Below are 57671 nucleotides of genomic sequence, written 5' to 3' on the forward strand. Positions count from 1 at the left end.
CTCGGGCCCAGGTCACCGTGGCGGCTGCAACGCCTGCCTTTGCCGCCGAATAGTTAGTTTGTCCGATATTGCCGGCTCGTGAGATCGACGAGATGTTGATGATCGCGCCTTGGGTCTTCTGCTCGATCATTTTCGCCGCCACCTCGCGCGTGCACAGAAACACGCCGGTCAGGTTGACGTCGATTACGGACTGCCACTGGGCCAGGCTCAGCTTGGTCATCACGCCGTCCTTGACCTTGACCAGCAGCCCGTCGCGCAAGATGCCTGCGTTATTGACCAAGCCATGGATCGCGCCGAAGTCGTCGGCTATTTTATTGACCGTATCAACGACCTGCTCTTCATTGGCGACGTTGCACAGATAGGCGCAGGCTTCGACGCCCAACGCCTTGCAGGCAGTTACCGCCTGATCGAGCTTCTCCTGGTTAAGGTCAACCAGCGCCAGATTTGCCCCTTTGCCCGCCAGGTATTCGGCCATTGCCAGCCCCAGGCCTTGGCATCCGCCCGTAATTATTATTAGCTTGTCTTTCAATTCCATGTGCGTGCCCAATCTGCTGATTGTGTTCATGGCGTCACTGCTTGATGCGAGTGCTCGTGCCATGGCCAGAGCACGTTATATTCTGTTTCCGCGCGTTCGTCTTCCACTCGACGAAAACGATAGAGGGAGTCATACAATGAGCGCGAAAGCCTCCAGAGATGCGCGTCATCTGCTACTCAAAGAGTACCGGGCTGTCCTGTCTACCCATTCCAGATCCATGCCCGGTTTCCCGTTCGGTTCGTCGGTGCCTTACTGTCTGGATGATCTGGGCCGTCCGTTGATCCTGATCAGTCGCATTGCTCAGCACACGCATAACCTCACCCTCGACCCTAAATGTTCACTGCTGGTGGGTGAGCGCGGTGCCGAAGATGTCCAGGCCGTTGGCCGGGTTACGGTGCTGGCGAATGCCGAAAAGCTGACTGATCCCCAGTCTGTCGAGGCTGCGGCCCTGCGGTATTACCGTTTTTTCCCGGAGTCGCAAAGCTATCACTCTGCCCATGATTTCGATTTCTGGGTGCTGGTGCCCGTGCGTTATCGCTACATCGGCGGTTTCGGTGCCATTCACTGGTTTGATGAAATAGCCTTGCCCAATCCGTTCGCTGGCGCCGCTGAAACGCGCATGGTCGAGCACATGAACGATGACCACGCCAAAGCCATTGCTCACTACGTTGAGTTGTCGGGCCTGCCTCGGACCGAGCCTGCTCGACTGGTGGGGCTGGACAGCGAAGGTCTGCACCTGCGGATCGCCAACAGCTTGCATTGGCTGGCGTTTTCCGAGCCTTGTAATACACCGACACACGTTCGCGAGGCCTTGGTTCAACTGGCTCACGCGCAAAAATGGCCCGAGGACAGCGTTCAGACAGCTTGAATTAACGACTTTCTGACATCACATAAGGTCTACTTGGAAGGCACCCTTCCCTTGAGGAACTGATTTGATGCGTGTTTTTTTGCTGATGTTCTTACTTTTTCCGGTACTCGAGCTGTTTCTCCTGGTTCGAGTCGGTATGTCCATTGGCTTTCTCTGGACATTCCTGCTGGTCCTGGCGACTTCGATGCTGGGGCTTTTCATCATGCGTGTGGCCGGTTTCGCGACAGCGTTGCGAGCCCGCGAGAGCCTGGCGCGTGGCGAGCTTCCCGCGCAGCAGATGCTTGAGGGTCTGATGGTTGCCGTGGGCGGTGGCTTGCTGCTCCTGCCAGGCTTCATCAGCGACATCCTGGGCGTGATCTGCCTGTTGCCGGTGACGCGCCGTCTGCTGATAAACAAAGTGCGTCAGCGCGCCGAGAGCCAGGCCATGCGTCAGCGTGCATTCGCCGATGACCTGCAGGCCCAGGCCAATCACGGCCAGCCGAGCAGCCGTCCCAGCGCGATTCATCAGCCTACGCGTGAGCCTGATGTGATCGAAGGCGAGTTCGAGCATCGCGACAAATAAGCTCGACCGTCCTGGCGATGCGGCACCTTCGGGTACCGCATCTGTTTCTGGAACATGCCCGGTCGCGACGTACTCGCCTGCAAAAAAAATCTTGCCCCGCACTTGTAATACCCATGCCTGCCCTTATGTATGGGTCACCGCAAGGTTTCTGGCCTTATTGCCAGACCGTATTCTGCGGTTCGCGCGTCGAACCGTAACCGGCAAGTCCGGATTTAACACAGGCCGGTGTCATCACCGACCACTCAAAAAACATAATCAGGAGATCGACAATGAAGCTTCGTCCTCTGCATGACCGCGTCGTAATCCGTCGCAGCGAAGAAGAAACGAAAACTGCCGGCGGTATCGTTCTGCCAGGTTCGGCTGCCGAAAAGCCTAACCGTGGCGAGATCGTTGCTGTTGGTACCGGCCGCGTGCTGGACAACGGTGAAGTACGTGCGCTGGCTGTGAAAGTGGGTGACAAAGTCGTGTTTGGCCCGTACTCCGGCAGCAACACTGTGAAAGTTGACGGCGAAGACCTGCTGGTAATGAGCGAGAACGAGATCCTCGCCGTTGTCGAAGGCTGAGTGCTCCCGCTGATTTCCGTTACTACAAAGTATTCAAGGAATAATGATCATGGCTGCTAAAGAAGTTAAATTCGGCGATTCTGGCCGTAAAAAAATGCTCGCTGGTGTAAACGTCCTGGCTGATGCAGTAAAAGCGACCCTGGGCCCTAAAGGCCGCAACGTCATCATCGAGAAGAGCTTCGGCGCTCCTCTGATCACCAAAGACGGTGTATCGGTTGCCAAAGAAATCGAACTGAAAGACCGTTTCGAGAACATGGGCGCGCAGCTGGTCAAAGACGTTGCCTCCCGTGCCAACGATGACGCTGGTGACGGCACCACAACTGCTACCGTTCTGGCTCAAGCCATCGTCAACGAAGGCCTGAAAGCCGTCGCTGCCGGCATGAACCCTATGGACCTCAAGCGCGGCATCGACAAGGCGACCATCGCCATCGTTGCTCAGCTCAAGCTGCTGTCCAAGCCATGCACCGACACCAAGGCGATTGCTCAGGTTGGCACCATCTCCGCCAACTCTGACAACTCCATCGGCGACATCATTGCCGAAGCCATGGAAAAAGTGACCAAAGACGGCGTTATCACCGTTGAAGAAGGTTCGGGTCTGGAAAACGAGCTGTCTGTTGTTGAAGGCATGCAGTTTGACCGTGGTTACCTGTCCCCGTACTTCATCAACAAGCCGGACACCATGGTTGCCGAGCTCGACAGCCCGCTGCTGCTGCTGGTTGACAAGAAGATCTCCAACATCCGCGAAATGCTGCCGGTTCTGGAAGCAGTCGCGAAGGCAGGTCGTCCACTGTTGATCGTTGCTGAAGACGTTGAAGGCGAAGCCCTGGCGACTCTGGTTGTGAACAACATGCGCGGTATCGTGAAAGTTGCAGCCGTCAAGGCTCCAGGTTTCGGCGACCGTCGCAAGGCAATGCTGCAGGACATCGCTGTCCTGACTGGCGGTACCGTTATCTCCGAAGAGATCGGCCTGAGCCTGGAAACCACTACCCTGGAACACCTGGGTAATGCCAAGCGCGTTGTGCTGAACAAAGAAAACACCACCATCATCGACGGTGCTGGCGTCAAAACCGACATCGACTCGCGCATCTCTCAGATCCGTCAGCAAATCGGTGACACCAGCTCTGACTACGACAAAGAAAAACTGCAAGAACGTCTGGCCAAGCTGTCGGGCGGCGTTGCAGTGATCAAGGTCGGTGCCGGTTCCGAAGTTGAAATGAAAGAGAAGAAAGCCCGCGTTGAAGACGCCCTCCACGCTACTCGTGCAGCCGTTGAAGAAGGCGTGGTACCTGGCGGCGGCGTAGCACTGGTTCGCTCGCTGCAGGCCATCGAAGGTCTGAAAGGCGACAACGCTGATCAGGACGTCGGTATCGCTCTGCTGCGTCGTGCAGTTGAAGCGCCTCTGCGCCAGATCGTTGCCAACTCCGGTGACGAGCCAAGCGTTGTAGTCGACAAGGTCAAGCAGGGTTCGGGTAACTACGGTTACAACGCTGCTTCCGGCGAATACGGCGACATGATCGAAATGGGTATCCTGGACCCGGCCAAGGTGACTCGCTCTGCTCTGCAGGCTGCGTCCTCCATCGCCAGCCTGATGATCACCACCGAAGCGATGATCGCTGATGTGGCTGATGACAAGGCAGCAGGCGGCGGCATGCCGGACATGGGCGGCATGGGTGGTATGGGCGGCATGATGTAAGCCAGCTTTACCCCCTGAGCGACACCCATAAAAAACCCCGCCTTGTGCGGGGTTTTTTTATGGGGCTGATTCAGGTTCAGGCAATGTCACCGATCAGGACGTTATCTGAACGGCTGATTTCTTCGCTGCCTTGTGCGCTGGCCTGTAAAGAATGAGGTAATACGCGGCTAAGCAAATCAGCCAACAGAAAACGGCTGTCCAGATATTGTGCGACAAAAAATGCGCGCCTTGCAGCATTCGACCCAGTGAGAAAATCGTCCCGAGACCGAATGCCAGAGCCAGACCAGCCTTGGCCAGACGTGGACGGCGGTCGCGCAGCATGAAAAACAGAGCGAACAGTGTAAAACCGGTGGCAGCGTGGCCGCCTGGCCAGCAGCGTCCAGGCTTGTCGGTCGTCGGGCGAGGACTCAATAGCTCACTGTAGGTTTCTGAGCCGCCAAATTCAGTCAGACTCCAGGGACACTGGACCGAAGTGACCACTTTTACCGGCGTCACGAAACCGGTCGACAGCGCCATGGCCACCACCAGATACCCCAGTTCACGCCGCCACGGCATCAGACGTTCGACCTTGAATGATGCAATAAAGCTGATAATGGCCAACACGCCGAGCGTCATCACCACTTGCTTGGCGCGATCGTGAAGGATGTCCTCAAGAAAATAGCTGTGTCTCCCGATAAATTGTCCGCTCACCGGGTCGAAAGCCATTTTGGCAATATCCATGTCCACGGACGTCAACTCCAGCAGGACAAGGGCCAAGGCAGTCACGGCGGGGATGCCGAGGCAGATCCATAGGTTGAGTGGACGGGAAGAGGGCAGGGCAGCGGCTTTCGACATGGCAAGTCCAGATCAATGGAACATACGCCGCGCTCTTGGATGGCGGCAATTTGTGTCCGAGTGTGTCACGGGCTTTGTGAATCATTGGTGAAAAAATCGTTAGGCGATTCGGCGCTGGCCCTCACGGCGACTTCGTCTTAAGCTGCGCCAGCCCAAACTGCATATGAGAGTGTTCCATGCGAATTCTTCTGGTTGAAGACAACCGCGACATCCTGGCGAACATGGCCGATTATCTGGGCATGAAAGGCTACACCGTCGATTGCGCTCAGGATGGCCTCTCTGGACTGCATCTGGCGGCAACCGAACATTACGACCTGATTGTGCTCGACATCATGCTACCTGGCATTGACGGTTACACCCTGTGCAAGCGCCTGCGTGAAGATGCTCGTCGTGATACGCCGGTGATCATGCTCACAGCCCGTGATCAGTTGGACGACCGCCTGCAGGGTTTCCGCTCGGGCGCGGACGATTACCTGCTCAAGCCGTTCGCGCTTTCCGAGTTGGCTGCACGTATAGAAGCAGTATTGCGCCGCGCCCAGGGTGGTGGACGTCGCACGTTGCAGGTCGCCGATCTGATCTATGACCTCGACACCCTTGAAGTCACGCGTGAGGGGCGGATGCTCAAGCTCAACCCGGTCGGTCTGAAGCTGCTGGCTGTGCTGATGCAGAAGAGCCCGCATGTGTTGCGTCGCGAGATCCTTGAGGAGGCGCTGTGGGGTGATGATTGCCCCGACAGTGACAGCCTGCGCAGCCACGTGCACCAATTGCGTCAGGTGATCGACAAACCGTTTTCCAAGCCGTTACTGCAAACCGTGCATGGCGTAGGTTATCGCTTGGCCGAGGGCCGGGATGGAGTTTAAACAGAGCCTTGCCCAGCGGATCATCATCGCGTTTGCCTTGATGAGTGCCCTGGTTGCCGGATCCTTCGCCATCGGCATCATTTCTACCGTTCACCTGGTTGAAGAAAAACTGATTTCTGCAGGCCTCGGCGGCGATCTCAACCGCCTCATGCTGATGGACAGCGTCAGCGACTGGAGCCATCGCCCCAAACCGGACCAACTGTTCTATTTCACCAATGGCCCTGGCGATTTCGATCTGCCCAAGGATTTGCGCCATCTGGAGCCCGGTTTTCATGAAGTGTTTCGTGGGCCGTTGTCCTATCACGCCATGATCGAAGTGGTGGACGGCAGGCATTACGCGCTGCTGCAAGATCAGAGTGACTTCGAAGAACGTGAGCGTGTGCTGTTTGCCGTCGTGCTGGTGGGCTTTGTGATGGCCCTTGCCCTGGCTGTTTTTCTGGGCTGGGTTCTCGCCCGTCGGGTGATGGCGCCTGTGGTGCGTCTGGCCAGGCAGGTCAGGCACCGCGACCAGTTACTGGGCCTCGCGCCGCCGCTTGCACCGGATTACGCCGCTGATGAGGTTGGAGAGCTCGCTGTCGCGTTCGACGCCACCCTGGGTCGACTCAGACAAGCTTTGATCCGCGAACGGATGTTCACCAGTGACGTCAGCCATGAATTGCGCACGCCACTGATGGTGCTGGCCAGTTCGTGTGAGCTGTTGCTGGAAAACCCGGCGCTGGACCACCGGGCGCGTCGGCAGGTGGAGCGTATCGGGCGTGCCTGCGAAGAGATGCGCGACCTGGTGCAGACGTTCCTCATGCTTGCCCGTACGCAACGTGAAGATCCCGCCATGACCCCCAAGGCCACGCTGGTTGGCGTCGCCGAGCAGTTGATTTCTCAGTGGCGCGACCCGATCGAAGGCAAAGGCTTGACGCTCATCTACAACCCACCGCCGGATGATGAGGTTTCCGACATTCGCTACAACGCGACCTTTTTGCATGCGGTGATGGGCAACCTGTTGCGCAACGCTTTGCATTACACCGATCACGGTTTTATTGCCCTGACGTTGCAGCAGGAGGGTTTTGTCGTCGAAGACAGTGGTGTCGGGATCCCCGAAGAAAAGCGCGAGGCGATGTTCGAGCCTTTCGTACGTGGCAACGAGCAGCGCGGTGAGGGGTTGGGGTTGGGACTTTCGCTGGTGCAACGCATTTGCGCCAACCAGGGATGGAGCGTGAATCTTACGCCAAGAGACCCTCATGGCTGCCGTTTTCAGGTTCATCTGGATATCGCCAAGCCGTGATTCAGTGTGGTTGATTCTTTGAATAAAGGGCGTTTTTCCATGACGGCAAAGCGACTTTTTTTAGAGAATCATCACGTAGCGTGCGTAAGTCCTTGTAAAGTCTTGCAACATCCACTTAGTAAATATGACATTTTTTTCACATTGGCATGACCTGACGATGACAGCACTGACTCTATTTTGCGTGGCATCATCGTCAGGAGATGCTCCAATGAGTGAGCGCATAGAGCTTGAGTTTTCCCGCAAGTACGACAAGGCCCACGCCCGTCAGTACCTTGAAAAACACCAGGACGGTCTTTGGCGCAAACTGTCGCATTACCGCGATGAGCAATTGGCCAGAAAGGCGTTGCGTCTGGCCGGTGACCCAGGGCTTGTACTTGATCTGCCTTGCGGAGCCGGACGTTTCTGGTCGATGTTGGCCGAAAAGCCCAATCGCTCGATCATCGGGGCGGACAATTCCGCCGACATGCTGCGCACCGCGTGTGAGTCTCAACCTGCAGAGATTGTAAAAAGGGTACGACCCTTGCAGACGTCTGCTTTCGCGATTGATTTGCCAGACAATGCAGTGGACAGCATCTTTTGTATGCGTTTATTGCACCATGTTGGGCAGGCCAGTGACCGGAAGGCTCTGTTGCAGGAGTTTCAGCGCGTCACTCGCGACAGTGTGATTGTTTCTCTGTGGGTGGACGGCAATTTCAAAGCCTGGAAACGCAAGCGTCTCGAGAATAAACGAGGCCAGCAAAACGGGCAGGAAAGTTACCAGAATCGTTTCGTGTTACCGGCCAACACAGCAGAAGCCGAATTTGAACAGGCAGGCTTTCGCATTCAAACGCGAATGGATTTCCTGCCCATGTACGCCATGTGGCGCGTCTATGTATTACGCAAAAGGTAAATGAATGGGGTCGCTGTCCTTGAAAGAATCCGACGCAAGCTCAACCAAGAACGGCTTTGGCCATTTCTGGAGCGAACGCGGCGAATGGGTTGAAGAGCCCAATGTCCGCCGTGGTGGCGAAAGTGGCGTGCAACGGGTGATTACGGGTGACGGTGCGACGCTGTACAGCAAGCGTCAGACGGGTCATACCTATCGCAGCTGGTTGCACCCTTTCGGCCGTCCTACCGTCCTGCGCGAGCGTGATGCGCTGGAAGGCCTGCGCAAACTGGGCGTAGGGGTCCCGGAAATCGTTTATTGCGGTGCGGAGCGTGATCAGCAGCACGGCTGGCGCGCCTTGCTGGTCACCGTCGCGCTGGACGGTTTCGAAGAGATCGACCATTGGATTGCCGGTGGTGCGCGAGCGCGCCATGGCGAGCTGCTATACGAACAGGCGCTCAACGAAGTGGGTACGACCCTTGCGCGCATGCACTTGGGGCGCTGGCAACACAGTTGTCTGTACAGCAAACATATTTTTGTACGGGTCAGCGGCGAGGGCGCTCAGGCCCGAGCCGAAGTAGCGCTGCTGGATCTGGAGAAGGGCCGACGCCGCCTGACTGCTTATAGCGCTGCTCAGCACGACATGAAACAACTCAAACGCCATTCGTCATTCAGCGCCGCAGACTGGCAAAAGCTGGTCTACTTTTACCAAGCGGCGTTTGGCAGCTCTATCAAAGGTTTAGAGTCATGAAGTTAGAAATGGCTAGAGGTTTGTTCGTATTCGGTGCCTTGGCAACAGCAACGCTCGCCATGGCTGCCCTTGAACAGCCAGCAACGAAGATTCTGAGTGCACAGCATGGCGAGGGGCATTGTCCGTTGCCTCGTTCGGTCAAGAACCAGGTCATGGTCAAACCCGATCACGACCTGCTGCTGTTGATGTACAGCCTGGCTCAGGGAACGGGATCGAAAAATTGAAAAACCTTCCTACCTTAAAGGCCCCATTTGGGGCCTTTTTGTTGGGCGCAGTTTTTTCCGGGTAGGCGAGTGTTCTGGAAGGCAGAACTGGAGTTTTTGGGACTCCAGATATTGAGGAGGTTTCTTACTTTTTTAAGCGGCGGTTCTGACATAACGTCGTCTTCATATATGTCATCTTTCTTCGAATATTTGTCGAGCCAGAAGCGTTCGAGCAACACGTCGAAGGAAACAGATCGTGCCGCGTATCTGGAACAGGATTATGACTGCCTTGTGTGGCGGGACCAGCGAGGCGGCAGGCGTCGTCATGGCTCGTCAGGCGTTGCACATACTTGATCAGGAAATCCTGGATGCCCAGCAGCGCATGGACACCAGTCGATCAAGCCTTGCTGCCCTGATGGCCAAGCACCTTCTTTCAACCCGAAACCTCGTCCAGATCCAGGCACAAGTGGCATCACAGACACGTGACGCCGAAAACGCCCTTCAGGCAGGTGACGAAGGTAGTGCCCTGGGCATCGCTGCCCGTATCGGTCAACTGGAGAGACTGATGGCCGACGATGCCCGTATCGCTCAAGGCTATGCAACAGCCGTCAGCAGTCTGAGCGCGGCATTGCGGGTCAGTGAGCAGAAACTGTTGGCGCTCAGGCAGCAGGTCGAAGTCGTACGCACCACAGAGCTTGTGCAGCGGGCTCACGTTGCCTGGGCGGCAGATGATGATGAATCCGCCGGCAGGCTGCGCAATGTCGCAAACGCTCTGGACAATGTCCGGCAGCGCCAGATGGAGGCAGAGGCGCGCCTGGAAGTCCAGGCAAGGTCGTGTCTCGCCGATGCTGATCTTGAGCAACGGTTGCGGGATGCCCGGGTCATCGTAGACAGCAGCGGCGCGTGCGCCGTGCTGCAACGAATCAAGACCAACATCCTGTTTCAAACCAACTGAGTCGAAAGGATTTCGCCGTGAACCGTTTTATCGAAACAGCGTTGTCATTTCCTGTGGTGGTCTTCAGTCTGCTTCTGGCGATAAGCATGGTTTATTGGCTTTTGGTCTGCTGCGGAATTCTTGGTGACGGCTCGGTCGATATTGACATGCAGGGCGTATCGGCTTGTGACCATGCCACTGCCAGGTCGGGTAAAGGTTTGCTTGCGCGAGTGGGGCTGTCGGGTGTTCCTGTCTCGATCATTCTTACGCTGATCAGCGTTTCAGGCTGGTGGGTGAGCTACTTCAGCCACCAACTGCTGATCGACCCGCTGGCTCTCGGTTTTTTCTACTATCCGCTGGGATTTGCCACCGGGCTGTTCGCCCTGGCAGTCGCTCTGGTTTTTACACGATTGGTTATTGGTTTCTTCAAACCTCTTGTCAGACGCATCAAAGGGCCTGAACCGGCACCGATATGTGGGCAAGTGGCGATCGTCACCAGCCAGACCGTGAGTTTCAAGAGCGGTCGAGCGCTGATGAATGATGGCGGCGCAGGACTGCTGCTTCAGGTTCGTACCTTCAGTCCCCCCGTGATCAAACGCAATGACCGGGTGGTGCTGCTTCAATACCTCGCTGACGAACATGCCTACCTCGTGGTCAGCGAGTCGCACTTCAAGGGCTGAGCCCATAACGGAGTAATACTGCATGCTGGACATGGCCATGCCATTTCTTGTGATCCTCTGCGTCGCAACGCTTACCCTGATTGCCTTGGCATTATTGATCAAGACCTTTTACGTCAAGGTGCCACAAGGTACCGCGTTGATCGTCAACGATCTGTCCAGTAGCCCCAAGGTCTATTTCACCGGTGCCCTGGTCCTGCCTTACCTCTACTTCAACGAGAAGATGCAGATCAGTGTCATCACGCTGGAAATTGATCGCAAAGGCAAGGGTGGGCTGATTTGTCGGGACAACATGCGTGCCGATATCACCGTGGCATTTTTCCTGCGGGTCAACGAGACCCGTGAAGACGTGCTCAAGGTTGCCAAGGCCATTGGCGTCCAGCGCGCCTCCGACAAGGTCGCCGTCAACGAGCTGTTCAATGCCAAGTTTTCCGAAGCGCTCAAGACCGTTGGCAAACAATTCGACTTCGTCGAGCTGTTTGAGGATCGCGTCCGCTTCCGTGATGAAATCGTCAATGTGATTGGCCAGGATCTGTCCGGCTATGTGCTTGAAGACGTGGCCATCGACTTTCTCGAGCAGACACCCAAGGTGGATCTTGACCGGGACAACATCCTCGACGCCGAAGGTATTCGCAAGATTACCGAGCTGACGTCCGTTCATAACGTCATTACCAATGAACTGGAATGTGACCAGGCACTGAAGATTCAGAAGAAAAACGTCGAGACGATCGAGGCCAGTCTTGCGCTTGAACGCCAGGAGGCGGATGCCCAGGCGCGGCAAAAACGCGAAATCGCCTCGGTGATTGCTCGTGAAGAGGCCGAAACACTAAAGGTTCAATCCGAGGAGCACTTGCGAGCCGAAGAGGCCCGGATCGCCACTGCGCAGCGTATCGATGTCGCGTGTGTCAATCACCAGCGTGAAGTGGATGTCGCCAGCCAGAACAGTGAACGCGTGGTCATGCTGGAGAAGGAAACCGTCATTCGCGCTCAGGCCCTGGCTCAGGTTGATCGTGAACGTGAGGTGTCATTGAGCCGCATCGAGCGTGATCGTCAGCTTGAAGAAAAGCGTGGAGAGATCGCCAACGTCACTCGCGAGCGTGTCATCGTCGAAAAAACCGTGGCGCAGGAAGAGGAGGCCATCACGACGTTACGTATGATCGCCGATGCAGACCGCAAGAAAACCGTCGTCATTACTGAGGCCCAGGCTCAGGCCGAGCGCGATCTTGTCTGTCTGGTCAAACAGGCTGAGGCGGATACCGTGGTATCGGAATTTCGGGCCAAAGAGTTGGTGACCCTGGCCGACGCTGATTTGCGCAAGGCGGAACGCGAATCTCAGGCTGCGATCAAACGCGCCGAAGGAGTCCGTGCCGAGAAGGCAGCTTCCGGTCTGGCTGAAGCCGAAGTCCGTATTCAGATTGCAGAGGCTATCGAGCGTGAGGGACAGGCTGAAGCGCTGGTGCTCAAGCAGCGTCTGTTGTCCAAGGCCGAAGGTGAACGCGCCATTGGTGAGTCGGATGCGGATGTGCGCGTACAAATTGCCGAAGCCATTGAGCGCGAGGGGCTGGCGGAAGCGGCAGTGTTGAAGCAGCGTCTGCTTTCCCAGGCTGCAGGTGACAAAGCTATCGGTGAGTCAAGGGCCGCGACCATTCAGGACGTGGGCGTTGCCGAGGCAGAGGTTCTGCAGAGGCGTTTTGAAGCCGAGGCGGCCGGTCTGACCGAGAAGTTCGACGCAATGCAGAAGCTGACAGGTGGAGCCCGAGAACACGAAGAGTTCCGCCTTGCGTTGCAAAGCCAGTTCGATATCACCATGGCAGGTATTGCGGCCAACGAGAAAATCGCCGAACAACAGGCAGAAGTATTATCGGCTGCGATGAGCAAGGCCAGCATCCAGTTTGTGGGAGGAGGGGATAACGGCGTGTTCGATTCGTTCGTGAAATCCCTGTCAGTAGGCAAGGCAATCGAGGGTCTGAATCAGAGCAGCCCGCTTGCCGCTCAGGTTATTCAGACCGGGCTCGGCATGTTGGCCAAGGTTGCCAGTGACCGATCTTCCGACCGCCAGACCGAAGGTCAGTAGTCGATTTGCCGTCGCCCGGCACTGACCGGGCGCCTCTCTCCCCCAGCGACACTCCATTCGGATTGGCCCATGCCCCAGGAACAGTTTGTAAACCCGATTCAGGAAGCGTCCAACAAGGCGGTCACTGAAAGCGGGGCCTACGAAGTATTGCTCAAGCGCCTGCAAGAACAGGGTCACAACCTGTCCCTACAGGTCGACACGCTTAATACGCAAAGGCTTGAAGAGTTCGGTTGCAGTTCAATGGAGATACTGGGGCGAACTCGACTGCGCACGGAAAAAAACTGTGTTCCGAGGGCTATTGTTCGGGTCGGCCAGGATCTTCTGTTTGGCTACAACGTTGCACCTGGGCCGAACGTGGGAGCCCGACTCGAAGACGTTTTTGCTTTGTATCGACTCGACGATAGCAAAGAGGGTTATGAGGCCCAGGCCATTGACCTGGAGGGAAGCTGGCTGGCTGACCCGGTATTTCACAAGGATTTCGCGGAGCTTTACACCTATTACCGTGACGCCCGATTGCTCGAATTGCTCGTCCTCGAAAACCGGCTGTTGGCCAGCTTTCAATTCGGCGAGCGCATGACGGATATTCGCGTATTTCGTTGGTCGATAAGTAGTGCGGACAACGACGTACGCTATCTCGATAATCGTGGAGAGCGCGACATCACCGCAGTTCCTCCTTACGATTTCGAGTGGGTCCAGGCAGGTCGGGAACTGATCGTCAGCGATCAAACGCCTCGAATCGACATTCTGGGCAGCATTGCTGTTCATCTGGACAACGGAGACGTGGTTGTCAGTGGTAGTAGCGACGAGTCAGCATCAAAGCTGGAGTTGTACCGCGAGGCTTTGATCGTAAAGAATCAGTCACTGCCGGACCTTCAGGTCGCGTTTGCCCGCTTGGGCAATCTGACCCTGCTGAGCATCCGGCCCTACAAGGAAGATCAGTGTCGTTACCTGGTCTTTAATCTGAAAGAACTCACCCTGACCCGGATCGATGCTATCGGTCTTGCGTGTCAGCAGCTTCCCGACAATCACGGCATCATATTTCCCGGCGGGATCTACCTCCAAAACGCAGAACATAGAACCTTTGAGTCTGCGATGCAAAACATGCCCTTCAAGCGTTTGCTGCGGTCGCCCAATGGCGAGGACTTCATGTATGTCTTTCATGATGCGGTGGAGGGGCGCTCGGCGTTGTTCACGTACAACATCATCCGGCGCCAGTTGCTGACACCGGTATTCGGTCATGGTCATGCGCATCTGCAAGATGGCCGCATGGTGATTTTCTCGGCCGAAGCCGAACCGGTTCGTAACCATCCTGTACAGATCTGGCAGACACCTTTTTTCACTGAGGAGTATGCAGCAGAGCAGACGTCCAGCCATTCGTTCCTCGGCCGGATCGGTAATGCTGAACTGGTCCGAGGCGTTTCCGACCTGTACGGCCTTGCCAGAGAAGCCTGTGCGACAAGCGTCACTGCTTCGCGTTTTCTGGGGTTGGGGCGACACGTCGCTTTTCTGTTCGACAAGTATCACTGGTTTGCCCATGAACACATTGCTTCAGTAACAGCCATGCTTCACAGCATTGCGGAGATCGGCAGTTTGATCGCTGACGAATTCGAGAAAGTCGAACAGCTCCGTGTTCATGCCGCCCGTCTTATGCAGGATGCACGGCAACGTCACATTTCACTGTCCGGCCAGATTCGCGCTGACCACTGTGAGGATATTCAGGGCTTTGTGACACGACTGGACTTGATCACTGAACTGCGGGGCCATCTGTTGACGCTCGGTGAGCAGCGCTACATTGATGTTACGGCCATCAGCGAAATAGAGCAGCAGTTGCAGTCCGAGTTCGAGCGCACCGCTGGCGATGCTCTGGATTTCATATGTCAGCCCGAAGCCTTGCTGCCTTACACCACGCAACTCGACGAGCTCGACCGTGTTGTGCGGGCGTCTGCATCTGTGTTCGAACTGGAGCAGCCTATGGAAGCTCTGGGAAAGATGGCGACCGGTCTGGATCTGTTGTCGACGCTTGCCAGCTCGCTGAACATCGATGACACCACGCAGCGCACTTATATCGTCGAAGCGATCTCGAACATCTACGCGCACATGAACCAGTCCATGGCGCATGCTCGATCCCGCAGCAAGACGCTTGCGTCATCCGAGTCCATTGCGCAGTTTGCCGCACAGTTTCAAATGATCAGCCAAAGTCTGGCGCACGCATTGGCGTTGGCGAGCAGCCCGCAAGCCTGCGACGACCAGTTGACCAAGCTGCTGATTCAACTGGATGAGCTGGAAAGCCGGTTTGGTGAGCATGAGTCATTTCTGAACGATGTCATGGTCAAGCGTGACGAGGTGCTGGACGTTTTTGAGCAGCAAAAACAGACATTGATCGATGCGCGTCAACGTCAAGCCCAAGGGCTTCTGGAGGCGTCCATACGAATCCTGGACAGCCTGCCACGTCGTCTTTCGGGTTGCCTGGGCATTGATCGACTGAATGCGTTTTTTTCCACCGTCCCGCAGATACTCAAAGTGCGCGAACTTTGCAGCCGTTTGCGGACGCTTGAGGACAGCGTAAAGGCCGATGACATTGAAGCGCGTCTGAAGGCCGTCCGCGATCAGGCCGCCAGGGGTCAACGGGACAAAGTCGATTTGTTCGATGCCAGCGGCACTCGCTTGAGGCTGGGACCAAGACACTTTTTCAACATCAATACCCAGGCGCTGGATTTGACCTTGATGCCACGCGACGAGCATCTATATCTGCACATCACCGGTACTGATTTTTTCGACCGTTTGAATGATGCGAGCATTGCGTCGTTTCGCTCCTGCTTTCAAGCCAGCCTGGAATCCGAGTCTGAGTGTGTCTATCGAAGTGAATACCTTGCCGGACAAGTGCTCGATGCCGCAACGCGCGCAGGCACTGATCTGGTGCAGATGACGTTCGAGCAGTTGGAGCAGCACATCCGTCAATTTTGCCCTCCCCTGTACAAACAGGGTTATGAAAAGGGGGTTCATGACCATGACGCCGCGCTGCTGCTTCAGCAGGTGATGCCTTGCATGGCCGCGGCTGGCCTGCTGCGTTTCAGCCCGGCGGCAAGGGCGTTCGCCCTGATCGCATGGCACCTGCCCGGCCAGTTCGAGTCCAGGATGACGGACTGGCGAAGCCGGGCACGCTCCAGTTCTGCGGTCCTGAGACTGTTCCGCCACCCTGATGGCGTGATCGAGATGCGCAAGGACATCGCTTTGACGCTCAAGTCCTTCGCTACAGATGTACGCTTGCCTGTATCGACCGAGCTCATATCCGAAAGCGCAGAATATCTGTTGGCTGCATTGATGCAGGACTCTCTCGTTTTTGAGGTCAGCGGACATGGCCCACACATTCTGGGTGCGCTTGAGCGGCGTCTGGAAGCCGAAGGCTGTGGTAATGAACTGACCGATGCAGTGCGGGGAATGGAGGACGATCTGTGTGGACGATGGTCACTGATTGGCCATTGGGTAGCGGGTGTCTGTCGCGACCTTGAGCCGACGTTTGCTCACTTTGCACCTGAAGCAGCGGCGTTGCTGTTGCTGCGTTTCGCTGGCAAACCGGCACCTCGGGTCAATGACTGCAGTCTGAATGTACGAGTGAGCGGCTTACTGGGGGAGCATCCGACCTTCAACTCGGGCTCCAAGGCGTTTGCTCTGGATGACTGGTTTACGCGCCTTCGTGCACATCACGACGATTTTGTACCGAAGCTCCATGGTTATCAGTCGTTGCGACAGTCGATACTGCGTCGTGAGCGCGAGGTATTGCGCATCAATGAGTTCCAGCCTCGTCCCCTCACGTCCTTCGTTCGAAATCGACTGATCAATGATGTCTACCTGCCTCTGATTGCCGATAACCTGGCCAAGCAGACAGGTGCTGCCGGTGAGGCGCGGCGCAGCGACCTTATGGGTCTGCTGATGCTCATTTCTCCACCCGGATATGGCAAGACTTCCCTGATCGAATACGTTGCCCTGCAGTTGGGCATGGCCCTCGTCAAGATCAACGGGCCTGCGCTGGGGCACCGTACGATCTCTCTGGATCCTGGGCAGGCGTTGGATGGACCTGCGCGCATGGAGCTTGAAAAGCTCAACCTTGCGCTTGAGATGGGCAACAACGTCTGCCTGCTGATCGATGATATCCAGCATTTGTCGCCCGAGTTTCTACAGAAATTCATTTCGCTGTGTGATGGCTCCCGGAGTATCGAAAGTGTCTGGAAAGGCCGGGCCAGAACCCGCGATCTGCGTGGCAAGAAGTTCTGGATCGTCATGGCCGGCAACCCTTATACCGAGTCCGGCGAGTTGTTCAAAATCCCTGACATGCTGGTCAACCGCGCCGATGTCCACAATCTGGGTGAGGTATCAGGCGCCGACCAAAGCGCTTTTGCCCTGAGCTATATCGAAAACTGCATGACTTCAAATCCGGTACTGGCCAGGTTGGCCAATCGCGACACCCGGGACCTCTATAAATTGCTCGGGCATACAGGCGAGCAGGGCATCAGCGTCAGCGATCTGAGCCATGCCTACAGCCTTGCAGATGTGGCCGAGTTGAGCAGCACGCTACGTCACCTGATGGCCGTGCGGGATGTGTTGTTGCGGGTCAATGCGGCTTATATCGACAGCGCTTCCCAGGCCGATGAATACCGGACCGAGCCTGCGTTTCGCCTGCAGGGCAGTTACCGCAACATGAACAGGCTGGCTGAAAAAATATCGGCGGTCATGAACGCTGCGGAGATCGATCAGTTGATTTCAGAACACTACCGTGGCGAGTCGCAGTTGCTTACTCACGGTGCCGAAGAGAATCTATTGAAACTTGCCGAGATACGCGGACGTTTGACGGACGTGCAAGCGATTCGCTGGGAGCAGATCAAGAAAACGTTCGCCCGGAATCAGGCGATGGGTGGAGACGGCACAGACGTCGGCAACCGAATTGTCGCTCAGCTCAGCGAAGCGGTTGAGGGCATCCGGGCTATTGCTGAAAGACCGCGTCTGTCTTAGACCAGATGCAGATGGTTGTCCCAGAGCCCTGTTGGCAGGTCCAGCGGCTTTGCCAGCAATTCAGGCTTGCGGCAGTCGTAGAAGCGGCAGCGACCCTGGCCTGAGGTTACGACAAAGCCATCAGCCACCGCACCGACGCCTGCGCAATCCGGCAGCGGCGCGTCCAGTTTCACCGCGCCGCTGTCCAGATCCCAGATGAAAAGCCGGTTACCTCGCGGGGCGGTCAGCGCAACCAGACGCAGGTCGCTGTGGACCGCGACGCTGGCGGTGTAATGATTCATGGCCCGCAGTTGCTCTTCTGCCAGCGGGAAGGCTACAAAGGGCTGGCCCGGACGTTTGATCGCAAGCATTTCGGCCAGCTCGTGCGAGTCGCCCATGAACTGCTGACCCGCGACAATTGTACCGTCGCTGGCAATGCCCATATGGCGCACGCTGTTCATCTGTTGCGAGAGGGTTTCCTTGCTCAGCAGCGTGCCGTCACGCTGCATCAGCACAAGGCTGGGTTCCATGGCATGGAGGTTCATTTCCACGCGACTTTCGGCCTCAGTGCGGATCCCGCCGTTGGCGATGACCAGCGTTTCGCCGTCCGGCATCCAGGACACCTGGTGCGGTCCGATGCCGTGGGTGGATATTTCTCCCGAATGCACCAGTCGATCAGCGACGAAGCGGTAGACGCCCAGCAGCCCGCGGCCTGGGTCGCGGGTATCGTTTTCGGTGGCGTACAGCCATTCGCCGTCGCTGTGGATCACCGCGTGACCGTAAAAGTGCCGGTCCGGTTGGGAGGTAATGGTTTGCAACAGGCTGCCGTCGCGCAGGTCGACCAGATAGCTTTCAGTACCAGGGCGCCGCGCGATAAACACTGCCAGTGGCAGCGAAGGGTGATTGATGATGTCATGGCAGCGCTGGCCTACCTGGGTAGCGAAGACCTGCGTGCCGTCGAGACGATAACCCACCGCGTAATGCCTGCCGTCGCCGTCATCGCGAGCGGACAACAGCAGCGGGCCGTGGTCTTTCTGCCTGAATACCGTCCAGCCGCCCAACGTGCATGCGCTGAGCAACAAGCTGCCGACTGCCAGGACTTGACGTCGAAACATCACCTTCACCTCTCGATCAATCGCCGTCGTTGGCGTTGAAACCCAATTGAATGCCCAGCGCCTTGGCCAGTTCTCCCTCATGCAGGCGATGAACCACGTTCAGGCTGTCGTAAAACGCATTGAGTTGCTGGCGTCCAGTATCGGTGGCCAGCAGATCAGCCAACGGCGGCTTGAGTTGCGACAACAAGGCGCGGCTGGCAGCGTAGGCGGCATCAATTTTGTCAGCCAATGGTTTCTGCTCGGCGGGCAACAAACCGCGAAGGCCTTTGTTGTCTACACCGGTCCAGACGGTTTGCGCGCTGATCAGGCTGGCTTCAAGGCTGCTGAGCGACGATTTGCTGCGCCAGGCATCGGCCTGGAACGGCTGTGGCTGACCCTTGCTTTGACGACCCAGCGGAGTGCCGAGTTTTTTCTTCAGGCTGTCCAGCGCGGTGACCTGGACCCGCAGCAGTTCAGCAATCGCTTCGTGCGAATCGGCGTAGCGCTGGTTGGGAAACTTGGTCAACTGGGCGAGCATGCCATCAGTGCTGTTCCAGCGACTGAGGATTTCTTCGGCCAGGGTCTTCTGACGTTCACCGATGGCCGTCAACAACGGGCAATACCGGGCTTTCTGTTCCGCGTTGGCCATGTCGATGTCGGCATCGAACAGAACGTACTCATAGGCGGAAAGGCCCTGCACGACAACGCTGGCCTTGGACAGCTCTTCGGCACTGATTTGCGGCTGTGCGGTGACCAGTTGTTCGACCTGACGCCCTACCAGGTTTTTCTTGTCCGGCCAGAACTGGACCTGCCAGGCTCGATTGCCTTCAGCCAGCGGGCCGATCAACAGCGGTTGCAGCTCGGCCCAGGACTTTTGCGCTTTCAGGAAGTCAGCACGGGCAGTTGCCAGGTCAGTCTTGCCCTGACAGAACGCCAGAGCGCTGCTCGCCAGTTGACGATCGGCATCCACCCAGCGGCTGTACGTCGGCAGGATCACCTGTTTGGCGATGGCAGCCGACGTGACGGCCTGGGGATCGGCTGGCGAGCAGGCACCCAATGCAAGCGCCGCAAGACTGGTCAGCAACAACTTGGGTCGGAACATGTCCGGCTCCTTAATACTTGAAAGAAAGAATCATAACGAATTCAGAAAGGCCAACAGCGCTGCACGTTGTTCTGCGTCGTACGCCAACACTTTACGCTGCGCTGCCTGCGCTTCGCCGCCGTGCCAGAGTATCGCCTCAAGGACGTTGCGTGCGCGACCATCATGCAGCAATTGGGTGTGCCCGCTTACAGTTGCGGTCAGGCCCAGGCCCCACAGCGGTGGCGTACGCCATTCACGGCCGGTGGCTTGAAACTCGGTGCGGTTATCCGCCAGCCCTTCGCCCATGTCATGCAGTAACAGGTCGCTGTAGGGGCGAATGTGCTGATTGGCCAGCTCCGGCTCCGCCGCGTCGGCGCGGGTCTTGAAGGATGGCGCGTGGCATTGCTGGCAGCCCGCTTCGAAAAACAGGTTTTTACCTGCCAGCACCTGCGGGTCATCAACCTTGCGCCGCGCAGGCACGCCGAGGTTGCGGGTGTAGAACTCGACCAGCCGCAGAATATTGTCGCTGACCTCCGGTTCACCTTCGGGGCCGTTGCCATTGGGCGCGCTCAGGCAGTCGGTCTGGGTGGGTGTGCAGTCGTCGTAGCGGCGCAGGCTGGTCGTCAGCCCCATATCACCTGAAAATGCATGGACATTCTGCTGATTGAGGTTGGGTTGCCCGGCTTTCCAGCCAAACCGGCCCATGACCACTTTTTGTTGCGCATCATCCCAGACCCAGTTGGCGCGCCCGGAGATACCATCACCGTCTTTGTCATCCGGGTCGGCGTTGGCAAGGATCGCTTCGTCAGGGATGGCCTCGAGCAGTCCGAGGCCAATCATGGGCGGTGCGATACGGGCTGACACATGGGTTTGCGGGTGCATGGGGCCGTAGCCCAACTGAGTGATCTGCAGCGTCGGCTGTCGCAGCTCGACCGCAGTACCGTCACGCAGGTTGACGGTCAGCGTGTCGTACTCGACGCGCACCTTGCCTTCGGGCGCGACACCAGGGTTGGCCATGTCCTGCAACTGACCACCGTAGGTCGGCTCGGGCAACACACCGTTGCGCTGAATGAGGTCGGCGTAGGCAGGGTCGTCCGGAATCGAAAGCCTGACCAGCATGGACACCGCATTGGTATCGCCCGCCTCGGGCGGATGACCGCGTCCATCCTTGATGTGACAATTCTGACAGGCATTGGTGTTGAACAGCGGGCCAAGGCCGTCGCGGGCCGTGGTAGTCGATGGCGCTATCACCCAAGGGCTGCGAAAGAAGCTGTTGCCCACGCTGAAGTCCAGGCGCCGCACTGGCGAGAGATTGGCGGACGGCATCGAGAACGCGTTCTGGTCACTTTTTCTGACCGTTGCGCTGCCGCCGGACAAGGCTTCCCCGGGCTGCGCATGGGTAAATTGCGGGTCGTCATCGCACGCGCTCACGACCAGAGTCGCAAGCAGCGCAAGGGATAGACGAAACCGCGTATTCATACACATCCTGCAACGGGACGAAAATCGGGGCGTGCAAGCTTATCAGCCTGATGCGGTTTGAATAAGAGGGATTATCGTTTGCTGCATATTACGCAACGTGCTGTAACGAATTGATGGGCAGGTTCGTACGATCGTTGCGTTTCAGTCTGCTATCAAATGACCAGACAAAAAAATGCCGGTCAGCGTACTGACCGGCATTTCAGGGTCTCACCAGGCGTTGATCAGAACTCGTGATCAGCGTTATCCGGGTTCAGGTCTGAGATATTCAGCTTTCCAGCGGCCTGTTCGATAGCACCAGTCTGCTTGACCAGTGCAGCGATGGCGTCGCGCACAACCTGATTGCCTGCGGTGTTGCCTGCAGCAATCAACTGGTCGAAGTGCTCGCCCTTGTTGGCGTGGTCGACGATGACCTGCAGTTTGGCCTGGGTGTCGTCCAGGTCGGCACGCAGGGTGGCGTCGGTTGCCGGATCAGCCTTGGCTACCAGCGACGACAGGCTTGGGCCGCTGATCCTGGTGCCGTCGGTACGGGTATATTCGCCCAGGTAGACGTTGCGGATGCCTTTGCCGTTGTAGAAGTGCGAGTTATGCGTATTGTCGCTGAAGCAATCGTGCTCGTCTTCGCTGGAATTGGCTTCCAGTGCCACCTTCATGCGCTCGCCTGCCAGTTCGCCCAGCGACAGGCTGCCCATGCCAAACAGCATTTTGCGCAGGCCGCTTTCGCCGGATTCGGCTTCCAGAGTGGCGCGATAGTTGTCAGCGACACCGGCTTTCCAGTTGCCGGACATTTCTTCCAGATCGGTTACCAGCAGGTCAGTGACGGCCTTGAGATAAGCGCGACGACGATCATTGTGGCCGCCGGTTGCACCCGCGCCTTCCAGGTAATCGCTGGCCGGACGTGCGCCTGCGCCAGGGCCGGTGCCGTTCAGGTCCTGGCCCCACAGCAGGAATTCGATGGCGTGGTAGCCGGTGGCAACGTTGGCTTCCGAACCGCCCAGCTCGTTCAGGCTGGCGAGTTTTTCAGGAGTGATTTCCTTGACGTCCACTTTGTCTTCGCCGACCTGGATCTCGGTGTTGGCGATGATGTTGGCAGTAGCGCCCGGGTTGCCCAGCGCGTGCTGGTAGTCTTTGGCAACGTAGTCGATCAGGCCTTCGTCCAATGGCCAGGCGTTAACCTGTCCTTCCCAGTCGTCGATGATGGTGTTGCCGAAGCGGAACACTTCGCTCTGCATGTAAGGAACGCGGGCAGCAACCCAGGCATCACGAGCAGCTTTCAGGGTTTCGTCATTGGGCTTGGCGAGAAACGCGTCAACCGTGGTACTGAGGTTTTTGGCACCGGCCTCGGCATCGCTGAAGACCGCAGAGACCATGTTCGCGTAGTTGGCGACGACGGCCTTGGCGGCAGCATCATCGGTCTGGGCGGCAGCCGCCGCCGGCGCAGCAGGTGTTGGAGCAGCAGCTGCCGGTGCCGCTGGAGCAGCAGGGGCTGCGGCCGGAGCAGGCGCAGCAGCCTTGTCCTTGCCTTCGCCACAACCGGCGAGGGAGATAGCGATGGCCAACAGACTAGCGGTTGCCAGAGGCATACGAATCATGACGGAATCCTGCGTCTATAAGGGTTATGGCGGCGTGCGCCCAGAAAATCTGCGACATGATGCGAAAGATTTGCATTCGATGTAAAGGCAAAACGCCTTTCAGGTCGTGATCAGGTATTCGGCAGGTTGTAACAGTCGGTTTCAAACTGCAGATAGCGGCGGGGTTTCGTAAGCGGCGTGAACGTCAGTTGCAGGACTTTCGCCGTCAGCCGACCGGCCTGCGGGAGCGGGGGAAGTTGACCTGCGCCGCGTCAATCGAGGGCAGGTCATTCACCAATCGATCAACGTGCAGTCCATGCTCAAGGGCCGGATCAGAGAATCACGGCATTGCTGCGCAGCGTCTGTTTGAGGTAGGTCAGCAATTCCCGGCTGGGTAGCGGTTTGCTGTACAGATAACCCTGTCCTTCATGACAACCCTCAGACACCACATACGCTTCCTGTTCGACCGTTTCGACACCCTCGGCAATGACTTGCATGCCCAGGCTTTTACCCAGCTGGATGATGGCGCGCACGATGGTTGCGTCATCGTCGTCGTCAAGCAGGTCCTGCACAAAGCTTTTGTCGATCTTGATCTTGTCCAGCGGCAGACTTTTCAAATAGCTGAGCGATGAGTAACCCGTGCCGAAGTCATCAATGGCAATCAGTGCGCCGGAGCGTCGCAGGCTGAGCAGGTGCTGGGCGGCGGTGGTGATGTCTTCCATCAGGCCGGTTTCGGTAACTTCCAGCTCCAGACTGCGTGGTGGCAGACGATAGATCTGCATCAGGTTATTGACCACGCGCGGCAGTTCCGTGTGATGCAGTTGTACAGTTGAAAGGTTGACTGCCATGCGCAAATCGACAAAGCCCTGATCGTGCCACTCACGCAGTTGGCGACAGGCCTGATCCAGCACCCATTCGCCAATGGCAATGATGGTGCCGTTCTGCTCGGCCAAGGGGATGAATACGTCCGGTGGCACCAGCCCGTGTTCCGGATGCTGCCAGCGTATCAGCGCCTCGACGCCCACGACATTCTGGTTCCGGTAGCTGATCTGCGGCTGATATACCAGATACAGCTGGTTGCGTGGCAATGCTTCACGCAGGTCCTTTTCGAGTTCGCGCCGCCTGCGCATCTCGCTGTCGACGCTGGCAATGTAAAACTGATAGCGGTTGCGAGAGCGGGCCTTTGCCAGCGTCATGGTCTGTTCGGCCTTCTGCAGCAGCTTTTCAGTGCTGTCGCCGTCCTCCGGGAACAGCGTAATTCCGATCGTGGCGCGCAGGCGGATTGATTGCTCCTCGACGGAGAAGGGCGCTTCAAGCTCGTCCAGTATGTTTTGCGCCAGTTCGGCGGCTTCATAGGGCTGCTCGATGTTGGCCTGAACCAGCGCAAATTGATCGCCGCCCAGTCGTGCCAGTGCGCCGACGCCGTCACTGTGGGCGCGCAGTCGGTCTGCCAGGGCCAATAACAACTGGTCGCCGACCTGATAACTGAACTGCTCGTTGATCCCTTTGAAATCATCCAGCCCCACACACAGGACCGCGACCCTGTGTTGCTGGCGACCGGCGTCTTCCAGGATCTTGTCCAGGCGGGTCTGCAACTGCACCCGGTTGGGCAAGCCTGTGAGAAAGTCGAACTGCGCCATGCGCTGCAGATTGTTTTCGGCCTCGTGTCGCAGGTAGGTGTTGCGCTCGATGGAGGCCAGCAGTTGATTGGCGGTGTTGACCCAGATACCCAGTTCGTTTTTTTCGTGCCCTTTGAGCGGCGGCAGTTGGTGCTCGCTGGGGCGGTCCGGGTTGATGGCTGTAAGGTGCTCGATGATTCTGGACAGCGGTTTGGTCAGCAGCCAGTGATAGACCAGGTACAAGACCAGGCCCATCGCCATGGCTCGCAACACACCGGAGATAAATATGATCACAGCATTGATGATGAACCCTTCGCCATAGTTGGCCGTGTCCATTGTGATACGGAGGTCACCGTAGTACTCGCTGTAGGGACTGCGTCCCACCAGTTGGGTGGTAAAGCTGCGTTCCTGGCCGAGGATCAAATCGGTCAGCCAGCGCGATGGAGAGGCCTTGAGCGGACGGTCCTTTTCAGCGAGCAGGGTTTCATTCGGGTGGCCGATGGAGGCCATTCGTACTGAGTTATCCTGAAACAGGCCTTCGATGACCTGCATGCCCATTTCCCGATCCAGGCTGTACACCGCTTGAGTCGAAGGGTCACGGAACATGTCCAGAATGCGTTCGGCATCACTTGCCACGGCCTGACGGGTCTTGTAGGCATCGTAAACAATTTGCGCACAGCTCAATACAACCCCCACCAGCAGCGCCGAGAGCAGTACCACGCGCAATAACTTCACCGACAAGCTGTTCTTGAGTTCCAGCTTCAATGGCCGTTCCTTAATTCACGTCGGGGCATATCGCCCTTTCACCCTCGGAAAACCAGGCGCAGCCGCACGATGAATCGAAACGGTTACATCCGGGCGGATCCCTGTCTGTCTAACGGGCTGTTGCCGTGGAGCTATCGAACCAAGCGATCCTACTATGTCGGACGGTTTGACGGGTAACTTGAGCGTGAGACTGGATCAATCGCTTTTTATAGCCACTCAGCGTCGGTCCTTACAATAGCCCACGCGTATGTAACAGACAAAGGACGTCATACGCAGCCGGTCGAGCATGCTCCATGCTCGCCAAGGCTGACTTGCCAGGGAAGAGGTTATGCGCAGGCGATAAAAAACCCGGCACAAGGCCGGGTTTTTGATGACGCTGGAAATCAGGCCGCGTATTGCTTGGCCACGAAATCCCAGTTCACCAGGTTCCAGAACGCTTCCACGTACTTTGGACGCAGGTTGCGGTAGTCGATGTAGTAAGCGTGTTCCCAGACGTCGCAAGTCAGCAGCGGGGTGTCGCCGCTGGTCAGCGGGTTGCCGGCGCCGATGGTGCTGGCCAGGGCCAGAGAACCGTCAGCCTTTTTCACCAGCCAGCCCCAGCCGGAACCGAAGGTGCCAATGGACGTTTTGCTGAACTCTTCCTTGAATTTCTCGAAGGAACCGAAAGCAGTGTTGATTGCTTCAGCCAGCGCGCCAGTAGGTTCGCCGCCAGCGTTTGGCGCCAGGCATTCCCAATAGAACGTGTGGTTCCAGACCTGCGCGGCGTTGTTGAAGATACCGCCCGAGGAAGTCTTGATGATCTCTTCCAGGGTCTTGCCTTCGAACTCGGTGCCTGGCACCAGGTTGTTCAGGTTCACGACGTAGGTGTTGTGGTGCTTGTCGTGGTGATATTCCAGTGTCTCCGCCGAAATGTGCGGCACCAGAGCGTCTTTGGCGTAGGGCAGTGGTGGCAATTCAAAAGCCATGGTTATCTCCTATCAGGTCAATTGCGGTAATCGCTAATCGCTTGGCCGATCACGGGCGGCCAGATACAGCATGCACCGGGAGTTTTACTCTTTTGCGGCACAGACCCCGGATCATAGCACCGGCCCTGCGCCTTAACCACGCAACAACTGTGTGGAATAGAGGTTCCAGAGCGATTGACCCAGCGGTCATGAAAAATCTTCAGGCTGCAATTATCAGTTGCAAAGCCACGCCGAACATCATCACCGCGACCATCACGTCCAGCACGCGCCAGGTAGCCGGCCTTGCCAGCCAGGGCGCGAGCCACGCGGCGCCCAGCGCGAGGCAGGAAAACCACAGCAACGATCCGCTCGCGGCGCCAGCCACGTAGGCCCCGGGCTCAGTCTGTTGTGCTCCCAGCGAGCCGATCAGCAGGACGGTGTCGAGGTAAACATGAGGATTGAGCAACGTGACGGCTAGCGCACTGAGCAGCACTGCACGGCGTGACCTCATGCCTGCCGTCTTGCCCTGCTCAAGGCTTTGCGCCGAACAGGCCCGGCGCAGCGCCTGTATGCCGTACCAGAGCAGAAAGACCACGCCGCCCCAGCGTGCAATCGCCAGTAAGGTCGGGCTGTGCACCAGCACATTGGCCAGGCCGAACACGCCTGCGGCAACCAGTAACGCATCACAGACAATGCACAGCATGGCCACCTGTAAATGGTGCTCACGGCGCAGACTCTGCGCGAGCACAAATGCGTTTTGCGTACCGATGGCCATGATCAAGCCCAGCGCGACCAGCAGGCCGTTCAGATAACTTTGCCACATCGATAACGCTCCAGAAATCAGATCAAGATGGCCAGTCTGGTGGTGAACGCGCTATAAGGAAAACCAATAATACTGATCCTGCATTAGGAAAACTGATGTTCGACTACAAGTTGCTGTCGGCGCTGGCCGCGGTGATCGAGCAAGCTGGCTTCGAGCGAGGCGCGCAAGTGCTTGGGCTTTCGCAATCGGCGGTCTCGCAACGCATCAAACTGCTGGAGGCACGCATTGGGCAGCCCGTACTGGTCAGGGCAACGCCACCGAGCCCGACTGAAATCGGTCGACGCTTGCTCAACCATGTGCAACAGGTACGCTTGCTGGAGCGTGACCTGCAAAGCCAGGTGCCTGCGCTGGATGAAGAGGGTACGCCCGAACGGTTACGAATTGCTCTGAATGCCGACAGCCTGGCCACCTGGTGGGCGCAGGCAGTGGGCGATTTCTGCGCGGAGCACCATCTGCTGATGGATCTGGTGGTGGAGGATCAGGATGTGGGGCTCAAGCGTATGCGTGCGGGTGAGGTTGCGGCCTGCCTGTGCGGCAGTGAGCAGCCGGTTGCCGGCGCGCGTAGCCAATTGCTGGGTGCCATGCGCTATCGTGCGCTGGCCAGCCCGGCATTCATTGCGCGGAATTTTCCCGACGGCGTAAGTGCTGAAAAACTGGTGAAGTCCGCTGCGCTGGTATTCGGCCCAGACGATTTTTTGCAGCATCGCTATTTGGCCCTGCTGGGGGTCCAAAGCGGTTTTGAGCATCATCTGTGCCCGTCTTCAGAAGGCTTCATCCGCATGATCGAAGCCGGCCTTGGTTGGGGGCTGGTGCCTGAGTTGCAGGTGCGCGATCAACTGCAGCGTGGTGTATTGCGCGAATTGGCCCCGGAACGCTACATCGACGTGCCGTTGTACTGGCACCATTGGCGCAACGGGGGCCAGTTGCTGACCCGTCTGACCGAGCACCTGGCTCGTACATCGAGCCATTGGCTGGTGCCGCTGAGCGACGAGTGAGCGTCAGTACGTTTATATGAAATCAATGTGGGCGGGCCAGGGCTCTCTCGCAACGCGTGAATGGAGCGGTAAATGAAGATTCTGGTCACCGGCGCAAGCGGCTTTATTGGCGGACGCTTTGCGCGTTTTGCCCTGGAGCAGGGCATGAGCGTTCGGGTCAATGGTCGTCGTGCCGAGGGTGTGGAGCATCTGGTCAGGCGCGGCGCGGAATTCATTCAGGGCGACCTCAATGATCCGTACCTGGTCCGGGCGCTGTGCGATGACGTCGAGGCGGTGGTGCACTGCGCCGGCGCCGTCGGTGTGTGGGGGCGCAAGCAGGATTTCATGCAGGGCAACGTGCAGGTCACCGAGAACATCGTCGAGGGCTGCCTGAAACAAAGGGTCAAAAGGCTGGTCCATCTGTCGTCACCGTCGATCTATTTTGACGGGCAGTCACATCGGGATATTACCGAAGACCAGGTGCCCAGGCGCTTTAACAATCATTACGCGGCCACCAAGTATCTGGCGGAACAAAAGGTATTCGGTGCTGAAGAGTTCGGACTGGAAGTCATCGCGCTAAGACCTCGTTTCGTGACCGGCGCGGGCGACAACAGCATCTTCCCACGCTTGCTTCGCATGCAGCAGAAGAAGCGTTTGTCGATCGTGGGCAATGGTTTGAACGTGGTGGACTTCACCAGCATGCAGAACCTTAACGAAGCCATGTTAAGCAGTCTGCTGGCGGCAGGTTCTGCGCTGGGCAAGGCGTATAACATCAGCAATGGAACCCCGGTACCATTGTGGGATGCGATCAATTATGTGATGCGCCAGATGCAGTTGCCTCAAGTCACGCGTTACCGTTCGTATGGGCTTGCGTACACGGCTGCGGCGATCAATGAAGGGGCCTGCATGCTGTGGCCGGGTCGACCTGAACCGACGCTGTCCAGGCTTGGGATGCAGGTCATGAACAGAGATTTCACGCTTGATATCAGCCGTGCCAGGCATTATCTGGATTACCAGCCCAACGTCAGTATCTGGACGGCGCTGGATGAGTTTTGTGGCTGGTGGAAGGCCCAACAATCGATCTGAGCAAAGTAGTGGCGCAGTGATGTTGCTTTTTGCGCTGTTGTTATACTGCTCAGCTTTGGTTTCAACAGCTTCTTGAAGGGTTGCTCATGCGTAACGATCCATACGACGACGTCGACGACGTTCCCAACCTCAGCGCCAAGGACGACGATGATGAAGATTTCGTTCCAGCCAAGGGCGCGCGCGAGCGTACCACTGTCTATTCGCGAACGACGCCGGTAGTCAAGGTCAAAGGTCCGAGCACCGGGCCGTTGTGGGCGTTGGTGGGTGCTTTGTTCATCGCGTTTTGTGGCCTGGGCTGGTGGAGCTTTCAGCAGGTTTCGCTCATGGAACAACAGTTGGTTGCGACTCAGGAGAGCTTCGCCCGCATCAGTGAAGAAGCGGCCGGGCGGCTACAGGATATCTCCGGCAAGGTGGTTGCCACCGAGTCGTTGTCCAGTGACGGAGAGGCGCTCAAGCAGCGGATCAAACTCCTCGAAGCGCAGCTCGAAGATCAGGACAAGCAGCGCGAAGGTGTGCAGGGGCAGCAAAGCACACTGGACAAACGTCTGGAGCAGATGTCTGCGCAAACCACTCAGCAGCAGACCGAGAGTGCGCAATTGCAGGAACAGCTCAAGAGCGTGGTCACCGAACTGAGCGCATTGAAAGCATCATTGCCTGACGTGAAAACTGCACAGGCTAACCTGGACAAACTTGACGTCCAGTTGAAAAGTCTGGCGGCGGACGTGGCGACCCTTAAGAAGCAGGGCAGCCCTGCAGCAGCCATCGAGCGCCTGGAGCAGGACATGATCGTGCTCAAGAGCGAGCAGGAAAACCGCCCGGCTCCGTCGGCTGCGGGCAACACCGCAGAGTTTGATACGTTCCGGGCTCAAGTGACCCGCAACATCAATACCCTGACCAGTCAGATCCAGAACCTCTCGCAACAACTCAACGCTCGTCAGTGAACCTCAAACCCGGCCTGCTGCGACCGACAGCAGGCCAGGTTCGGCTGCAACAGTTGCTGCGCTGCCATGAGTTTTTTGCCTTCACTACATAGATATGGATGGATCAGAGCAGGTGCGGATTACGCTTGCCCGACTCCCAGGCCCTCTGTACTCCAGTTCAGACCGGCATCCAAACGATGCCACTTCATCGCGTTTCGTCACTATCAGCCGGACATGTTCTTTGCTGCGGTAGCGATTGCCTGATGACTCTTGACTGAATATCGCCGAGGCCAGCCTGGAAGTTATTTCCGCGCGTGCGCTGTCGTACAGCGACGCCCTCGCGCCTCATCCGCACTGTTCGAATTCGGTCAAACACATGAAATTACCTGTCAAACCACCTACAAAAATTTCTACCAAACCAACCGGCAAAGCCACCGTGCCGCCACCGGTTGTGAAACCACCCATCAAGCCGCCTGTGAAACCGCCTGTAAAGCCACCGGTCAAGCCGCCTGTGAAGCCACCGGTGCAGCCGCCCGTAAAACCGCCGGTGCGGCCACCGGTCAAGCCGCCTGTAAAACCCATCGTCAAGCCTTCCGTATTGCCTCCGGTCAGCACCGTGATGCCGGCCGTTGCGCTGGCACCGTTGGCGCTTGAAACCTTGCTGACGGCCACCAATACCACAATGGGCGTGCTGCAATTGCTCCATCCGCCCGGCAACATTCCCAACCCGGATGGCACCGTGACCTACCCCAACGGTGCGATAGCCGATGCTGCAGGGCAGTCGGTTACCCATCCTGATGGGAGCGTCCAGCATCTGGACGGCACGACTGTGCATGCGGACGGAGCAACCACTTACCCGGACGGCAATGTTCTGCATGCCGATGGCACGTGGGTGTTCGCTGACGGGTCGGTCTGCTACCCCGACGGCCGCTGGAAGTTGGCGGACGGCACCATCACCGATGCCGAGGGCAATGTCATCGGCGTCAATGCCTCTCCCGCAGCGCAGTAAGCAGCCAACGTAAACCCCTAAAAAAGCCCTGGCTCGCGAGAGCCAGGGCTTTGGTGTTTACGAGCTGTGCTTACAAACGTGGGTAGTCGATGTACCCGACTGGTCCCTTGGCATAGAACGTTTCCGGATGCGCTTCATTGAGTGGCGCATCGTTGGCCAGCCGCTCTGGAAGGTCTGGATTGGCGATGTAAGGCACGCCGAACGCTACCGCGTCAGCCTTGCCTTCGGCCAGCCAGGCATTGGCGCTGTCCTTGGTGAATTTCTCGTTGGCTATGTAGACGCCGCCGAAATCTTTCTTCAATTGTGGCCCAAGGCTGTCGCCAGCATCACGCTCGCGTGAGCAAATGAACGCGATACCGCGCTTGCCCAGTTCCTTCGCCACGTAGCTGAACGTTTCCGCCAGGTTGTCATCGCCCATGTCATGCAGGTCGGCACGAGGCGACAGGTGCACGCCTACACGGCCAGCGCCCCAGATTTCAATAGCGGCATCTGTCACTTCGAGCAACAGACGCGCACGGTTTTCAACCGTGCCACCGTACTGATCGGTGCGTTGATTGGTGCTGGTTTGCAGGAACTGGTCCAGCAGGTAGCCGTTTGCACCTTGCAGCTCCACGCCATCAAAGCCCGCAGCCTTGGCGTTTTCTGCACCCACGCGGTAGGCCTCGACGATGTCACCGATTTCTGCCAGTTCCAGTGCGCGAGGTGTCGGGAACGAGGTGATAGGGCGCACCAGGCTCACGTGACCTTCGGGTTGAATGGCGCTCGGCGCAACCGGCGTTTCGCCGTCCAGATAGGACGAATGGGAGATCCGGCCTACATGCCAGAGTTGCAGAACGATGCGGCCACCGGCGCCGTGAACAGCTTTGGTGATGTTGCTCCAGCCACGCACCTGGTCGTTGGACCAGATACCAGGAGTGTCGGGATAGCCCACGCCCATAGGTGCGACGGAAGTCGCTTCGCTGATGATCAGCCCGGCGGATGCGCGCTGAACGTAGTACTCAGCCATCATCGCGTTGGGTACCCGGCCTTCGTCGGCGCGGCAGCGCGTCAAGGGCGCCATGATGATGCGGTTGGGCAACTGCAGATCGCCAACGGTGATCGGGTCGAAAATAGTGGTCATGTGGCAAAACCTCTTGAGTGATCAGTTGGTAGCAGGTGACAGCTCGGGATTACCGGTCTGGCGAAAGGTGATGAGGGTGATCAGCAGCGCGAGCACGGCCAGCGCGGCGGCGGCCAGTGGCACGCTGGTCAGGCCCAGGCCGTGAGCGATCACGCTACCGCCGACCCAGGCGCCCAGCGCATTACCGACGTTGAACGCGCCGATGTTCAGGGTCGAAACCAGATTGGGCGCGGCCTTGCCGAAGGTCACTACGTTGATCTGCAAGGCAGGTACTGCTGCAAAGGCAGCCACGGCCCAGAGGAACAAAGTGATCTCGGTCGGGATCAGTGCTGCGCTGGTCCAGCTCAGTGCTGTGGAGATCACCGCCATCGAGATGAACACGGTGATCAATGTGGACGACACACGGCGGTCAGCCATCTTGCCGCCGATCACGTTGCCAGCGGTCAGGCCCAGGCCAATCAGCAACAGCGTCCAGGTAACACCCTGCGGCGATACGCCTGTCACGTCGCCAAGCAGTGGCGCCACGTAAGTAAACAGCGTGAACATGGACGCTGAAAAAAGCGCAGTCATGGTCAGCGACAGCCAGATCCCTGCGCCCCTGAGGGCCGCCAGCTCGGCACGCATGTCGAGTTTTTCTTCGTTGCGGTTGGTCGGCAGAAACCGGATCAGACCGATCAGAGCGATGACGCCAATCACAGTCACAGCCCAGAACGTCGAGCGCCAGCCTGCGTACTGACCCAGCGCTGTGCCCAGTGGTACGCCCAGTACGTTTGCAAGTGTCAGACCGGTAAACATCAATGCCACCGCTGAGGCGCGGCGATTGGCGGGCACCAGACCTGCTGCGACCACCGAGCCGATACCGAAGAACGCGCCATGACACAGCGCCGTCACTACACGGGCAAACATCAGTACGTTGTAATCACTGGCAAGCGCGCAGAGCAGGTTGCCGACGATAAAAATGCCCATCAGCGTGACGAGGGCTGCCTTGCGCGGCAGCTTCGCCGTGGCCATCGCCATGAACGATGCGCCAACCGCAACGCCCAGCGCGTAGCCAGTGACCAGCCAGCCTGCGCCTGGGATCGATACGCCGAGGTCTGCAGCAACATCCGGCAGTAGCCCCATGATGACAAATTCGGTGGTGCCGATGGCGAAGGCGCTCAGGGCCAGAATGAGTAGTGAAAGAGGCACGGAGCATCTCCTTGAAAGTGAGTGAGGATCAGGCCGGATTGTTCAGTTCTTGAACGAGAGCCTGGACGAATGCCTGGATGGTTTCTTCATTGCGTCTGAAAAAGTGCCATTGGCCCACCTTCTTGCTGCTGATCAAGCCTGCCCGTTGCAGGGTTGCCAGATGCGCAGAGACGGTGGACTGCGAGAGCCCTGCACGCTGATCGATCTGACCGGCGCAGACGCCGTGTTCAATCGAGTGTTCCTGAGCAGGGAAGGTCCCGCGAGGGTCCTTGAGCCAGGTCAGGATGTCTCGGCGGACCGGATGGGCCAGGGCTTTTATTATGTCGTCGAGGTCGAGAGGCATGTCGTTCTCACAGGCGGTGTAGCGATATATCGCGATAGAGCGAACTTTATATCTGTATTTCGCGATATACAAATATGATTTAGTTCTTGGTCTCTCGTAAATCGATATATCGGGTTATAACGATATGTGGACCTGGCCCCTGAAAGCGGCGTAGGCTTGGTCCATGAACTATCTGGCACATCTTCATCTTGGCGGTCATCGGCCCGCCCAATTGCTCGGCAGCCTTTACGGTGACTTTGTCAAAGGTCCGCTGCCGGGGCGCTTTCCTGCGGAGCTGGAAGCGTCTATCCGTCTGCACCGCCACATCGATGCTTTCACAGACAACCACCCGTTGATCAAAGCCTCTGTTGCCCGCTTTCCGACGCAGCGACGCCGATACGCCGGGATCATGCTGGATGTGTTTTTCGATCATTGTCTGGCGCGTGACTGGCATCGCTACGCCGATCTGCCATTGGATGTGTTCACACAACAGGTTTACGGCGTGTTGGCTGCCGAACCCGAGTTGCCGGAGCGTCTGGCGTTGATTGCACCCCGGATGGCCGCGCAGGACTGGCTGGGTTCGTATCGGGATTTCGAGGTGCTGGAGCAGGTGTTGGGCGGGATCTCCCGACGTCTCTCTCGACCAGAAGGGCTGGCAGGCGGCATGCAGGAACTGCAGGCGCTCTACCAACCCTTGAGTGCTGATTTCAATGAGTTTTATCCGCAGTTGCTGGAGTTTGCTCAGGCCGCTCTGGCCGGACGCGAAACTACTTCGCGCGGTTGAGCAGGCTCGCCAAACAGCGCCATCTGTACCGCCTGCTGAGCCTTGAACGCCAAGGCTGCGCGCTCTTGATCGACGCTCGGAATGGGTGTCAGCAAATGGATATGAACGTCGCTTTGCTCGTTGGCGAATAACCTGCGCAAATGCGACAGCAGGTCATCGTCACCAATGAATGGCGCTATCGGGTCTGGCTTGCCATCACGCGAGTAGGCAATCGCAACTGGCTGGATTGCAACGCCCGCTTCAATGGCGCTGGACAGCAGGCGACCGTGGAAGGTACGCAGGCTCTTGCCGTCCGTGGTAGTGCCTTCCGGAAAAATCAGCAGCGAGTTGCCCTGATGCAGGTGGTTGCTCATCTGCTTCTGGATCAAACGGCTGTCGCCCGAGCCCCGGCGGATGAACAGCGTACCGGCCTTCAAGGCCAGCCAGCCCGCGACCGGCCAGGTACGCACTTCCGCCTTGGAGAGAAAAGACAACGGGGCAAGCATGCCCAGCAGCGCGATATCCGTCCAGGACACATGATTGCTGACCCACAGCATTGGTTGACGTGGCAGCTCGCCGGTCACGGTCACCCGAAAGGGCAGGGCGTTGGTCAGGCGCGCCATGAACCAGCGACTCCAGCGCTGCCGACGCTCCATCGAGCTGCCGACCTTGATGCGCTCAAGTATCGCGAACGCCCCGGCGATGCTCAGCCCGAGCGCCACTACCACCAGCACCCTGGCCACGCGGGCATAACCGCGTAACCGGCTCATCACACGGCCGCCTTGAAGTGGCGAGCGTAGCGCGGACACAAATCGTCGCGCTTGAGCAGGATAAACACATCGGCGACCTGGAATTCTTCATCCCAGCACGGCTCGCCGCAAATCTTTGCGCCCAGGCGCATATAGGCCTTGAGCAGCGGTGGCATTTCGCAGATAACGTTGCTCGGGATATCAAGCGTCGGCAGTGGTTTTTTCGGTTCGGCGCGCAAGTGTTCGTTACACAGGTAGCGCTCGCGAAGACGCTGCATGATTGCGTGAGCCTGAATGCCGCCGTCCTGCATCGGGATGCTGGCACAACCCATCAGGTAGCTGTAACCGCCTTCGTTAAGCACTTCGGCCAGCTCGCTCCACAACACCGCAATGGTGCCGCCGTTGCGGTAGGCAGGGGCGACGCAGGTGCGGCCCAACTCAAGTATCGGCCCTTGCAGATGAACCAGTCCGTGCAGGCTGAATTCTTCTTCACTGTAAAAACGCCCCAACGTGCTGGCGGCCTGGTGATCCAACAAGCGGGTAGTCGCCACCAGCCGACCAGTGTTCAGGTCCCGCACCCCGATGTGCGAGCAGTGCACGTCGTAGTCGTCGATATCCAGACCTTGCTCGGCGCCCTTGAGGCGGGCGTTGAACTCTTCGCTGAACACACTGAAGCGCAAGGCCTGTGCTTCCTGCAAGGCCTGCGCTCCAATCAGGCGCTCGGCCTGAAGACGACGTTCGGAAGTGTTGTCACGAATGCGGGCGATCTGAGTCATACGAAATCTCCATGAGCCAGCCTTTGCAAATCGGGCCGGTCGACTGAGTTGTCCAAGCGCTTTGCTGTCAGTGCAGGCTAGGGAGATGCCGTGTCATGCCCATGAAGCTTTGGTGATGGTTGTGTGACTGGCGCATCCGCGTGCTGTGGCGGTTACATCCCGGGGCGATGTTTGTTTTCAAACAAGTCTTCGCGAGCAAACGGAACGCCGCCCGGCTCTCTTCTACTCGATAGGTGAATTCAAGCTTGAAATCCAGGTCTGGTGGACTGCACCTGTGGGAGTCAGCTTGCTGACGAAGAGGCCGGTATGCTCACTGAAAATGTCGGCTCAAGATCAGCTCCGATCAGAAAAAAAAGCCAAGCCACGGCAGAGCAGAAAACAAACAGCGCCTTTCTGCCCCCTCCATAGCCGCCACACCTCCGAACGCGACGTAAGCTGCAGGCTGAGTTCTGGCGCTCACCCGTTGCAGCGACCGCCGGATCAGTCTCAGGACGAGGAGATCTGCCGCAGGCGGACCCAACCGGAGCCTTGGGCTTTGCCTGCTTTGGCCCCATCAAAGTGGGTCGCCGAGGGGCGAAAAGTTGACCTGAGCCGAGCGCGCGAGCAACTGAGTCCACAGCCCAGAACTTCCAGAACAAAACCACACAGACGTCGGAAAAAACAGATTCTGGCGGCGGCGTACCTATCCGAACGGCGTCTGCGCTGCCGAGAAAGGTTTCCATATCCGCCCGCAAGGACATGGTGCGTTCAGACGCATGCCCGTCATAAACCCCTGCTAACGTGCGCGGACAATCCTGCGAGGACTCGTCATGCTGTCTCGGTTGGTTCGCCTGTGTCTGTCCATTGTTCTGAGTGTAAATGCCGTCAATGCAGTGGCCGAAACCTGGCCCGGCGAGCAGTGGTCGGTTCGGGCTGTCACTGGCTCGGCGGCGCTTGATGCGCTTGAAAGTTACGCCTTCAGCCCGCGTGACGAGGCGACCCGCAAAGGTGTGCGCACCGACGCGTTGCTGGTAATCAAGGACGGCGAGATTGTTTACGAACGCTATGCCGGAGTGACCACTGCACAGACCCCACACCTCACGTGGTCGATCAGCAAAAGCATCATGGCGACGGTGTTGGGCGTAGCGTTCGGCGAAGGGCGCTTTCAACTCGCCGACCCGGTGGCCAGATTTTATCCGCCGTTCCAGGCGCACCCGGACATCGCCATCAAGGACCTGATGCACTGGGCGTCAGGCCTGGACTGGCAAGAAGACTACGAATACGCGCCGCTCAATTCTTCTGTGGTCGCCATGCTCTACACCCGAGGTCGCGAAGACATGGCGCGTTTTACCGCCAGTTTCAAGGCGATAAAAGCGCCTGGCACTGCGTATCTGTACTCCAGTGGCGACAGCAACGTATTGGCTGCCGCATTGAAAACCATGGTCGGCGACAAGGCCTATGCGGGTTACCCGTGGGCTGCGCTGTTTGACCCGCTCGGTATCCGCAGTGCCGTCTGGGAAACCGACGGCGGGGGCACCTTTGTCGGCTCGTCTTACGCCTACATGACCGCCCGGGACCTGGCGCGTATCGGCCTGCTCATGCAGCGGGGTGGACGTTGGCAGGATCGACAACTGCTCGACAAGACGTGGATGGATTTTGTGCTGACGCCTTTCAACGGCGAGCAAGTAAACGCCCAGGTGGAAATCCCCGGTGGGCAATGGTGGCTCAATCGCGCTGCGCAGGGGCAGATCAGACCTTGGCCGGACGCGCCCCCCGACACTTTCGCTGCTCTTGGGCATTGGGGGCAGGCGTTGTATGTGATCCCGAGTCAGCGACTGGTCATCGTGCGTTACGCCGACGACCGCGACGGCAGTTATGACCACGACCAATTGCTCAAGCAGGTACAGGCCGCATTCGGCAACAAAGGAGGTGTGCAATGAGCAATCGCCGAATGTTCATAGTGCGGCGCCCCTTCAGCAGTCTGTTGTTGCTGATACTCCTCGCACTGGCGTTGCTGGGCTGGCAATACCGAGTCGCCCTGCAGGCTTTCCCTACGATCATCAGCGCCTACACGGCCAAGGAATATTGCTCGTGTCGCTACGTAATGAACAATCCTCAGGGTTATTGTGAGGCTTACGTCAAACAGTACGTACCCAGTAACCTGGTCGACGACAGCAATGAAAAACGCGTGGTAGCCAGCGGTCTTGGGCGCACCAGCAGTGCAGTCTGGCAAGGCGCCCGTCAGGGCTGCCGTCTGTTGTCACCGCTGCCGTGAAATTCCAGTCCGAACGTAGCGGTTTGCCAGCGGTCTGACAGGCGGATAAGGTGGCCGTCAATTGTTCGTCTGGAGTCTGCATGCTCAACACAACTCGCCTGCTGCTGGTCATGCTGGCCGCAGTGGCGTTACCTGCCCACGCGAACTGGTACCTGGATAACGAATCGTCGCGACTGTCGTTCATTTCCACCAAAAATGCCGACGTTGCCGAAGTGCACCGCTTTCTTGTCTTGCGTGGCAAAGTCGACAGCAAAGGCCTGGCCAATGTGGAAGTGGAGCTGGAGTCTGTCAGCACAGGGATCGCTTTGCGTGACGAGCGTCTTCGTGACCAGGTCTTTCAAATCCGTAAATTCCCCGAAGCGCAGATCACCGCGCAACTCGACATGCGGCCGATCAACGCCCTGGCGCCGGGTGCACAGCTTGAACTGCGCCTGCCACTGACGGTGAGCCTGCGAGGCAAGACGCACACCTATAACGCCGAATTGCTGGCCACGCGTCTCGACGAGCGGCGGTTTCAGGTGGTGACGCTCGAACCGTTGGTGGTGCATGCCCAAGACTTTGATCTGGTTCCAGATTTCAACGCCTTGCGCAGCGCCTCGGGGTTGTCGGCCATCAGCCTTTCGGTCCCGGTCGGGGCTGTCCTGATCTTCACGGCGCGCTGATATGAACGGTGCGATCTTTCCGTGGCGTGAAAACAACCAGTTTCAATTACTGATCGATGGTCCAGCGTTTTTCCCCCGCATGATTGCCGCGATAGACCGCGCCGAGCAGCAGGTGGATCTGGAGTTGTACCTGGTCGAGGCCGGTGCCTGCGCCGATGCGATTGTGCGTGCGCTGGTCGAGGCTGGCCGGCGGGGAGTGATCGTTCGCTGCCTGTTTGACGATTTCGGTTCCAAAGCCTTCGATGCCGGGCTGCGTAAACAGCTGACCGATGCCGGAGTGATTCTGCGCTTCTACAACCCGATCCATTGGCGGCGGGGCATCCGTAATTTCTACCGCGATCACCGCAAGCTGCTGGTGGTTGACAAGGCTTATGCCGTGGTCGGCGGCACCGGTGTGACCGATGAATTCTGGGAACCGGACAAAGAGGTCAGTCAGTGGCATGAGGTGATGGTCGAGATCACCGGCCCGCTGGTGATCGACTGGCAGGCATTGTTCGACCGGCAGTTTCATGCAAACGCCCGACGTTTCGCCTGGCGGCCTGCAGAAAATTTTGGTCTCACGCACCTGCCCAAGGTTCCGGTTTCAGGCGACGGACTGGGGCGCGTGGCCTATGCCGACTCCCGCCAGCATCGTGACATTCTGCAATCGCTGGTACGCGCGCTGAATAGCGGTCAGCAACGCATCTGGTTGGCAACGCCGTATTTTCTGCCGACCTGGAAAGTGCGTCGCTCCCTGCGCAGGGCGGCGGCGCGTGGCGTTGATGTACGCCTGCTGCTGACAGGCCCGCGCACCGATCACCCCTCGGTACGGTATGCCGGCCACCGTTACTACCCGCGGCTGCTGCGCGCAGGGGTGAAGATCTTCGAATATCAACCGTGTTTCCTGCACCTGAAAATGGTGCTGATCGACGATTGGGTGAGCATCGGCTCGTGCAACTTCGACCACTGGAATCTGCGCTTCAATCTTGAAGCGAACCTGGAAGCCATCGACCCTGGGCTGACCCGCGATGTGGTTGCCAGTTTCGACAAGGATTTCGCCTTGAGCAGCGAGGTCACCCTCGCAGACTGGAAGGCGCGGCCCTTGTGGCGGCGCGTCAAGCAGCGGGTGTGGGGCTGGATTGATCGGTTGGTGGTCAACTTGCTCGATCAGCGTAACTGAGGTGCGGCAGAGCGGATGGGCCGCGGCCCGAAAAGGCAGGATGAGTGTAGGGCCCAGCATTTTCATGCAGGGTCAGGCATCGGTCGGTGCGTTTCGATGGCAGCGCTGTCCAAACCACGGCGCATGGAACCGAAACACCACGGCGCCCACTCACCTGCGAGAGGCATCCGAAATGGCGACGTCACGTAGGCCGCTTCACTGCATCACTTCTACCGAATGGAGCCATCACGCCACCCAGGCTCCATGCCCTTGAATCGTTCATGCGCACTCGGCGCCCTGGTTTCAGGTGACCAGGTTTAACGCTACACACACACACACACACAACGCACAGTCGATTATTACCGCCCACTTGTATTTATCTGTCGAAACCCATCATTGAGTTAATGGAAGACTCTTATGACGTTGAGAATCAATACACCGGTACCTGCTCGCCCTGCGTTTGTCGAACCCGAATCAACTCCCCGGCCTGCTACCGTCCAGGCTCCGCCCACGCAGCCCGTTTCGCGATCTGTCGCTAACCCCAATGCGCCGAAATCCAGCCCCGGTGTCCAGCACGCTCATGGGTTGAGAGCGCGTATTGCCGGTAAGGCTTCTGAACGCCAGACTGTCTTCACATTTGGCATACCGGGCACGGGCCGCACCATCAACCGGCCGTTGCGCACCGGGCTTGATGAGACTGCGCAACCTAGCGCTGGCAATCAGGGCGAAGATGCGTTGCTGGCAGAGGCTGACACGTTAATGGCTCTGGCTGAGTCAGCCCTCGCCAGTCTCACCGCCACGCCGGTTGATCAGTGGGAGCGTCCGGCTCCGTCAACGGCCCGGCGAATGGCGAGCAAGGTCATGCCCTGGTTGAAGCCGGATCCTCTGCGCAGCCTGCTTGCCTCGGACGACAAATCGAAGTCGACCCAGACACAGCCCCCTCACGACCCTCAAGCCATCGCGGCGGCGGCGGCCGAATTGAGCGCCCGACTGGATCACCTGTCTGATGCGGTCGATGTAGCGATCAGAAAGCGCGCGCAGGCCCACGAACATCTGGATTCACTGCGCCAGACCCAGCCTGCGCCTGCTGCTGATCGGGTTGATCAGGCTCAGGCGCGCGCTCAATTGGCCGACAGCGAGGCCGAACTGGCCAACCGGCAATTGCGTGAACTGCTGCAGGGCACCGACCTTTTGCGCCTCGGTGCACTCAGTGAGGGGCACGATCAGATTCAGCAGAAGGCCGAATTCTCCGGGCAATGGCTGGGCGAGCTGCGAGGGTTGATAGAAGCGGTCGACGTCAGGTTCGCTGATCGGCGTGACGCCCTCGGTGTCGAACTCAAACTGAAGGCGGCCGAGACGCGTGCGTTGATTTCTCTCGACCATGATATGACCGTCGCCGAGCGTACGCTCGCTCACGCTGATAGCCGACTGGCAACGTTGCGTGCCCAGCTTCGCGAAACTCCAGAAGGTTCTGCTGAAGCGGATGCAGTGAATGCCACGATTGAACGCGGGTTCGAAGAACGGTCGCGGGCGATGGAGATACATCAGGATCTGGTTCAGCGACTGGTGCGAGTCGATGCCGATATGGCTCGGCTCAATGAAGCGCTGGGGGCGCTTCACCAGCGTATTGCTGTCGATACTGACAAGCGCTTTGCCTTGAATGACACCCGGCAAAAATTGCCGCCGTCTGCGTCCCAGACCCAACCTCCAGACGCTGATGCTGCCGAGCGGGTAGACAAGGCCGCTTTGAAGACTGTTCGCGAGCGCTTCCTTGCCCGCCAGATCCAGGCATCGAATGCGTTTGCGCCGCACGGTATGCAGGAAATACAACCGGCCCTCATGCGCATTACTGCTCGCCTCGACGGGAAACCTGCGCCCACTCCGTTGCCAGCGTTCGCTGTGATTGAATCGGTGACGTCTGCGCTGGCCGACGTAACCGGCAACAACGCAGAACGTGCCAGGCGCGTACTCGACGCTCTCAACCAGTACCCCATCGAGCACTGGCCGCGCGTTGCCGATGATCTGAGAAAATCCGTCAGGACTCGCCCTTCAGGCTCTGCAAATCTGCAGCAGGATATCCTCGACTTTTGCCGACAAATGGCCGATGTACCGCGTGGCATAGAGATGCTGCACGTGCTGTCCGGCGACGGCAACGAGCCGGTTGCGGCGGCCAAGGCGCTGAATTTACGGGTGTTCTGGAATGCTGATCAGGCGCAACAGAGCGAGCCGGACGAGGCCGTCAAGGGATGGCTGCAAACCGCCAGGCACGTGGCGCGAAACAAGCTGGCGGGCGATGAGACGCCAGTCGACGACGTCGACAATGCCGCCTTCAATGCCGTGCGCAACGGCTACCTCAGCAACGCCCCCAGCACGCTCTATGATCAGCACAACGCGCGGCTCAAAAAGGCGACGGTCGAATGGGTCATGCGTGCAGCCGCGGCCGATGCCCCCACGCCAACAACGGCACCTACTGTTGATAAAACCTCGTTGTCGCGCAGGCTGATTCCGACGCTGAACAAAACGCCCTTTGCCAAATCGACGTTGAACCGTGCTTATTCGGTGGGGGAGAGCATGGGTATACAGTCGCCGAGGCGGCAAGTCGACATGGTCATCTCGCGGCGGATCGGCCTGTTGGACGCACACTTGAAAACATGCCGCGTCGCTTCAGAGTTTCAAACCGAGGTTGCGGCGGCCCAGGCCATGCTCGATCACCTGAAATCGCTGGAGAAAAAGGGTAACCACCTGTCACAGACGAACTTGCGAAAACGTGACGGCAAGACGATTCAGAGTCTACTGAAGGCACGCGTCAAACAGCAGCGCTTGTCGCAGATGTGGGACAAGCCGACCGACGCCGGTGGCCGGCGCGAAGTCAACCTGCTGCCGAAAGCGGAATCTGTCACCCTGCCGCCGTTTTATACGGAGTTGACCAACGGCAGGCTCACAGCCTACGAAGCAGTCAATCGTATCGATGAACACTTGCGCGAGGTGTTGCCGCCCGCGCTGATGCCCGCTGCGCCCGTTGACGACTTGCTGACAGACGATCTGGAGGCGGCGATAAAACTGCTCAAGAACCGCCACCTGAACGATAAAAGCGACATCGTCACATTATTCAAACCGGCCATTCTTGAAAGTCGCCTGCGTGACCGCTGGCGTCTGGGAGGTGGGGGTACTCTGGGGCTGGGTGTTCCTTCGTTGCCTTATGGTTCTATATCGCCGATTGCTTCACCGATCTTCTCGGTAGAAAAGTCGCGCAGTGACGAAGCGTTCGCCCAGTTGTTCATGCCCATCCTGGGTATGGAAATGTCGTTCGGCAAGGCACGCACCGATGCCGCCGAAGCCACGGTCGGTGTTGCCGTCGGCCCGCAAGTGGCGCCTGGGGTGTCACTGCAAGGTGCGCTGACGACACGCTTTACCGCGCAGGAGACAAAGACCAGCTCGACACTGATGCGGTTTTTCCGGACACGCCACAAAGACGATGAAATGCGCGGCAACATGGTCAATGCGCTGGACAGCATGGTGCGTTGGGACCTGATCAAGCCAGAGAGAGGGCGCGATTACGCGGGACCTCTGGAGTCGATACTGGCGCGTAACCCAGAGGTGTCCATCAGCCAGATCGATGCCAAAAGCAACACCCGAACGCTGGCAGGACGTCTGGCTTTTCGGTCCCCGGCTTCACGTTTTGTCGACGGTAACAGTGGCGCTGGGCAGAACATCACGGCGGAGCCTTCGGTATACGTCGAAGCGGACCGGATCACTGAACAGCGCACAGAGAAGGGTGGGTTCATCAGTGTGGTGGGTAACAGGGCGAGCACCGCTCAACAACGAGCCGGGATCAGCGCCAACCTCAATGTGTCGCCAATCGCCAGTGGAGCAGTGCCGGCCAAAAACGGGCATCACGGTGTGCAAGGGCAGGGGTTGGGGCTGCAACTCGGCGCTTCCCGCGACCTGGCGTGGGCGCTTGAAAAAAATGAGATTTCCCCTTTCCTGATCGGTGACAAGCAGGATGCAGACCTTGATCGGCACTATTCCACGCCGCGCGACATGCTGGCCGAGATCAATGCCAACCGCGATGTATGGCTGATGCGTTGCATCGAGACACTGGAACCGGACGAATCCGGTACCAAGCACACGCCTGACAACCGTCTGCGTGCCGCCACGCTTCTGGAAACGTTTGAAAATGATATCAAGCGCTTGGGGAAGGAGAGCAAGTACTGCCAGTACAACGTCAACTACTCAATGAAAGGCCGAGCAGGCGCCGAGATCGATGGCTATCGCAGTATTCAGGCGCTGGCGTTGAAGCACGGCGACTCGCAACGCGCCGAAGAGGCCCAGCGCGCTATCGACGACATCATGCTGATGCGCGAAACCTGGCGGCCTCTGGTGTTGATCGTTCGTGAGCGTGCCAGAGACTCTACGCTGAAAGGCTGGCGCAGCCTGGTGCGGTGGCAGAAGCTTTCGAATGTGGATGGACAGCGGACGGCGGCACAGTTTCCTCCGGCTTGAGCGCAGCAGATCGCCCTGCGGGTTTGGTCCCATGAACACAGAGGCAGGGTAACGGGCGATTGTGGCGGCTGCCTTTTGTCTCCCCAATGCCAGACGTTGGTTCACGTTTGGCATTGAGGTACGTGGGATTTGCGGTCAAGGGTTCAGACTTGCCGTACTCGAACGACGTCTGGTCGGTGAGCCTTGCGCTACAGGTACGACAGAAAACCTCGAGGCTCTTTGCTGGGCGGTTGCAACCACCGCCGTTGATGTCGCCGGCTGCGGTATCACAGGCGATACCGGTGTCACGGAGAATCTGGACGCGGTTGCGGGAGCGACCGAGAGGGGGGCTGCAGGTTTTGGCGCAACCGGGTTTTTGGGGCTGACATGGATGTAAACATCTACTTGATCCTTGGCGTCATTAAGAAACCGGGTTGTGATTTTGTCTGCGACAAGACCAAAGTCGTCCAGTATTCGCTGGGTGCTCTTTCCATTCTGTGTGTCTTCAAAGAATGCCGTTTTCAGAGCCTCGCTTTCACTTTCATAATCGTGGGCAACCTTGAGCACGCCGACGTTTACCACCGTATCCCGCTTGATGACTGACGGTAAATGACCCATGAAGCCTTCCTTTTGCGAAATCAGTTCGTACTGTTTTAACGCAACGTCATTGGCGTGGGCGAGGTCGGTGGAGACATTTCTGAAATTGGATATGAATGTCCATTTATAGGGTTTGAATTTATTTTCAAATGTATTTTCCTGACGGGTTCCTTCCAGTGTGTACTCTGAGTACATCGTGTAGCGCTGCTCTTGAAAATGCTTGTAATGCGTGTCCATAAAGTTGAAAACTACCGAGCGCCTGTTTTTGACGGCCTCGATTTTCGCTTCAAGCCCGGAGTCCTCGTAGGAGATATGCTTTGGTCTGTTTGGATCAGTGCCGACCAACCCCTCGGCATCCACCCATCCAAGCGGATTGTTTTCCACGAATCGGTAAAGGTTGTGCTCTGTAAAGTCTACGGCCGGGTCACAACTGATCCAGCGCTGCAACCACGGTGCGTAATACCGGAAGCCGTAGTAATAAAGCCCGCTTGCATCACGCTCCTTGCCGGAATAACGCACGGTCTTGTAGTTGGCTTCTACTTCACTGCGCGCCGCCCAGCATGCGGTGCCGCCAAACGGGTAATAACGTTCCTGGCTGATCAGCCCGCCGCTCTGATCCAGCTCCAGCGTGCATGAACCCAGGTGATCGGTCAGGCTGTAACGCAGCTGGTTATTGGCAACGGGCGAGTCTGACACCCAATGCAAGACGCGCACGCTGTTGCGACCGGCCTGGGCGGTGATGACGTGCAGGGTTTCGCCGACTGCATTGGTCCTAATCTCCAGAGCCGGCAGGTAGCGCACTTCGTTGATCAGCGTACGACCAGAAGCTTGTGCGCTGCTGATCTTGCGGCAGCGCTGGCCATCTCCGTCATACACATAACATTCCTCGTCGTTGGGGCCGTCAGTGCGCTGCACGCTGGTGATGCGCTGCAACTGATTACGTGCGTCCCAGCTCATACTCTGGCCACGAACCAGCTGCAGAAGATTGCCGTTGGCATCGAATCCGCTGGCAAAATCTGCGTCCCCGTCGTCAATCAAACTACGATTGCTGTCGGGCGCGACGCGCATTTTGCGAGTGAAGCATTGCGTACCGATGTGCCTCATTTCCAGCAGATTGCCTGCTGGATCATAGTCATAGCGTTGCGTGTAGTTGGCGAGCTGGTTGGCATCCGGCGGGGTTTGCAAATCAGGCAGATCCGGGCCGTGACTGGCTCCGGTTATCACCTCAAACCCAGTTGCCTCGATCAGTTGATACAGCGTGTCGTAGCGGTAGCGATTGATGGGTTCGATGCGTTGGTTGGCAAAGAAGCGGACAGACTGGGCGGCGTCTTCCAGCTCCAGGATGTTTCCGACGGGATCGTAGCGGTATTTGAAGTGCTGCAACCGGGAGCTGTCGGGCGAGGACGTGCACTGCTCAATCAGCCGGCCGTCCTGCGCATCGTAGGTGTACTGGCTGACGACCCAGTTACCAGCAGTTTCCTGCTCGACCTGTCCGAATGCGTTGTGAATGATGTTGTCGACCAGAACGCTGAGCCCGACAACTCCTGCCAATGACAGTGAAACGGACTGCAGTTGACCCGCTACGGTCTGGCTGAAATGCTGACTGTTACCTTGGGCGTCGACGTGTCTGATTTGTTCGCCTGACGCGTTGAAGTCTCCAAGGGTTTCCAGTCGGGCTGATTCCAGCAAAGCCTCTCGCTCAGCTTCTTCCAACGGCCAGTCCGGTGTACTCACGTCTTTCAGAAACTGTCGGCTTTCGCTTATGGATGATCCCGGCACACTGTAATCCGAAAACCGCAGCGTCCCGGCCGTGTCGTCATGGCGGATCAGCCGGTTGCACTGGTTATGCTCGCACGTACCCGGTCCGCCATACATGAATCGTTCAGTTACAAAACCCTCATCGGTAATTGACACCGGGCGCAGCAGCGTGTCGTATTCCACCCGACGGTGAGAGTCGCGACTGTCCCAGGTATCCAGCGTCTGGCCTGCAATGCCCGATAGCATCACTCGCCAGCCCGCATCGACGCTTTCAGTCAGCAGTGGCATGCCTGAAAGGCTACGTACAGTTGTGCTGTTGGGCGTCATCAACCGCGTGTCGTATGTATCGGTTTGCTGGCCGGCTGCATTGCAGGTAAAGCGAGTCAACTGGCGTTGCGCAGCAACGTCCGTGCTGCGCCGGCAGTAGACCACGCAACGCACCATCAGACCCCGCCCGTCCACGGCGATAATGTCCGGCGTCCGGGCGTGTAGCAGATGGCTCACGATTGTTCGCCTTCCTTGTTCTGCGCCAGCACTTCTTCGGCGGTATCGTTCTCGTCTTCACTGATGGTGTACCAGGTTCGGTAGGTCTGACGTCGCATCCAGCCTTTGGCAGTGATGGTGATGGTCGGCCGACCCAGCGCGTCGTAAAGCTGCCTGTCGTGATGCCAGTGTTCGCGCAGCGACTTATCGTTGACATAGGCTGAGCTGCTTGAAAAATACGGGCGGTAAACCCGTACTGCCAAGCCCTTGTTGTTGTACTCGATTCGCTCGCTCACCCGCCAACGTGGTGAGGCACTGCTGACCAAAGGCTTCCCATCGACCAGGATGAAGTTACCGGCTTCATCGACCGCGTAGGCATCACCGTCTTCGACCAGTTGTCGGGTTTGCAGAATGCGCCCGAAGCCATCCACTGACACCAGGCTTATCCTGATCTGCCTGGCCGGATCGTCGGGGAAGCGATCTGCCTGGAGCGTCGCGCTGCCAAACGGAATTGATCCGGATTCTTCGGCCATGTTGGCGTCGTAATATGTGGCGCTCGCTTGGTTGTAGAGCGCATCGTCGGGATACTGAATGGCTGTTTGCGTTCCTCCTTGCAGGCGCTCATCGGGGTAAAGTGGATCGAAGCCCACCTCATCGCCCAGCTCGGTACCATAAAAACTGGTCGCCCATACCCGACCAAATGCGTCGTAGTCGGCCTCTTGGGTATTTTGGTTGGGATCAATTATCCGGCACGGCTGCAGAACGCGATAATCATGAAAGATGCGGGTAACACACAGCAGCGGATCAGTGATCTTGCTGACGAACAGACTGTATGTGTCGTACTCGACCTGGGTACTGCCATGGCTGCGAGTGGGTTGGAATGTCATGACGCGATAGAACGCGTGCCCTTCGGCGTAGGTAGCAAAACCGCGTTTGACCGACCAGAGATTCAGGTTGTCGGCCGGAAGAAAACTGGCCATCCGGTGATAGCCCATTTGGCTCAGTCTGGTGACCAACTTGTCGGGGGTCATGACTCGGGCATAGGCGCTCAAGGCGTGATCGTCGAGTTCTGCACTTTCAGTCGCGTCGGCCAATGCCTGAAAGGTGGCCTCGCCATCGCCGCACTTGATATAGCGTTGGACTGACAGGCCGGTCAACGTACGCGGCCACCGGGTGAACGCTCCCGCCGGATCGGCAAACTGTTCATGGCTGATCTGCTGGGGTGACAGTTCTTCACAACTGATCACCATCGCATTGCCACGGGCACGATAGGGCAGGCCCAGCCGCCAGCTTTGCGGGCGGTCAAGATGGATGGCTTCAGCGCGCGTTTCGTTCAGGTAATGAAACTGTTGGGCCTCGTCATGGGACGCTCGCCACCATTGTTGCTGCCAGTCCTCTTCGAAAGGTGGCGCGTCCTCAGGCTTCTTGCGTCTCGCATAGTTGACCGTCACACCGTGAGTCAGAACGCCATAAGCATCCCACGCCAGATTCAGACTGTGAGCGCACTGGGGGTCGTCGAGTTGTTCGGCTTCGTATTGATAGCTGATGGTCTCCAGTTGCAGAGGCGTCATCAGGGCGTAAGGTTGATGTTCATTCAGCGGCTGAAGCTGGCGAACCAGATAACGGTGGGCCTGAACTGAATAAAGCACCGACGGCTGCTGATGTTCATCCAGCCCGAACACTTCGGTGCGCAGCAGTGAACCACTGAGCGTCCGGGCCATTTCATGGCAGGTGGCTTCGTCCGGTTCGGCGATCAGCTCGCTCTGCTGATTGGCCAGGTTGTAGCTGTACAACTGATGGTCGCCCAAGGGGACGGCTTGCGAATCGCGGGTATCGTAATCGCTGAAGTCTGCTGCCGGGTAGCGTCCGGTATGGAACCAGGTTTTGCTGAGCACGGGTGCAGTAAAGCATTCGTCGGACTGTTGCGGTATTTCGGTGTCAGTTTGCAATACCAGTCCAAAACCGCGGAACTCTCGTTCCCGGGCATCATAGAAACCCTGTCGATAGGCAAACAACTGGGTAAGCGTGTTGCCTGTGATGAGGTCCGTCTGGGTTTGTTTGACCACGACGTGAACCGGGAACGGAAGGTATGAAACCGCAGGGTTTTCGGCTGCGCGCAATGCCTGTTTCTCGTCCAGCCACTCCTGCGCTGAACTGCGGTACTTCACGCTGCCGGACGCACCCATATTGTTGTTGGTAGCGTTGAGCAGATACGGTTTATCCAGCGTATCGGCATCGCCCGACACGAAGTGCATGGCCCAGTGACGAGGCGTCATGTGCGGTACGGTCAAGACCAGGCTGGAAAACCCGAGGCCTTGCAGATCGACTGCACTGACCTGACAAAAACGGTCGTAACGGACGCCTTCCGGCCAGGGTTGATCGAAGGGTTCCGCGAAGCCGTTGCCGCCCTTGTTCATGAAAACCCGAACATTGTCAGGTTCGAGGTAAACCAGATCGCTGGCGCCTGAGCCGTCCAGATCTGCCAACCGCACCTGATTGACGTTGAACGTGTCGTAGGGGAAAGGCAGTGTCGCGAACAACTGACCTTTGTCAAAGCGCCCGCGGCCGAGGTTTGGCCAGATCCGTACTTCGTTGTGCCTTATGCGAATCAGGTGCTGCTGCCCGGAACCCAGCAAATCGCTGAACGCCACAAGCTCTTTGGGACTGTCACTGAGCAGGGGCAGGCGATCTTCCTCGTGCGCGATGTCCACCGGCACCGCAAAACCCTGTGCTCGCCGATTGGCATACAGGCGGACACTGCGTGGGCCGATCATTGCAAAGTCAGACAGCCCGTCGCCCACCAGGTCGGCCATGTGTCCCTGAGAATGGAAAAACTCGGTAGGGAAGGCCGAGAACGGTACGAAGCCAGACCAGTCTCCGTCCGGCCTGAGGGTCATGATTCCGGCCATGCCGGGTTGGGCAACGACCCAGTCCAGACGTCCATCGCCGCTCATGTCGGTCAGGGCCTGACGTACACTCGCCGTCGAATCCTGAGTGGGTATAAGCGCGACTTCCTGCCAGGGGCCATAGGCGATGGCATTGCTACCGCCTGATTCAGCGCGAATGGGCTCGCGGTAAAGCCAGCTCTTGTCGCGCTTGTGCAGCACGCCGGGCAGACCTTCTCCATACAAATCCACCAGTAGATAAGGCTGCCCGTCGTTTAGCCCGGCCAGTGAGTCCAGTGGGGTACAGATGACCGGCTTGCCGGAGAACTCATTGTAGGCAAATTGCAATGCAGGTCGCTGATCGAGATTGCGCTGTGTTGTGCCGTCCCAGGCCTGGGCGTGTGCGGCGACCAGAAAGCTGTAGCCAAGGTCGGTGGTGCGATACTCCAGCAGTACGCGTTGGGTCAGCAGCGGGCTTTCACCCAGCTCGGCGAAACGATGAAACATCAATACTTGCTGGCACAGGCGCAACTGGCGCAGCTCGAACCCATACGCAAAACTGGAGTGCGGGTCGTTGCGCAACGGCCACAGACCAGACGCCTGATAGGTCGGCATTGCAGGCAGGTCAATACTTCGCTCGCCGTAATCGAACAGCAGTTCGAAATGCCATTTCAAGGTGCTCAGCGAGGCTTCGTCCCACAGGTACAAGGGGGCTGATGCGTCTTTGTTGCCGTAGCACACACGCTGCAAATAGCGCTGAGCATATGAGGCGTGAATCGCATCAGGTAGCAGTCCTGCACCATCTTCTGCCTGGTATTCAAAAAGAATATGTTCGCCCACTGCGTTCATGCTCTCCTCAAGCAGCCATTCTGCGACACGGCTGGCGTCGGCCGGGTCTGCATGGCGCGAGGTGGCTCGTTTACCGTAGACATACAGACTGCCGTCGGCCCCGTGAACCAGCCAGAATCCTGGATCGGTCGCCTCCGTGCGCCAGCGTTCAATACGGTCAAAGGCCCCTTCCACCCGAGCGAAATAGCGAATCACCTGGTAGGTTCTGTCGAGTGCAGTCTCGTTGTAATGATCGAGATTTGAGGACACCAGCGCACCCGACACGTCACGTTCAGGTAGCCAAACGTCGCCGCTTGGGCCGAGAAAAACGTCTTCATCGGTGTACAGCGGCACCCCTTTGCTCGCACGGCGTCTGACGGATGCCATGCCCAGGTTCCAGCCAATCCCGAACAGGCCGTTGCCAGTCGTGCTCTGATAACTGAGTGACAGCGCGGGCGCATAGCCGCGTCCCTGGCTGATGGGTAGTGTTATTTCCACCGATGCCGCGCCACTGCTGCCCACGGCGCCCCAGCCTTTGCCGATGCTTTGAATGGCACCACCACCCTTGGGCAGTGAGGGCGTGGCAACAGCGGGTTGTGCGCTTTGCTGCGATGATGATTGAGCGTCCATGCCCGTGCCTCCAGCAGTTATTTGCGCTTCGCGGTGTAACGCATGTGAACAATGATGTCGGTGATCGATGCAATCATGTCCGTCTGAAGTCCAGGGTTCGAGAACTGGAGCGTCCAGCGGGAAATCGCGCCGGTGCCTTCGAACGGCAGATAACGCTCATCATCAAAGTTGAAAACAAACAGACCGTCATCGTCTACACCTGTCGAAACCGCAATCTGCTGACTGGCCCGCAGGTTTTCGATCAGGTTTGCAGTGTTTGTGGTCATCTCGACTGCGCTGTAGGTTTGCGTAAGTGTGGCGTGGATATCCTGATACGGGCCTACTGTGACAGGCAGGGAAATACTGATGCGCTTGATGCGCCGCAGGTAAAGATCAGGGTAATCGTCGTCCAGCATCTGTTTGGTGATCTCGAACTCCGCGACGCCGCTATCCGCCAGCATGGCTTCAACAGTTTCCCATCCCTTGTTGGTACCTTCCTCTGCCGGAAGCTGTTTCACTGAAATCGTTTTGACGATTTCCAGCTTGCGCTCGTTGCGGGCCAGATACGCTGCCTCCATCTTCATCAGATCCAGTTTCAGTGACTCACCTGCCGTCAGCCCGCACCATGCATCTTTCCAGGCGGCTGGTTTGACGAAGCGGGTGGTGTAATCGGCTATTTCGAATTGCCAGCAGGCTTGAGCGGCCATGCACAGCGAAAAAGTGGCGTCGTAGGCCTGGTAATAGAAGGTTGAAAGCTGACCATTGAGCCACTGGTAAAGCTGGCTGTTGGTGAAGCGTTTGTTGAGGAAGGCGTGAGCTGCCTCAGCCTGTTTCTTCGCTTCCTGGGCCTGCCTGAGTTGCAAGGCAGTGACGCGTTTCTGCGCATCGTGGACGGCCAGTTGTGCATCAATCTGTTCAGATTCAAACACTGCCTGATCCCGGGCGTTTTCCCATTCCTGACGACGCCGGCGAAACATTTCTGTTCGTTCCATACTTCGGCTGATGCTTTCAAGATCGGCTGCAATGCCTCCGGTAGCATGCGCGACAGCATAGGCCGCACCCTCCAGTCGATGGCCTCCAATAGCGCTGCCTGCAGCCGCGCCCATTGCCATGCCGCCCGTTGCGCCTGCGTGCACGCCCAGATGATTGGGTGCCACCGTAAGCGCTGCGCCTGTTACCCAGGCCGCAGCGGCGATTTTCTGAAACCCGCGAGATTCCAGAAGTAGCTCGCCCGTCGTGATTTCAGCATCGCTGACATTTTCATCCACCAGACCGGCATAAAAGCGGGCGCGTGCGTCAACGATGGCTTTGCTGGCCAAAAGGGCCTTGCGGGTTTCCAGTTCGAGTTTTTGCGTTTCCAGCTGTAGATCAATGGCGAACTGTGCGTATTCCCAAGCCTGCTGCTGTTGCAGTTCGATCAGTTGCCCTTGTTCCTGTCGCTCAATGATCGACAGCAACGTGTTGCCGAACTGGATCAGCATCTCGGCAGCGGCATTGGCCCGGCTTGACATCACGGCAAACCGGTAATGCGGTGTCTCGTGCGCCAGTACGCTGGTCGCGCCGCCGCCGGCTGAGCCGTTGGCGTAGGCGGCCAGCAACGCGCGTGGGTCCAGAGGGGCGCCGAACAAGGGCAACGACAAGGGCTTGCCGTCCAGCGTGAGGTTGTGTCGCAGGTTGTACAGGCGGGACTCAAGCATATCCCAATACTGGACCAGTTCAGCGTTCATCGGCGTGATGAAACGGTCGTTGTCTTCTTCAAGCAATGTCGGGTCGCTGGTAAAGGTGCTCAGGCGCAGGGCATGGTGCTGATGGATGTTTGCCCTGCGAGTGTCCTCTGCGTTGCCGGACTGAGTTTGCTGCAGCTGCGATTCGAATGCCCTGAGACCTGGGCTTTTGGCCTTGGCAATGGCATCCAGCGTGTCGGGCGCCCACTGGCTGCTCAGCACGACATCGGGGCGCGGGCCCAGCAGGTCGAGGATACGTACGTACCAGAGCTTGGCCTCGCCGAGGCTGTCCGGGGTCAGCTGCCGGTAGGCCATGTCACCGCGATCGATGAGGTTCTTGATGTAGTGGAAGTAGACCGCTTTCTGATACTTGACCGGATCGCTGGCTGCGATACCGTCCGGATCGATGGGCGAGCGCATGAAATAGTCGGGGTCGGACGTTTCAACCAGAGGTCGCACGTTCCAGTATGCATCCCGATTGCCGGTTGCCTTGCGACCGGGGTCAAAGATGAAACGCAGCCAGAATTCGGCGTCTTTGAAGCGCTGCTCAAGGTTGAGGCGGTGGGAAACCATGAACGGCAAGTGTAAAAAAAGCTCCCAGAAATAAAGCCCATTGGCACCCTTGAAGTCCATCGCGCTGGGCTCGGTTTCATCCCCTATTGGTGGTTCGCGCAACTGTTGGGTGTCCCAGGACAGAAGCGCTTCCAGTGCAATGCTGGCCTTGTTGATCAGTTCGCGGGCGAACAGGGTGTTCATGCGAATGGGTTTGCGCTTGATGTCTTCCGCCCCGTCAGTGAATTTTATACTTGAATCCGTGAAGTCGATGTACTCCGCTATACCCAGAACGAGGTCGACACGCTTGCTGATTTTTGGCGCGAGCGGCTCAATGCCGGAGGTGGTTGCCAGTACAAGCTCCATTGACGTTGACTTTTTCGCCTCGCCAAAGTCTGCATTCGTGCTTTTTTTATCGATTCCAATGCCGTGGGTTATGTAGAAAATATTTGAGGTATTGCCGTTTGCAGACGAAAGAAACTTGGGGCGGAGTGTTGCTTTATCGAAAGGGATGGAAGCGGTGTACAGGCTGGGTGCCGTTAAAGTGTCTTTAAGGTTGGTATAGGATATAAGCTTCTGTTCGCCGAAAGGATTGTCCAGGCGGGTAGGGTAATGAAATTCTTGATTGTAGGAGTGATATTCAATTTCTGTATGGCTGGGTAATGTTACCTGGGCTGAAATAAAAATATTGGCATCATGCAGCCTTATCCATCCCCTTGCGTCCTCTGCCGCAGGGGATGAAAGAATCTTTTCAAGGGTATCGGCTTTAAAATAGCCGCCCGCCAACGAAAGCTCTTCGTTGTTTACATGCTCTGATGTAATAAAAAAGTTACCGAATTCTTTAGTATAGAGAAATTCACTGGGCTCTTCCGTTTCGTTGGGCGAGAAGCTGGGTGCGAACTCGCTGTTTATTGGAAGGATTGAAGATACCTTCAGTGTTGAACCGTTTTCAATGCTGTAGTAAATGTTTGATTTTTTACTGGCGACGATTGTCATGATGAACGGAGTTGCCACTGGTAGATTACTGGTGAAGGTAAGTGTGAATTTGATATCTGGCTGATCGTCGATGTCGGCGTTGATGCCTGTAAACAGTTCAATCGTTGAAGAGGCATGGTTAACTACTGGAGCAAATTCGCCAGTCATATCTGTAACATGCTTTTGCAATTCCAGGGCGTTCCAACTGTCCGGAGACGCATTGTCAATCACTCTGATCGCAATATGAGTGTTCCAAGTAAACTGAAGGTTGTTTTTATTTTTCAATGCATACACCCAGCATAACTTGCGGACCAGCAACTCATCCGGGTGCGAGGAAGGAATGCTATAAGGTGAAAGAAGAAAGCCCGAACGAGGAAATGAGGGCTTAATATTAAAACTCTTGTCAATATACGCCGTCGTCAGGAATTTGTAGGTGGAGGTCGTCCCATTGAAGTCTCCCTCCGTAAGAGATTCTCCAGCGTACAAGGCGATGAATAAACATTCAGGTGACGTTGAAAGATCGAATACCGCTACAGTATTTAGTTCGTTTTCAAGCGTGTGCTCGCCTTCAGTTGGAAGTTCACCCTCAACTGTTTTTCCATTTCTCTCAGGGTCAGGCTGGTCAAGCAGGTTGTAATGATTCAACCATGTCTTGTTTATATAAGTTTGAGACGTGCTCCAGGAATCGTCATATTTTTTATAGGCGGCGTTGAGCACTATCCTGACTTTGGGTGTTGTTTTTATTTGGGGGGCCAAAGAGTTCGGAGGAAAAACAGTAACGCTACCATCGGCGTCGGGCGTGATTTTTGTAGTGGGCAGAGTGCTCTCCAACTCCTCGGTTACAGGGATCAAGTCCACCCAGGTAATAAACAGTCGGTTGTTGAAAAAGACCGGGCGGATGGTGCGCTCCAGGGTGTTGCCATTGATTCCTACATCCATGCGCTTCCAGTCCGACCATGCACCGGGTGTCGGGTAGTCCTCTTTGGGACCGGCAGTGTCATTTAGGAAGGACCTTTCGTTCATGTCGACACTGCGCCAATAGAATATATTTTCCGCACGGGATTTTCCGATGAAATAATAGTTTCCCCTGGCAAAGTCTGCGCTATCAATATACCCATTAATAACGGTCAAGTTGGCCACCTCCTCAAAACTGGCCAGGTAAGAGTTAACAGCATCCAGTGTGGTGTCGACATGGATTTTGTTCTGGTTGATATCATTTTCCAGCTGCGCAAAGTAAGCGGACTTTTTCAAACGCAGCGCGGGGGAAATATAAACTTCAGGGTACAGCGCCAGTTGCATGTTGCCTGCCCAGATCGGGTATTGACTGCTTCGGCCAAGCCACTCCACAAAGCGCGCGTCATCGGCTCGCAGTGACTCCTGCCCGGGCTCCATCCCCAACAGAGCTCCGTTGATGTACTGCTGCAGACTGCTGATGGCTGACGCGACATAGCTTGTCTGAACATCGTTGCTGACCTGGTTATCGATCAGAAAGAACTCGTACAGGTCGTTCGCAGTCTTTAGTCGGCTATCTAGCCCCAAGGGCCTCAAGACGCGTGAGTTGGGTACAACCTCGCCCAGGTAATAGACAACTAGTGCGTCACGAAACGACTCGTCAAGCTGGCTTTCAATAGAAGGTTTCATGAGAATGTCTTCCTTGACAATCACTGAGAGGGAGTAGTGCTCGCGGTCATTACTGCGTCGCCCAGATAGCTCCAGTCCGTCGCGTCAGCCAGCCGATTCAATGCTGCGGCGTTTAACAGTCGGGAGGCAGACAGCCCTGTTTGCATGCTGGCGCTGTGTAGTCGGCGCAGCCAGTCGACCTGTTCCATGGAAGTGGCGGCGTTGTTGCTGTCAATCAAAGAGGCTGAAGCGCTCTGCACTTCCGAAGCTGACCAGCCAATGAGCGGGGCCAGCAGTTTGGCGCACGTTTTATCGTCTATCACACTGGCGTTTGCTTGGCTGAAATAGCCGAGCAAAGTCGCCTCAGGGAACCCGGAATTGTCCCTCCAGTCCTGATAGCGGTCCAGCAGATAAAGGCTGCTCAACGTCAGGCTGAGCGGGTTCGAAAAATCAGCGCTTAGCCAGTGCGGATTAACCAGAAAGGCTCGCAAAGCTTCAGTGCTCAGGCCCAGTTGTTGAGTCGTTTCGGTATAGCGGGTCAGCATGGCCAACTGTTCGGAAATTGCCTGGGGTGATCGGGAGACCGAGAAAGAAATGACATGCTTCAGTAATATCGAGCTGCTGCTCCCCGCCCAGCACATGACCGTGTCACAGCGGTCAGATGGCAGTCGGACGATGTTTTGTAACAAGCCTTCAACCAGTTGACGCTGCGCTACGTATCCTTTGAAAACAAAATCCCCGAGCAGAACGGACGCTTCTTTTTTTTGCGGGTCACCAAGGCTTCCCCCGATCGCATCCAGTATCTTTTCAGCGAAGTACTGCGCGATATCCTCTGTCGGCGAAAAATCCGCGTCGTTGATCAGACCTTGATCATCTTGCAATGACTGGAGGATCCCCGGCCAATCAATTGCAGGGCTGCCAGCAGGTAACTTCAACTCATTCAGTTCCTGCGGGATCAGCAGGCCCTCTTTGGCTTCCAGGCCCAGTTCAATGACTTGTCGGGTAAGCTCTTCGGTCAGTATGTATTCGACGGGATCCACTGCCAGCTGGCGCCTGACAGTCATGACATCACGGCCGGTACTGGTGAACCACTTCACAGCCCAGTCCATTTGCATGATGACGTCGAGAATGTCTGGTAGC

Annotated in this window: 41 protein-coding genes (2 of these 41 only partly in view); 23 read left to right on the forward strand and 18 right to left on the reverse strand. The window is 57.5% G+C overall.

Features of this window, described 5'->3' with window-relative positions; translation table 11 throughout:
* A protein-coding gene (locus KDX37_RS07095; protein ID WP_231652006.1) for an SDR family oxidoreductase crosses the window boundary here: on the reverse strand, positions 1 to 535 show its 5' portion. Its footprint begins 224 nt before the window's first position; the window shows 535 of its 759 coding nt (coding positions 1-535); its start codon is at positions 533 to 535; its stop codon lies beyond the left edge, outside the window.
* 136 nt (positions 536 to 671) lie between these two features.
* Between KDX37_RS07095 and KDX37_RS07100 the strand changes: the two genes are divergently transcribed.
* From KDX37_RS07100 to groL, 4 genes are all read left to right on the forward strand, one after another.
* A complete protein-coding gene (locus KDX37_RS07100; protein ID WP_231651959.1) occupies positions 672 to 1403 on the forward strand; it encodes a HugZ family pyridoxamine 5'-phosphate oxidase in 732 nt (243 codons plus the stop codon).
* A gap of 67 nt (positions 1404 to 1470) precedes the next feature.
* A complete protein-coding gene (locus tag KDX37_RS07105) occupies positions 1471 to 1965 on the forward strand; it encodes an FxsA family protein (RefSeq protein WP_231651960.1) in 495 nt (164 codons plus the stop codon).
* 269 nt (positions 1966 to 2234) lie between these two features.
* Positions 2235 to 2528, forward strand: coding sequence for a co-chaperone GroES (locus KDX37_RS07110; RefSeq protein WP_003304675.1), 294 nt, complete (start codon positions 2235 to 2237; stop codon positions 2526 to 2528).
* A gap of 49 nt (positions 2529 to 2577) precedes the next feature.
* Positions 2578 to 4221 (forward strand): chaperonin GroEL, encoded by a 1644-nt coding sequence (groL, locus tag KDX37_RS07115; RefSeq protein ID WP_231651961.1) that lies wholly within the window; start codon positions 2578 to 2580, stop codon positions 4219 to 4221.
* 93 nt (positions 4222 to 4314) lie between these two features.
* Here groL and KDX37_RS07120 read toward each other — a convergent pair whose 3' ends face one another.
* The gene (locus KDX37_RS07120; RefSeq protein WP_231651962.1) at positions 4315 to 5055 is read right to left on the reverse strand and encodes a phosphatase PAP2 family protein; all 741 of its coding nucleotides are present in this window, start codon (positions 5053 to 5055) and stop codon (positions 4315 to 4317) included.
* A 176-nt stretch (positions 5056 to 5231) separates the two neighbouring features.
* On the opposite strand from KDX37_RS07120, the gene colR reads away from it, so the two are divergent.
* From colR to KDX37_RS07165, 9 genes are all read left to right on the forward strand, one after another.
* Positions 5232 to 5915 carry a two-component system response regulator ColR gene (colR, locus tag KDX37_RS07125; RefSeq protein WP_231651963.1) on the forward strand — a complete coding sequence of 228 codons (684 nt, stop codon included), beginning with the start codon at positions 5232 to 5234 and terminating at the stop codon, positions 5913 to 5915.
* Positions 5905 to 7194: a sensor histidine kinase gene (locus KDX37_RS07130; protein WP_231651964.1), complete on the forward strand. Its 1290-nt coding sequence runs from the start codon at positions 5905 to 5907 to the stop codon at positions 7192 to 7194. The genes colR and KDX37_RS07130 overlap by 11 nt, the downstream gene beginning before the upstream one ends.
* A gap of 208 nt (positions 7195 to 7402) precedes the next feature.
* The gene (locus KDX37_RS07135) at positions 7403 to 8083 is read left to right on the forward strand and encodes a class I SAM-dependent methyltransferase (protein ID WP_231652007.1); all 681 of its coding nucleotides are present in this window, start codon (positions 7403 to 7405) and stop codon (positions 8081 to 8083) included.
* A gap of 4 nt (positions 8084 to 8087) precedes the next feature.
* Complete coding sequence (locus tag KDX37_RS07140) at positions 8088 to 8810, forward strand: lipopolysaccharide kinase InaA family protein (protein ID WP_231651965.1); 723 nt, start codon at positions 8088 to 8090, stop codon at positions 8808 to 8810.
* Positions 8807 to 9034 carry a hypothetical protein gene (locus KDX37_RS07145; RefSeq protein ID WP_231651966.1) on the forward strand — a complete coding sequence of 76 codons (228 nt, stop codon included), beginning with the start codon at positions 8807 to 8809 and terminating at the stop codon, positions 9032 to 9034. The genes KDX37_RS07140 and KDX37_RS07145 overlap by 4 nt, the downstream gene beginning before the upstream one ends.
* 235 nt (positions 9035 to 9269) lie before the next feature.
* Entirely contained in the window at positions 9270 to 9968 is a 699-nt protein-coding gene (locus KDX37_RS07150; protein ID WP_319941667.1) for a PspA/IM30 family protein, read from the forward strand.
* Positions 9917 to 10627, forward strand: coding sequence for a hypothetical protein (locus KDX37_RS07155; RefSeq protein WP_231651968.1), 711 nt, complete (start codon positions 9917 to 9919; stop codon positions 10625 to 10627). Before KDX37_RS07150 ends, KDX37_RS07155 begins: the two co-directional genes overlap by 52 nt.
* A 37-nt stretch (positions 10628 to 10664) precedes the next feature.
* Entirely contained in the window at positions 10665 to 12698 is a 2034-nt protein-coding gene (locus KDX37_RS07160) for a flotillin family protein (RefSeq protein WP_231651969.1), read from the forward strand.
* A gap of 69 nt (positions 12699 to 12767) precedes the next feature.
* Positions 12768 to 17705, forward strand: coding sequence for a DNA repair ATPase (locus KDX37_RS07165; RefSeq protein ID WP_231651970.1), 4938 nt, complete (start codon positions 12768 to 12770; stop codon positions 17703 to 17705).
* On the opposite strand, the gene KDX37_RS07170 is transcribed toward KDX37_RS07165, so the two are convergent.
* The 7 genes from KDX37_RS07170 to KDX37_RS07200 form a co-directional block, all read right to left on the reverse strand.
* Complete coding sequence (locus tag KDX37_RS07170; RefSeq protein ID WP_231651971.1) at positions 17702 to 18799, reverse strand: DUF1513 domain-containing protein; 1098 nt, start codon at positions 18797 to 18799, stop codon at positions 17702 to 17704. The genes KDX37_RS07165 and KDX37_RS07170 overlap by 4 nt on opposite strands.
* A 16-nt stretch (positions 18800 to 18815) precedes the next feature.
* A complete protein-coding gene (locus tag KDX37_RS07175; protein WP_231651972.1) occupies positions 18816 to 19880 on the reverse strand; it encodes an imelysin family protein in 1065 nt (354 codons plus the stop codon).
* A 30-nt stretch (positions 19881 to 19910) separates the two neighbouring features.
* On the reverse strand, positions 19911 to 21338 hold the full coding sequence (locus KDX37_RS07180; RefSeq protein ID WP_231651973.1) for a di-heme oxidoreductase family protein: 1428 nt from the start codon (positions 21336 to 21338) through the stop codon (positions 19911 to 19913).
* Between the two features lie 221 nt (positions 21339 to 21559).
* On the reverse strand, positions 21560 to 22927 hold the full coding sequence (locus tag KDX37_RS07185; protein WP_231651974.1) for an imelysin family protein: 1368 nt from the start codon (positions 22925 to 22927) through the stop codon (positions 21560 to 21562).
* Positions 22928 to 23238: 311 nt separating this feature from the next.
* Positions 23239 to 25290, reverse strand: coding sequence for a putative bifunctional diguanylate cyclase/phosphodiesterase (locus KDX37_RS07190; protein ID WP_231651975.1), 2052 nt, complete (start codon positions 25288 to 25290; stop codon positions 23239 to 23241).
* A 383-nt stretch (positions 25291 to 25673) separates the two neighbouring features.
* On the reverse strand, positions 25674 to 26255 hold the full coding sequence (gene sodB, locus KDX37_RS07195) for a superoxide dismutase [Fe] (protein WP_231651976.1): 582 nt from the start codon (positions 26253 to 26255) through the stop codon (positions 25674 to 25676).
* Positions 26256 to 26454: 199 nt separating this feature from the next.
* Complete coding sequence (locus tag KDX37_RS07200; protein WP_231651977.1) at positions 26455 to 27057, reverse strand: LysE/ArgO family amino acid transporter; 603 nt, start codon at positions 27055 to 27057, stop codon at positions 26455 to 26457.
* A gap of 95 nt (positions 27058 to 27152) precedes the next feature.
* On the opposite strand from KDX37_RS07200, the gene KDX37_RS07205 reads away from it, so the two are divergent.
* The 4 genes from KDX37_RS07205 to KDX37_RS07220 all read left to right on the forward strand — a co-directional run bounded on the left by KDX37_RS07205 (position 27153) and on the right by KDX37_RS07220 (position 31046).
* The gene (locus tag KDX37_RS07205) at positions 27153 to 28052 is read left to right on the forward strand and encodes a LysR family transcriptional regulator ArgP (protein ID WP_231651978.1); all 900 of its coding nucleotides are present in this window, start codon (positions 27153 to 27155) and stop codon (positions 28050 to 28052) included.
* Positions 28053 to 28124: 72 nt separating this feature from the next.
* Positions 28125 to 29117, forward strand: a complete 993-nt coding sequence (locus KDX37_RS07210; protein WP_231651979.1) for an NAD-dependent epimerase/dehydratase family protein — start codon at positions 28125 to 28127, stop codon at positions 29115 to 29117.
* A gap of 86 nt (positions 29118 to 29203) precedes the next feature.
* A complete protein-coding gene (locus KDX37_RS07215; protein WP_231651980.1) occupies positions 29204 to 30058 on the forward strand; it encodes an ATPase in 855 nt (284 codons plus the stop codon).
* Between the two features lie 355 nt (positions 30059 to 30413).
* The gene (locus tag KDX37_RS07220; RefSeq protein ID WP_231651981.1) at positions 30414 to 31046 is read left to right on the forward strand and encodes a hypothetical protein; all 633 of its coding nucleotides are present in this window, start codon (positions 30414 to 30416) and stop codon (positions 31044 to 31046) included.
* A gap of 70 nt (positions 31047 to 31116) precedes the next feature.
* Here KDX37_RS07220 and KDX37_RS07225 read toward each other — a convergent pair whose 3' ends face one another.
* From KDX37_RS07225 to KDX37_RS07235, 3 genes are read right to left on the reverse strand one after another with little or no spacing between them, the layout of a single operon-like run.
* Positions 31117 to 32166 carry an alkene reductase gene (locus tag KDX37_RS07225; RefSeq protein ID WP_231651982.1) on the reverse strand — a complete coding sequence of 350 codons (1050 nt, stop codon included), beginning with the start codon at positions 32164 to 32166 and terminating at the stop codon, positions 31117 to 31119.
* A gap of 21 nt (positions 32167 to 32187) precedes the next feature.
* On the reverse strand, positions 32188 to 33354 hold the full coding sequence (locus KDX37_RS07230) for an MFS transporter (RefSeq protein WP_231651983.1): 1167 nt from the start codon (positions 33352 to 33354) through the stop codon (positions 32188 to 32190).
* Between the two features lie 28 nt (positions 33355 to 33382).
* Positions 33383 to 33697 carry an ArsR/SmtB family transcription factor gene (locus KDX37_RS07235; protein WP_231651984.1) on the reverse strand — a complete coding sequence of 105 codons (315 nt, stop codon included), beginning with the start codon at positions 33695 to 33697 and terminating at the stop codon, positions 33383 to 33385.
* 163 nt (positions 33698 to 33860) lie between these two features.
* On the opposite strand from KDX37_RS07235, the gene KDX37_RS07240 reads away from it, so the two are divergent.
* Positions 33861 to 34460, forward strand: a complete 600-nt coding sequence (locus KDX37_RS07240) for an acyl carrier protein phosphodiesterase (RefSeq protein ID WP_231651985.1) — start codon at positions 33861 to 33863, stop codon at positions 34458 to 34460.
* On the opposite strand, the gene KDX37_RS07245 is transcribed toward KDX37_RS07240, so the two are convergent.
* Together KDX37_RS07245 and olsB are read right to left on the reverse strand one after the other, a co-directional pair.
* Positions 34418 to 35209 carry a lysophospholipid acyltransferase family protein gene (locus KDX37_RS07245; RefSeq protein ID WP_231651986.1) on the reverse strand — a complete coding sequence of 264 codons (792 nt, stop codon included), beginning with the start codon at positions 35207 to 35209 and terminating at the stop codon, positions 34418 to 34420. The two genes, KDX37_RS07240 and KDX37_RS07245, sit on opposite strands and share 43 nt — an antisense overlap.
* Positions 35209 to 35964 (reverse strand): L-ornithine N(alpha)-acyltransferase, encoded by a 756-nt coding sequence (gene olsB / locus KDX37_RS07250; protein WP_231651987.1) that lies wholly within the window; start codon positions 35962 to 35964, stop codon positions 35209 to 35211. The genes KDX37_RS07245 and olsB overlap by 1 nt, the downstream gene beginning before the upstream one ends.
* A gap of 809 nt (positions 35965 to 36773) precedes the next feature.
* Between olsB and KDX37_RS07255 the strand changes: the two genes are divergently transcribed.
* The 5 genes from KDX37_RS07255 (at position 36774) to KDX37_RS07275 (ending at position 44521) form a co-directional block, all read left to right on the forward strand.
* Positions 36774 to 37883 (forward strand): serine hydrolase domain-containing protein, encoded by a 1110-nt coding sequence (locus KDX37_RS07255; RefSeq protein WP_231651988.1) that lies wholly within the window; start codon positions 36774 to 36776, stop codon positions 37881 to 37883.
* Positions 37880 to 38218: an amidase gene (locus KDX37_RS07260; protein WP_231651989.1), complete on the forward strand. Its 339-nt coding sequence runs from the start codon at positions 37880 to 37882 to the stop codon at positions 38216 to 38218. The genes KDX37_RS07255 and KDX37_RS07260 overlap by 4 nt, the downstream gene beginning before the upstream one ends.
* Before the next feature lie 80 nt (positions 38219 to 38298).
* On the forward strand, positions 38299 to 38880 hold the full coding sequence (locus tag KDX37_RS07265) for a YceI family protein (RefSeq protein WP_231651990.1): 582 nt from the start codon (positions 38299 to 38301) through the stop codon (positions 38878 to 38880).
* A gap of 1 nt (position 38881) precedes the next feature.
* Positions 38882 to 40039, forward strand: coding sequence for a phospholipase D-like domain-containing protein (locus tag KDX37_RS07270; protein WP_231651991.1), 1158 nt, complete (start codon positions 38882 to 38884; stop codon positions 40037 to 40039).
* Positions 40040 to 40753: 714 nt separating this feature from the next.
* The gene (locus KDX37_RS07275) at positions 40754 to 44521 is read left to right on the forward strand and encodes a type III effector (RefSeq protein WP_231652008.1); all 3768 of its coding nucleotides are present in this window, start codon (positions 40754 to 40756) and stop codon (positions 44519 to 44521) included.
* A gap of 135 nt (positions 44522 to 44656) precedes the next feature.
* Here the strand turns inward: KDX37_RS07275 and KDX37_RS07280 are convergent, their stop codons facing one another.
* The 4 genes in view from KDX37_RS07280 to KDX37_RS07295 are tightly spaced (at most 20 nt apart) and all read right to left on the reverse strand, a layout consistent with a single transcriptional unit that may run on beyond the window.
* The gene (locus KDX37_RS07280; RefSeq protein WP_406641519.1) at positions 44657 to 47359 is read right to left on the reverse strand and encodes an RHS repeat domain-containing protein; all 2703 of its coding nucleotides are present in this window, start codon (positions 47357 to 47359) and stop codon (positions 44657 to 44659) included.
* On the reverse strand, positions 47356 to 51681 hold the full coding sequence (locus KDX37_RS07285) for a SpvB/TcaC N-terminal domain-containing protein (protein ID WP_231651992.1): 4326 nt from the start codon (positions 51679 to 51681) through the stop codon (positions 47356 to 47358). Before KDX37_RS07285 ends, KDX37_RS07280 begins: the two co-directional genes overlap by 4 nt.
* A gap of 17 nt (positions 51682 to 51698) precedes the next feature.
* Positions 51699 to 56552: a Tc toxin subunit A-related protein gene (locus KDX37_RS07290; protein WP_231651993.1), complete on the reverse strand. Its 4854-nt coding sequence runs from the start codon at positions 56550 to 56552 to the stop codon at positions 51699 to 51701.
* Positions 56553 to 56572: 20 nt separating this feature from the next.
* Positions 56573 to 57671, reverse strand: partial view of a Tc toxin subunit A gene (locus tag KDX37_RS07295; RefSeq protein WP_231651994.1) — the final stretch only. It continues 1895 nt past the right edge of the window; the window shows 1099 of its 2994 coding nt (coding positions 1896-2994); its start codon lies off the right edge, out of view; it ends in the stop codon at positions 56573 to 56575.

Source organism: Pseudomonas californiensis (genome assembly GCF_021147775.1).
Lineage (GTDB): Bacteria > Pseudomonadota > Gammaproteobacteria > Pseudomonadales > Pseudomonadaceae > Aquipseudomonas > Aquipseudomonas californiensis.

What these genes read in the sequence shown, in the direction of transcription:
- KDX37_RS07100 (WP_231651959.1), top strand. Translation starts at nt 672, where the DNA reads ATGAGCGCGAAAGCCTCCAGAGATGCGCGTCATCTGCTACTCAAAGAG.
- KDX37_RS07105 (WP_231651960.1), top strand. Translation starts at nt 1,471, where the DNA reads ATGCGTGTTTTTTTGCTGATGTTCTTACTTTTTCCGGTACTCGAGCTG.
- KDX37_RS07110 (WP_003304675.1), top strand. Translation starts at nt 2,235, where the DNA reads ATGAAGCTTCGTCCTCTGCATGACCGCGTCGTAATCCGTCGCAGCGAA.
- groL (WP_231651961.1), top strand. Translation starts at nt 2,578, where the DNA reads ATGGCTGCTAAAGAAGTTAAATTCGGCGATTCTGGCCGTAAAAAAATG.
- KDX37_RS07120 (WP_231651962.1), bottom strand. Translation starts at nt 5,055, where the DNA reads ATGTCGAAAGCCGCTGCCCTGCCCTCTTCCCGTCCACTCAACCTATGG.
- colR (WP_231651963.1), top strand. Translation starts at nt 5,232, where the DNA reads ATGCGAATTCTTCTGGTTGAAGACAACCGCGACATCCTGGCGAACATG.
- KDX37_RS07130 (WP_231651964.1), top strand. Translation starts at nt 5,905, where the DNA reads ATGGAGTTTAAACAGAGCCTTGCCCAGCGGATCATCATCGCGTTTGCC.
- KDX37_RS07135 (WP_231652007.1), top strand. Translation starts at nt 7,403, where the DNA reads ATGAGTGAGCGCATAGAGCTTGAGTTTTCCCGCAAGTACGACAAGGCC.
- KDX37_RS07140 (WP_231651965.1), top strand. Translation starts at nt 8,088, where the DNA reads ATGGGGTCGCTGTCCTTGAAAGAATCCGACGCAAGCTCAACCAAGAAC.
- KDX37_RS07145 (WP_231651966.1), top strand. Translation starts at nt 8,807, where the DNA reads ATGAAGTTAGAAATGGCTAGAGGTTTGTTCGTATTCGGTGCCTTGGCA.
- KDX37_RS07160 (WP_231651969.1), top strand. Translation starts at nt 10,665, where the DNA reads ATGCCATTTCTTGTGATCCTCTGCGTCGCAACGCTTACCCTGATTGCC.
- KDX37_RS07165 (WP_231651970.1), top strand. Translation starts at nt 12,768, where the DNA reads ATGCCCCAGGAACAGTTTGTAAACCCGATTCAGGAAGCGTCCAACAAG.
- KDX37_RS07170 (WP_231651971.1), bottom strand. Translation starts at nt 18,799, where the DNA reads ATGTTTCGACGTCAAGTCCTGGCAGTCGGCAGCTTGTTGCTCAGCGCA.
- KDX37_RS07175 (WP_231651972.1), bottom strand. Translation starts at nt 19,880, where the DNA reads ATGTTCCGACCCAAGTTGTTGCTGACCAGTCTTGCGGCGCTTGCATTG.
- KDX37_RS07180 (WP_231651973.1), bottom strand. Translation starts at nt 21,338, where the DNA reads ATGAATACGCGGTTTCGTCTATCCCTTGCGCTGCTTGCGACTCTGGTC.
- KDX37_RS07185 (WP_231651974.1), bottom strand. Translation starts at nt 22,927, where the DNA reads ATGATTCGTATGCCTCTGGCAACCGCTAGTCTGTTGGCCATCGCTATC.
- sodB (WP_231651976.1), bottom strand. Translation starts at nt 26,255, where the DNA reads ATGGCTTTTGAATTGCCACCACTGCCCTACGCCAAAGACGCTCTGGTG.
- KDX37_RS07200 (WP_231651977.1), bottom strand. Translation starts at nt 27,057, where the DNA reads ATGTGGCAAAGTTATCTGAACGGCCTGCTGGTCGCGCTGGGCTTGATC.
- KDX37_RS07205 (WP_231651978.1), top strand. Translation starts at nt 27,153, where the DNA reads ATGTTCGACTACAAGTTGCTGTCGGCGCTGGCCGCGGTGATCGAGCAA.
- KDX37_RS07210 (WP_231651979.1), top strand. Translation starts at nt 28,125, where the DNA reads ATGAAGATTCTGGTCACCGGCGCAAGCGGCTTTATTGGCGGACGCTTT.
- KDX37_RS07215 (WP_231651980.1), top strand. Translation starts at nt 29,204, where the DNA reads ATGCGTAACGATCCATACGACGACGTCGACGACGTTCCCAACCTCAGC.
- KDX37_RS07220 (WP_231651981.1), top strand. Translation starts at nt 30,414, where the DNA reads ATGAAATTACCTGTCAAACCACCTACAAAAATTTCTACCAAACCAACC.
- KDX37_RS07225 (WP_231651982.1), bottom strand. Translation starts at nt 32,166, where the DNA reads ATGACCACTATTTTCGACCCGATCACCGTTGGCGATCTGCAGTTGCCC.
- KDX37_RS07235 (WP_231651984.1), bottom strand. Translation starts at nt 33,697, where the DNA reads ATGCCTCTCGACCTCGACGACATAATAAAAGCCCTGGCCCATCCGGTC.
- KDX37_RS07240 (WP_231651985.1), top strand. Translation starts at nt 33,861, where the DNA reads ATGAACTATCTGGCACATCTTCATCTTGGCGGTCATCGGCCCGCCCAA.
- KDX37_RS07245 (WP_231651986.1), bottom strand. Translation starts at nt 35,209, where the DNA reads ATGAGCCGGTTACGCGGTTATGCCCGCGTGGCCAGGGTGCTGGTGGTA.
- olsB (WP_231651987.1), bottom strand. Translation starts at nt 35,964, where the DNA reads ATGACTCAGATCGCCCGCATTCGTGACAACACTTCCGAACGTCGTCTT.
- KDX37_RS07255 (WP_231651988.1), top strand. Translation starts at nt 36,774, where the DNA reads ATGCTGTCTCGGTTGGTTCGCCTGTGTCTGTCCATTGTTCTGAGTGTA.
- KDX37_RS07260 (WP_231651989.1), top strand. Translation starts at nt 37,880, where the DNA reads ATGAGCAATCGCCGAATGTTCATAGTGCGGCGCCCCTTCAGCAGTCTG.
- KDX37_RS07265 (WP_231651990.1), top strand. Translation starts at nt 38,299, where the DNA reads ATGCTCAACACAACTCGCCTGCTGCTGGTCATGCTGGCCGCAGTGGCG.
- KDX37_RS07270 (WP_231651991.1), top strand. Translation starts at nt 38,882, where the DNA reads ATGAACGGTGCGATCTTTCCGTGGCGTGAAAACAACCAGTTTCAATTA.
- KDX37_RS07285 (WP_231651992.1), bottom strand. Translation starts at nt 51,681, where the DNA reads ATGGACGCTCAATCATCATCGCAGCAAAGCGCACAACCCGCTGTTGCC.
- KDX37_RS07290 (WP_231651993.1), bottom strand. Translation starts at nt 56,552, where the DNA reads ATGAAACCTTCTATTGAAAGCCAGCTTGACGAGTCGTTTCGTGACGCA.